This is a genomic window from Vreelandella glaciei, from assembly GCF_013415125.1.
Taxonomy (GTDB): Bacteria; Pseudomonadota; Gammaproteobacteria; order Pseudomonadales; family Halomonadaceae; genus Vreelandella; species Vreelandella glaciei.
The window spans coordinates 1-57,671 of the sequence record NZ_JACCDE010000020.1 but is presented as its reverse complement, the minus strand read 5'-3'; the positions used below and the strand labels follow the sequence as shown (position 1 = coordinate 57,671).

General features: G+C 54.5%; 41 protein-coding genes (1 of these 41 running past the window's edge). 18 read left to right on the top strand and 23 right to left on the bottom strand.

The window, feature by feature from the left end; genetic code table 11:
* The 9 genes from HZS80_RS14050 to HZS80_RS14010 form a co-directional block, all read right to left on the bottom strand.
* A protein-coding gene (locus tag HZS80_RS14050; protein ID WP_179916445.1) for a proton-conducting transporter transmembrane domain-containing protein crosses the window boundary here: on the bottom strand, positions 1-1,589 show its 5' portion. 184 nt of this gene lie to the left of the window's left edge; 1,589 of the gene's 1,773 nt are visible here — the first part of the coding sequence; the start codon lies at positions 1,587-1,589; the stop codon falls past the left edge of the window.
* Positions 1,586-3,091, bottom strand: a complete 1,506-nt coding sequence (locus HZS80_RS14045) for a complex I subunit 5 family protein (protein ID WP_179916444.1) — start codon at positions 3,089-3,091, stop codon at positions 1,586-1,588. The genes HZS80_RS14050 and HZS80_RS14045 overlap by 4 nt, the downstream gene beginning before the upstream one ends.
* Complete coding sequence (locus HZS80_RS14040) at positions 3,088-4,578, bottom strand: complex I subunit 5 family protein (protein ID WP_179916443.1); 1,491 nt, start codon at positions 4,576-4,578, stop codon at positions 3,088-3,090. The genes HZS80_RS14045 and HZS80_RS14040 overlap by 4 nt, the downstream gene beginning before the upstream one ends.
* Entirely contained in the window at positions 4,575-5,255 is a 681-nt protein-coding gene (locus tag HZS80_RS14035) for a hydrogenase subunit MbhD domain-containing protein (protein ID WP_179916442.1), read from the bottom strand. Before HZS80_RS14035 ends, HZS80_RS14040 begins: the two co-directional genes overlap by 4 nt.
* 40 nt (positions 5,256-5,295) lie before the next feature.
* Positions 5,296-5,961, bottom strand: coding sequence for an alpha/beta hydrolase (locus HZS80_RS14030; protein WP_179916441.1), 666 nt, complete (start codon positions 5,959-5,961; stop codon positions 5,296-5,298).
* Between the two features lie 109 nt (positions 5,962-6,070).
* Complete coding sequence (locus tag HZS80_RS14025; RefSeq protein ID WP_179916440.1) at positions 6,071-7,840, bottom strand: SLC13 family permease; 1,770 nt, start codon at positions 7,838-7,840, stop codon at positions 6,071-6,073.
* A 260-nt stretch (positions 7,841-8,100) separates the two neighbouring features.
* Positions 8,101-8,304: a cold-shock protein gene (locus tag HZS80_RS14020; RefSeq protein ID WP_008958127.1), complete on the bottom strand. Its 204-nt coding sequence runs from the start codon at positions 8,302-8,304 to the stop codon at positions 8,101-8,103.
* A gap of 219 nt (positions 8,305-8,523) precedes the next feature.
* Positions 8,524-10,206, bottom strand: coding sequence for a GMC family oxidoreductase (locus tag HZS80_RS14015; protein WP_179916439.1), 1,683 nt, complete (start codon positions 10,204-10,206; stop codon positions 8,524-8,526).
* A 20-nt stretch (positions 10,207-10,226) separates the two neighbouring features.
* Positions 10,227-11,738, bottom strand: a complete 1,512-nt coding sequence (locus HZS80_RS14010; protein ID WP_179916438.1) for a CoA-acylating methylmalonate-semialdehyde dehydrogenase — start codon at positions 11,736-11,738, stop codon at positions 10,227-10,229.
* Positions 11,739-11,919: 181 nt separating this feature from the next.
* On the opposite strand from HZS80_RS14010, the gene HZS80_RS14005 reads away from it, so the two are divergent.
* From HZS80_RS14005 to HZS80_RS13995, 3 genes are all read left to right on the top strand, one after another.
* Positions 11,920-12,834: a LysR family transcriptional regulator gene (locus HZS80_RS14005; RefSeq protein WP_179916437.1), complete on the top strand. Its 915-nt coding sequence runs from the start codon at positions 11,920-11,922 to the stop codon at positions 12,832-12,834.
* A gap of 107 nt (positions 12,835-12,941) precedes the next feature.
* Positions 12,942-13,610 (top strand): peptide-methionine (S)-S-oxide reductase MsrA, encoded by a 669-nt coding sequence (gene msrA, locus HZS80_RS14000; protein WP_179916436.1) that lies wholly within the window; start codon positions 12,942-12,944, stop codon positions 13,608-13,610.
* Between the two features lie 174 nt (positions 13,611-13,784).
* Positions 13,785-15,167, top strand: coding sequence for an NAD-dependent succinate-semialdehyde dehydrogenase (locus tag HZS80_RS13995; protein ID WP_179916435.1), 1,383 nt, complete (start codon positions 13,785-13,787; stop codon positions 15,165-15,167).
* Between the two features lie 82 nt (positions 15,168-15,249).
* On the opposite strand, the gene HZS80_RS13990 is transcribed toward HZS80_RS13995, so the two are convergent.
* From HZS80_RS13990 to HZS80_RS13960, 7 genes are all read right to left on the bottom strand, one after another.
* Positions 15,250-15,735: a phosphatidylglycerophosphatase A family protein gene (locus HZS80_RS13990; RefSeq protein WP_179916434.1), complete on the bottom strand. Its 486-nt coding sequence runs from the start codon at positions 15,733-15,735 to the stop codon at positions 15,250-15,252.
* The gene (locus HZS80_RS13985; protein WP_179916433.1) at positions 15,735-16,457 is read right to left on the bottom strand and encodes a tellurite resistance TerB family protein; all 723 of its coding nucleotides are present in this window, start codon (positions 16,455-16,457) and stop codon (positions 15,735-15,737) included. Before HZS80_RS13985 ends, HZS80_RS13990 begins: the two co-directional genes overlap by 1 nt.
* 153 nt (positions 16,458-16,610) lie before the next feature.
* Complete coding sequence (locus HZS80_RS13980; RefSeq protein ID WP_179916432.1) at positions 16,611-19,676, bottom strand: AAA family ATPase; 3,066 nt, start codon at positions 19,674-19,676, stop codon at positions 16,611-16,613.
* Positions 19,673-20,818, bottom strand: coding sequence for an exonuclease SbcCD subunit D (locus tag HZS80_RS13975; RefSeq protein ID WP_179916431.1), 1,146 nt, complete (start codon positions 20,816-20,818; stop codon positions 19,673-19,675). The genes HZS80_RS13980 and HZS80_RS13975 overlap by 4 nt, the downstream gene beginning before the upstream one ends.
* Before the next feature lie 89 nt (positions 20,819-20,907).
* Entirely contained in the window at positions 20,908-21,729 is an 822-nt protein-coding gene (gene nadE / locus HZS80_RS13970) for an ammonia-dependent NAD(+) synthetase (protein WP_179916430.1), read from the bottom strand.
* 40 nt (positions 21,730-21,769) lie between these two features.
* Positions 21,770-22,285: a CinA family protein gene (locus HZS80_RS13965; protein ID WP_179916429.1), complete on the bottom strand. Its 516-nt coding sequence runs from the start codon at positions 22,283-22,285 to the stop codon at positions 21,770-21,772.
* A gap of 186 nt (positions 22,286-22,471) precedes the next feature.
* Positions 22,472-24,121, bottom strand: coding sequence for a DASS family sodium-coupled anion symporter (locus HZS80_RS13960; RefSeq protein ID WP_246362087.1), 1,650 nt, complete (start codon positions 24,119-24,121; stop codon positions 22,472-22,474).
* Positions 24,122-24,394: 273 nt separating this feature from the next.
* On the opposite strand from HZS80_RS13960, the gene HZS80_RS13955 reads away from it, so the two are divergent.
* The 4 genes from HZS80_RS13955 to sstT all read left to right on the top strand — a co-directional run bounded on the left by HZS80_RS13955 (position 24,395) and on the right by sstT (position 35,923).
* Positions 24,395-25,039, top strand: a complete 645-nt coding sequence (locus HZS80_RS13955) for a CDP-alcohol phosphatidyltransferase family protein (protein ID WP_179916428.1) — start codon at positions 24,395-24,397, stop codon at positions 25,037-25,039.
* A 294-nt stretch (positions 25,040-25,333) separates the two neighbouring features.
* Positions 25,334-33,964, top strand: coding sequence for a glycoside hydrolase family 94 protein (locus tag HZS80_RS13950; RefSeq protein WP_179916427.1), 8,631 nt, complete (start codon positions 25,334-25,336; stop codon positions 33,962-33,964).
* Between the two features lie 160 nt (positions 33,965-34,124).
* Positions 34,125-34,478, top strand: coding sequence for a hypothetical protein (locus tag HZS80_RS13945; protein WP_179916426.1), 354 nt, complete (start codon positions 34,125-34,127; stop codon positions 34,476-34,478).
* A gap of 221 nt (positions 34,479-34,699) precedes the next feature.
* On the top strand, positions 34,700-35,923 hold the full coding sequence (gene sstT, locus HZS80_RS13940) for a serine/threonine transporter SstT (protein WP_179916425.1): 1,224 nt from the start codon (positions 34,700-34,702) through the stop codon (positions 35,921-35,923).
* Between the two features lie 55 nt (positions 35,924-35,978).
* On the opposite strand, the gene HZS80_RS13935 is transcribed toward sstT, so the two are convergent.
* Positions 35,979-37,283 (bottom strand): MFS transporter, encoded by a 1,305-nt coding sequence (locus tag HZS80_RS13935; RefSeq protein WP_179916424.1) that lies wholly within the window; start codon positions 37,281-37,283, stop codon positions 35,979-35,981.
* A 158-nt stretch (positions 37,284-37,441) separates the two neighbouring features.
* On the opposite strand from HZS80_RS13935, the gene HZS80_RS13930 reads away from it, so the two are divergent.
* From HZS80_RS13930 to HZS80_RS13905, 6 genes are all read left to right on the top strand, one after another.
* Positions 37,442-37,972: a helix-turn-helix domain-containing protein gene (locus HZS80_RS13930; protein WP_035559814.1), complete on the top strand. Its 531-nt coding sequence runs from the start codon at positions 37,442-37,444 to the stop codon at positions 37,970-37,972.
* Positions 37,969-38,691: an AzlC family ABC transporter permease gene (locus HZS80_RS13925; RefSeq protein WP_035559812.1), complete on the top strand. Its 723-nt coding sequence runs from the start codon at positions 37,969-37,971 to the stop codon at positions 38,689-38,691. Before HZS80_RS13930 ends, HZS80_RS13925 begins: the two co-directional genes overlap by 4 nt.
* Positions 38,688-39,020, top strand: a complete 333-nt coding sequence (locus tag HZS80_RS13920; protein ID WP_035559810.1) for an AzlD domain-containing protein — start codon at positions 38,688-38,690, stop codon at positions 39,018-39,020. Before HZS80_RS13925 ends, HZS80_RS13920 begins: the two co-directional genes overlap by 4 nt.
* A gap of 111 nt (positions 39,021-39,131) precedes the next feature.
* The gene (locus HZS80_RS13915) at positions 39,132-40,076 is read left to right on the top strand and encodes an ABC transporter substrate-binding protein (protein WP_374730574.1); all 945 of its coding nucleotides are present in this window, start codon (positions 39,132-39,134) and stop codon (positions 40,074-40,076) included.
* Positions 40,070-41,074 (top strand): FecCD family ABC transporter permease, encoded by a 1,005-nt coding sequence (locus HZS80_RS13910; RefSeq protein ID WP_179916423.1) that lies wholly within the window; start codon positions 40,070-40,072, stop codon positions 41,072-41,074. Before HZS80_RS13915 ends, HZS80_RS13910 begins: the two co-directional genes overlap by 7 nt.
* The gene (locus tag HZS80_RS13905) at positions 41,071-42,108 is read left to right on the top strand and encodes a FecCD family ABC transporter permease (protein ID WP_179916422.1); all 1,038 of its coding nucleotides are present in this window, start codon (positions 41,071-41,073) and stop codon (positions 42,106-42,108) included. The genes HZS80_RS13910 and HZS80_RS13905 overlap by 4 nt, the downstream gene beginning before the upstream one ends.
* Positions 42,109-42,178: 70 nt before the next feature.
* Here the strand turns inward: HZS80_RS13905 and HZS80_RS13900 are convergent, their stop codons facing one another.
* Positions 42,179-44,317, bottom strand: a complete 2,139-nt coding sequence (locus HZS80_RS13900) for a TonB-dependent receptor (RefSeq protein WP_179916421.1) — start codon at positions 44,315-44,317, stop codon at positions 42,179-42,181.
* 215 nt (positions 44,318-44,532) lie between these two features.
* Here HZS80_RS13900 and HZS80_RS13895 point away from each other — a divergent pair, with 215 nt between their 5' ends.
* A complete protein-coding gene (locus tag HZS80_RS13895) occupies positions 44,533-45,372 on the top strand; it encodes an ABC transporter ATP-binding protein (protein WP_246362085.1) in 840 nt (279 codons plus the stop codon).
* A gap of 89 nt (positions 45,373-45,461) precedes the next feature.
* On the opposite strand, the gene HZS80_RS13890 is transcribed toward HZS80_RS13895, so the two are convergent.
* Positions 45,462-47,525, bottom strand: a complete 2,064-nt coding sequence (locus HZS80_RS13890; RefSeq protein WP_179916420.1) for a TonB-dependent siderophore receptor — start codon at positions 47,523-47,525, stop codon at positions 45,462-45,464.
* A 566-nt stretch (positions 47,526-48,091) separates the two neighbouring features.
* Between HZS80_RS13890 and HZS80_RS13885 the strand changes: the two genes are divergently transcribed.
* The 4 genes from HZS80_RS13885 to HZS80_RS13870 all read left to right on the top strand — a co-directional run bounded on the left by HZS80_RS13885 (position 48,092) and on the right by HZS80_RS13870 (position 50,874).
* The gene (locus tag HZS80_RS13885; protein ID WP_035559797.1) at positions 48,092-48,811 is read left to right on the top strand and encodes a Crp/Fnr family transcriptional regulator; all 720 of its coding nucleotides are present in this window, start codon (positions 48,092-48,094) and stop codon (positions 48,809-48,811) included.
* 407 nt (positions 48,812-49,218) lie between these two features.
* Positions 49,219-49,713: a Crp/Fnr family transcriptional regulator gene (locus HZS80_RS13880; protein ID WP_246362079.1), complete on the top strand. Its 495-nt coding sequence runs from the start codon at positions 49,219-49,221 to the stop codon at positions 49,711-49,713.
* A gap of 544 nt (positions 49,714-50,257) precedes the next feature.
* On the top strand, positions 50,258-50,596 hold the full coding sequence (locus tag HZS80_RS13875) for a type II toxin-antitoxin system RelE/ParE family toxin (RefSeq protein WP_179916419.1): 339 nt from the start codon (positions 50,258-50,260) through the stop codon (positions 50,594-50,596).
* Positions 50,593-50,874 carry a helix-turn-helix domain-containing protein gene (locus tag HZS80_RS13870; RefSeq protein ID WP_179916418.1) on the top strand — a complete coding sequence of 94 codons (282 nt, stop codon included), beginning with the start codon at positions 50,593-50,595 and terminating at the stop codon, positions 50,872-50,874. Before HZS80_RS13875 ends, HZS80_RS13870 begins: the two co-directional genes overlap by 4 nt.
* Positions 50,875-51,224: 350 nt before the next feature.
* Here the strand turns inward: HZS80_RS13870 and pyk are convergent, their stop codons facing one another.
* The 4 genes from pyk to HZS80_RS13850 all read right to left on the bottom strand — a co-directional run bounded on the left by pyk (position 51,225) and on the right by HZS80_RS13850 (position 57,313).
* Entirely contained in the window at positions 51,225-52,682 is a 1,458-nt protein-coding gene (gene pyk, locus HZS80_RS13865) for a pyruvate kinase (RefSeq protein WP_179916417.1), read from the bottom strand.
* Between the two features lie 58 nt (positions 52,683-52,740).
* Positions 52,741-54,000, bottom strand: coding sequence for a phosphopyruvate hydratase (gene eno / locus HZS80_RS13860; protein ID WP_179916416.1), 1,260 nt, complete (start codon positions 53,998-54,000; stop codon positions 52,741-52,743).
* Positions 54,001-54,089: 89 nt separating this feature from the next.
* A complete protein-coding gene (locus HZS80_RS13855; RefSeq protein ID WP_179916415.1) occupies positions 54,090-56,252 on the bottom strand; it encodes a TRAP transporter permease in 2,163 nt (720 codons plus the stop codon).
* An 86-nt stretch (positions 56,253-56,338) separates the two neighbouring features.
* Entirely contained in the window at positions 56,339-57,313 is a 975-nt protein-coding gene (locus HZS80_RS13850; RefSeq protein ID WP_179916414.1) for a TAXI family TRAP transporter solute-binding subunit, read from the bottom strand.
* Between the last annotated feature and the right edge of the window lie 358 nt (positions 57,314-57,671).

Below are 57,671 nucleotides of genomic sequence, written 5' to 3'. Positions count from 1 at the left end.
CCGAAAGCTCGGATCGGCACCAGCACCGAGCCAACGACAAAAGCATAGAACCACCATAGATCGCCCGCGGGAAGCGTTTTACCCGTCAACGGACGCGTTACTAACCAACCCACCGCGGCGAACAGTACCCCTACCGGAAATGGCCACATAATCCCCAGCCACTCTTTCAGCGGCGGCATCTCGATGCTGCCAGCAGGCAGGGGAAGCCAAAGCGGCGTCAACAGCGCGGCGATGACGGCCACTAACCAGGCGCCCCACTGCTCTCGGTTGCTGCCCCCTTGATGGCGCTGCTGCCACTGGCGCCAAAGCGCAGCGCTCACCAGTGCTGCCGTACCAACAGCAGCCCAACTAAGCAGTTTGATCAACGATTCATGATGCATTTCATAAAGCGGGGCTTTCACTCCCCATTTACTGACCAAGCCCGCGCCGATAGCGCCCGCCAGCGATATACCCGGCAATGCCAGCAAGGCCCATATCAGCGGCTGCGGCCAGCGCGGCAGATGTTCACTGATGCTGGTCCCCATAAACAGCGAGCCTTTGGCAAGCGCATGATGAGCGGCAAACAGTACTAACCCTGGCCACAGCAGCGGCCAAACATCTGGCGCTACCAATCCCATGGCCACCAGTGCGGTCATCATGCCCATCTGGCTGATACTGGAATAGGCCAACACGGCTTTAGGGTGGCGCTGAAACACCCCATATACAGCAGCTGCAAAGGCGGCCGCAAGCCCTGCCACTAACATCCAATGACCAAACTGGGCTAAAGCGCCCGAAACCTGAGCGTGGCCTAGCGGCAGCACACTGATCCACCCCAGTAAGCCCGCCTTAATCATCACCCCACTCAGCACTGCGCTGGCAGGTGCTGGCGCTGCTGGATGCGCCAACGGCAACCATACGTGCAAGCCAATCACACCCGCTTTGACACCAAAGCCAAGGCACAGCAAAGCAGCCATCCACACGCCGTGCTCGGCGCTTACAATGCTTTCGCGCACCCCCTGCAGCATCAGCGTGTCGGCGGCTCCCGCCGACCATAAGAAACCGCCTAAAATTAGCCCTTCGCCCAGCACCGCTAATATCAAGTATGCCTTGGCGCCTAAGCGTGCCTCTTGCGTTCCGGTGTGCACTACCAGGGCGTAGGCGGCAAAAGTCATCACTGCAAAGCCTAAATAGAAACTGGCGATATCCTGGGCAATGATGAGCAGCACATTACCCAGTAATGTTAACGGCCATAGCAGCGCCAGCCGCAGCAGGCGTCGCTGTGCATCTTGATCCCCTCGCTGTGCTTGCGCCTGCTCCGCTGCAAAATATCCCCTCGCGTGTACCGCTGCCAAACTCCAGAGCAGTGCGGTGAACGCTAGCCATGGGCGGCTCAGCGAGTTTAATTCCCACTCCCCACCTAGCATCCAGGCATCCATTGTCCACTGCGCTTCCCCAACGTAAGCCAATAACAGCGATGGCCAAGCGGCGCTTAGCCACAGCACTGAAAAGTAGTCACGCTGTGACTCGGGCGCGCGGTAGGCGAGCCACACGGCATGCCCCATAACGCCGAAGGGCCACAGCAGTGCCAGCGCAAGCAGTAGCGTTATCATGGCAGGTACTCCCCGCTTGCTACCCGGGCTGCCCAATCCAGGGGGCTATACGGAAGCCCTGCAAACAGCCCGGCCCCAAGGCTTATCAGCGCAGTAAACATCATTGGCCACAGCAACCAGCCATGGGTTTCTAAACGCCCTAAGCGCTGCTCATGAGGCCAATTTCCTTTGCCGTGGGAGGGCCCGGGGCGAAACCAGAGACGGTGCAAAATCGGTAAAAAGTACATGGCATTGAGCGTGCTGCTAGCCACCAACACAGCGACCACCCAATACATTTCAGCCTGTATCGCGCCAACGCCGAGATACCATTTGGTAATAAATCCAGCGACAGGAGGAAGTCCAATCATGCCTAACGCGCCGATGGTAAACGCAATACTGGTCAACGGCATTCGTTTACCGGCACCGTCTATTTCATCAATGCGATGAATGCCCAGCTCTTCAGCGTAGTTGCCCGCACAGAAGAATAACGTAACCTTCATCAAACCTTGGTGGAGCAAGTGCGCCAACGCCCCGACCGTACCAAAAGGGCCGAATATGCCTATTCCCAGAATGACGTAGGAGACTTGGCTGACCGTAGAAAATGCCAGGAGTGGCTTCAGCTCCTGTTGGGCAATGGCCCTGAGCGAGCCATAAATAATCGTAATAGACGCCGCCACCGCTAGCCCGGTAATAACGCCCAACTCCACGCTAAGTTCAATCCCATACAGATCGTAAACGACCCGTAGAATCCCGAAGGCACCAGCCTTCACCACCGCGACCGCGTGCAGCAGCGCACTGACCGGGGCGGGTGCCACCATAGCCCTAGGCAGCCAGCCATGCAGCGGCACCATGGCAGCTTTGACCGCCAACCCACTGACTAGCAGGATAAATATTAACGTTAGCAGGCCACGATGATCGTTTAAGTAGTCGCCCAAGCCCTCTTCAGAAGAGAACGATTGATCACCCGTTAAGTTATTCAGCAGTACCGCGCCCAGTAGCAATACCACACCTGCGCTTAGCGTGTAGCGCAAATAGACGCGTCCCGCATTGAGGGCTTTCTCCGTCCCTCGGTGAACCACCAGTGGATAAGTGGAGAGCGTCAACATTTCGTAGAAAATCAAAAAGGTAAATAGATTATCAGCCAGCGCAATGCCGATAGTGCTCGCCACGCAAAGACTAAAAAAGCCAAAGAAGCGCTTTCGATTGGCAGAGCCTTCCAAGTAACCAATGGCGTAAATCGTGGTACAGAGCCAAAGCAGTGACGATAACCCCGCAAACATCACGCCCAAGGCATCGATCCGCAGCACAAAATCAAGGCCGCCTATCACCTGGAAACTAAAAATGTCTTCATGACCGGCGGCCACTCGCCTGACCATCAGGGTGACCAAAATAATCTTCACCACCGCCGCGCCAATGTTAATTGTCGTGCGTAGCCGCCTGGCCTCTTCTGGTAAGGCGAAAATAGTCACGGCCACCAGCAGGGAGGTGGCCAAAGCGGTTAACGGTAACCATGCGGCGTTCATGGGCTGCCTCCGTGCATCAATTCCAGCGGGAAATGCGCCAATAGCCCCAGGGCGAACGCAATCAGAGCCAGCGTTAGTGCGATCAGATCCATGCCCGGCGCCAAGGGTTGATAACGATGGCGCGGCGCCGTCTCATCAAAAGAGTAGCGAAACATGCGAAATACATAAGCCGCCGTCAGCAGCGTACCGGTTAATAGGGCCGCCACCGCCCACCACTGCTGGGTGATGATCATGGCCTGAAGCAGCATCCATTTAGCGGTGAAGCCAGAACTGGGCGGTAGGCCCATCAAGGTAATCGAAGCAATGCCAAACACGAGTAACGAAAGTGGCAAACGGCGGCTGGTTCCTGCCAAACCTTTAAGGGTGTGCTCCCCAGTGGCCAATATCAGATTGCCAGCCGCCATAAACATGGCCGCTTTGGCAAAGGCGTGCCCCACCAGCTGCAGCCAAAAACCTTCCCACGCCAAGGCACGCGGTAACGGCGCAATATCCGGTCCCAGTAACAGCGGAAAAGCCACCATCAGATAGCCCAACTGCGCGACGGTTGAGGAAGCCACCAAGGTTTTAAGCGAGTCGGTACGCCACGCCAGTAGCCCACCCCATACAATCGCCAGCAAGCCTAACCAGGCAATGACGCGAGGGGCATAGAACGTATCAGGAAGAAGGATGCTCCATAGCTGTAGCAGCATGAACAGGGAGGCTTTGATGACCAGCCCGGCATGCAGCGCGCTCACCGGCGTCCAAGCATTTTCGTGAACGGGGGTCAGCCAAGCGTGCAAGGGAAACAGCGCCGCTTTCAAAGCCAACCCAGCACCTATGAGCGCAGCGGCGAACCAAGCCACCGGGCCCGGCTCTATCACCTTAGCCAAGCCCTGCAGATCCAAACGCCCCCAGTGGCCCAGAATCAGTGCGATTCCCAGTAGATACGTTAGCGACCCGACTAACGCCAACAGTAAATAGCGCATACCCGCCAGCAACGCAGGCGCCTTTCCGGACAGCATTAGCATGCCTACCGCGGCTAGGCCCATTAATTCCAACGCTATATACAGAGTGAGTAAGTCGGTGGCTAACCAAATTAATGACAGCGCGCTCAGCACCACGCCCATCAATGGCCACAGCCAACGTGCCAGCGGCCCGGTTTCGCTTAGACGCAAATAGCCAGGCGTGTAGAGCGCTGCGGCAACGCCGATACACTGAGTTGTCAGCAGTAACAGTACGCTCAACCCGTTTAAGCGCAGCGACAGGATAAGACCGGCGATTTCCCACTGCCAACTCAGCAATCCCGACTGGTCAAAGGCAGATAGCAGCATCACCCCAGACGCCAATACGGGCAGGCTAGCCAGCGCTACGGGAAAGGCACGCTTGGGTGGAAATAAAGCCCCCAGCACTCCCAGCAGTAGCGGAAAAACAAGCGCTACCAATAGCGCCCAGTGGGTAGTAGCAAGCGGCGCAAACGTGCTATCGAAAAGACCAAAGCGCCAAATCATGTCGTGCTCTCTTTGGGCTCGCCGTCACGCCCCAGCGCCTCGACTCCCTCTAGGTGCATTAACTGTCGGATGAGTAAGGCCCCGAGCATCGAACCCAACCAAGCAACCAGCAGCCCCACACTTATTAACGCTTGGGCAGCTGCTGAGCTGCCTGCCACACCAGACAACAGTATAAATACACCCGAACCAAGCAGATTAAATGCCAACAGGCGCCTGAATAGATGGCGGTGTAGGGCAAACGCAGCCAAGGCAGTAGCGGCGATGAGCACCCCGGCCAGCAGTAGCGGATGTTCGGCAGGTGAATACACCATGTCGGCGATAACGAAGCGAATGGCCGCACCCACCATGACAAACCAGACCAGCGCCAACACCACGCGCATGGCCACTCGAGACCAAGGCTCGCTAAATTGATCACGCTTAAGAGGTGCTGAAGCGCCTGGAGAAAGATGGCCCAGCGCATAGAAAAAGCATGGACTTGTCAGCATCACCCCCAGCAACAACTCTGCCGCTGCCAGCCAGGGTGCGCCAAGTTGCCACCAAGCCAACACCATCGAGACTGCAAACACGACGAAGAAACAACAGGCGCGAATCAGATGGCGATCAAACAGGCACACAAACGCCGACCCCGTTAAGCACAGCGCCAGCAGCACTTCTATTGCATCAAAGGAAGCTATCATTCGTTTTCGCTACATCCTTGCATCGGTCACGAATAAGCGCTCAGCTTAGGCGAGTATTTAGCCACTTTCCAATATCGTTAACCTGCTGCGGGCAGAGTGCATGCGCCATGGGGTATTGGCGATAATTAACCGCATAGCCCATCGCTTTTAAGCGATCAGCACCGCTGCGGCCCAGGCTCTCGGGCACAATCGGATCAAAATTCCCGTGCTGAACTTCGATCGGGATCTGGCGGTTGGCTTCCGCTAGCTCAATATTGTCGGCCGTCGCAAAGTAGGTCGACATCGCCAACAGCCCGCCCAGCGGCGCGGGAAAAGTAAGCGCTGCGTGATAGGCAACAGCGCCCCCTTGTGAAAAGCCCGCCACAATAATGCGCTGGCTATCGATACCCTGGTCGATCTGCTCTTGGATCAGCGCCTGGATGCGTTCAGCGGATTTCTTAAGCTGGCTCTCATCTACCCGGCGCCCCAAATCCATGGCAAGAATATCGTACCAAGCGGGCATGACCATACCGCCATTGACAGTCACCGGCAGGCGTGGCGCATGGGGCATAATAAAGCGCACATGTGAATCTTTAGGTAGCGCTAATGCGGGTACCAGCGGCTCAAAATCGTGCCCGTCCGCACCTAAGCCGTGAATAATAAACACACACGCATCGGCGGGTTGACCATCTTTTGGTTCAATAATCAGTTCGCCAGGAGCAGTCATAACATCGTATTCCTTATCCAAAAGGCGTCACCCTAGCGCAAACCTGCGTTAACAGCGAGCAGGCCAGCGCTTTAAATGACCATCGTCTGTTAAAAAGGGCGTACTTCGCTTAAAAGGGCCACACCAAAGGGATCAAGAGTAGCGCTATCGCCCCGGTCAGTATATTCAAACCACACCCCAAACGCAGAAAATCGCTCACCCGATAGCCCCCGGGGCCATATACCATCAGGTTGGTTTGATACCCAATGGGGGTTAAAAAGCTGGCTGAGGCAGCAAACATCACCGCCACCACATAAGGCATCGGGCTAACGCCCAGGCTTTCTGCCGCGCTCATCACCACCGGAAAAATAATCACTGCGGCGGCGTTATTGGTCACCAGTTCAGTGAGTAGCGCAACCACACAGTAAGTGCCGATCAGCAGTAGCAAAGGATTCCCCGCCACTAAGGTAAGCAAACTCCCGGCAATGACCTCAGCGGCGCCGGAGCTTTGCAGCGCGGCACCCACGCCAAAGGAAGCAGCAATGGTTAACAGCACTTGGGTATCAAGGCCACGTTTGGCCGCCCCCACCGAGCAACACCCTGTCAACAGCGCTAATGCCGCCCCTAACATCGCGGCGTTCAACATGCTCAACACGCCCAGGGCGGCGAGCAGCACAGCGCCTAACAGTAGCCCCCAGGCGAGTGGCGCCTTTTCGTGTATCGGCCGCGCCGCGCCATTCAGCTCGCTAATCAGCAGGAAGTCACGGGATTGGCGATGCCGCTCGATAAACGGCGGCCGTGCTTCCAGCAGGAGCACATCAGCGGGCTGAAGCCGAACCTGACCTAGATTGCCTTTGACGCGTTCGCCACCGCGGCAGATCGCCAGCACCGCCGCCCCATACAAGGTTCTAAAGTGGCCGTCGCGAATACGCTGGCCAATAAACTGGCACTGGTTAGAAACCACCGCCTCGACCAAGCGGCGCTCCTTAAACTCTTTCTCCAGACTGGACGTATCATCCCGAGAAGGAATCAAACCCCGAATTTGCTGCAGCTCCACTGCGGCATCAGAGGTGCCCGCAAACACCAGGCGATCACCGCCCTTTAACTGCTCGCCGGGACCCACCACGCTCACCACGTTGCCCGCGCGCTCAATTTCAACCAGAAATAGCTCCTGCAAATGGCGCAGCCCGGCTTCTTCAACGCTGCGGTCGACCAGCACGCCCGCCGGGTCGACCTCCATTTCAATGGTGAACTCACGGGGATTGGCAAATGCCTTGGCCACCCCTTCCCGGGAAGGCAGTAAACGCGGCCCCAGTACGATCAGATAAACGAGCCCCACCACTGCCACAGGAATACCTACCCAGGCTAAATCCAACAGTCCCATCCCCAGTTCGGGGTAATGTTCCAGCAGCAGCCCATGCACCACTAAGTTAGTGCTGGTACCAAATAAAGTAATCGTACCGCCTAGAATAGACGCAAAACTGAGCGGCATCAGCAACCGCTGAGGAGATAAACGCAGCCTCCGGCTCCAGCTCATTACGGCCGGAATGTAGGTGGCAACCACAGGCGTGTTATTAACGAAGGCGCTGAGTGCTGCCACAGGCAGCAAGAGGCGTACCAGCGCGCCTCTTTCTTTATGGGGACGGCCAAGCACATAGCGAATGATCAGATCGATACCGCCGGTTTCACGAATGCTTGCCACCAGTACATACATAAAGGCAACGGTGAATAAGCCGCTATTGGAAAAGCCCCCCAGCGCCTGCTGTGGGTCAATCACGCCCAGCGTCATCAACACAATCACCGCGCCCAGCAGAATAATATCCGGGCCTAGGCGGGCAAACGCCATTAGCGGGAAAATAGTCAGCACCACTCCTACGGCAATCCAAGCATCTAGCGACATCACCACCACACCCTAATAAATAAACAGGGTAGTATTGTGAGGCCAGCCTTATATTCTAAAAAGTTATTTTTAGAAACATTTAAAGAACAAAATAGAATATACCGGTGTGAGGTGTGAGGTGTGAGGTGTGAGGTGTGAGGTGTGAGGTAAGTGTCGTTGCACTCAATCTTATAAATACAAAAAACCCCGCACTTGGCGGGGTCCCTTGGTCAATCAACGCTAGGCGGTGATTGCTAACATCTCAATATTTAAGAATTAACTTAAACAACTTTGATGTTAGAAGCCTGAAGGCCTTTTTTACCCTGGGTGACGTCGAAGGAAACCTTCTGGCCGTCTTGCAGAGATTTGAAACCTTCAGACTGAATTTCAGAGAAATGCGCGAACAGGTCGTCGCCATTGTCGTCAGGAGAAATAAAGCCAAAGCCTTTAGTGTCGTTAAACCATTTAACGGTGCCAGTTGCCATGATCGAAATCCTCGATGTAGCTAATTAAATCCGGGAAATACCCGAAGTGCAGTGGGTAGAACAAGAAACCTTCACCAGATTTAACGCTTGAGGCGCTTCTATGCTGCTGACAACGTTCGACTTGCTAACCAACTGGCGTCATTTTGCGCCTAACCCGTGCGCGCGTCAACACACTTATAATCGCGGCCATGCTGGCTTTTGTGGCGGGGTGATGGCCGGTCATTGACCGCGCTCAGCAAGGAGCCAACCGGCCGCTTTCTCTGCAATCATCAGCGTGGGTGAATTGGTATTGCCACTGGTAATCGTTGGCATAATACTCGCATCAGCCACGCGTAGCCCGCTAATGCCATGTACTCGCAGCCGACTATCGACTACCGCCATGGCGTCATCTTCACGGCCCATTTTGGCAGTGCCAACAGGATGAAAAATCGTCGTGCCTATATCCCCCGCCAGCCGGGTTAGCTCGTCATCGGTTTGGTACTCAACGCCGGGCTTCACTTCTTCTGGAGCGTACTTGGCAAACGCGGTCTGCTCGGCGATCCGCCGGGTGACACGCAGAGAATCCGCGGCCACCTTTCGATCCTCTGCCGTGCTCAGGTAATTGGGCGAAATAGCCGGTGCCTGTCGGGGGTCGCTGCTTTTTAGCCGCACCGTGCCACGACTGGTCGGATTCAAGTTACACACGCTAGCGGTAATCGCCGGGTACGGGTGCAGTGGTTGGCCAAAAGCCTCCAGGCTCAGCGGTTGCACATGGTATTGAATATTGGGGTACGTTTGTTCCTTAGAGCTGCGGGTAAACGCCCCTAACTGTGAAGGCGCCATGCTCATGGGCCCAGTGCGCTTAAGCAGGTACTCCAAGCCAATCCCCGCTTTACCTAACAGGGTGCTTGCGATGGCATTCAGGGTTTTGCCATTGGTTATTTTATATATCGAGCGAATCTGCAGATGATCCTGCAGGTTCTCCCCCACCCCGGGCAATTCATGCACTACCTCAACGCCATGTTCGTCTAGCAATTCCCTCGACCCTACGCCGGAAAGCTGAAGTAGATGCGGCGTACCAATAGCCCCCGCGCAAAGCACCACTTCGCCGCTCACCATGGCGCGCTGCACCTGACCACCCCGCTCCACCTCCACACCTGCGCAGCGCAGCGCCTCTCCACGCTTTTCAAATAGCAGTCGATTGACCTGAGTGGAGTGCCAGAGCGTTAAGTTGTCGCGCTTCAACGCGGGTCGCAAAAACGCTTTAGCAGTATTCCAGCGCCAGCCCGAGCGCTGATTAACCTCAAAGTAGGCCACGCCTTCGTTAGTGCCGCGGTTAAAGTCCTCGGTACGCGGAATACCTGCCTGGACGGCAGCCTCGGCAAAATCATCCAGCACCTGCCATTTAAGGCGCTGCTTTTCGATCCGCCATTCACCGCCGTGGCCGTGGAAATCTCGATGTTTCGCATCGGCATCACCGCCGTCGTCCAAGCGGTAGTGATCTTCGTGCTTGATGAAATCGGATAAGCAGTTCTCCCACTTCCAGGCATCGTCGCCCGCCACATCGGCCCAGTGATCGTAGTCCCGGGCCTGCCCGCGCATATAAATCATGCCGTTGATACTGGAACAGCCGCCTAGCGTCTTGCCCCGCGGATAAATCAACGAGCGGCCGTTAAGGCCTTTGTCGGGCTCAGTGCGAAACAGCCAGTCGGTACGTGGGTTATTGATGCAGTAGAGATACCCCACCGGAATATGAATCCAGTGGTAATTATCGCGCCCACCCGCCTCTATCAGCAGGACACGATGATTCGGATTGGCGCTCAGCCGATTCGCCAGCAGGCACCCGGCGGTGCCTGCTCCCACCACGATATAGTCAAACTCTAAACCCGCATTTGGCGCTGCTTGTGATTGTTGTTGAGCCATTATTGTTATCTCCGCTGAGCTTACTTCGCGGTCGGCATGACGAACTCAGCACCGGCATCAATGGAGTCCGACCAGCGCTGCATAATTGATTTCTGCTTGGTATAAAAACGCACGCCCTCTTCACCGTAGGCATGGGTATCGCCAAACAAGGAGCGTTTCCAGCCGCCAAAGCCGTGCCACGCCATCGGCACCGGGATAGGCACATTGATCCCCACCATGCCGACCTGAATACGGCGGCCAAACTCCCGCGCCACCGTTCCGCTTTCAGTGAAGCAGCTGACGCCGTTGCCAAACTCGTGATCGTTAATCAACTGGATCGCGGTGGCAATATCCGGCACTCGCACACAGACCAGCACCGGGCCAAAAATCTCCTCCTTATAGATCGTCATCTCGGGGGTGACGTTGTCGAACAGCGTGCCGCCCATCCAGAAGCCTTCGGCGCAGCTCTCACCCGCCGCTGAGGCCTCAAAGGCACGGCCATCGACGACCAGTTCAGCGCCTTCAGCCACGCCTTTTTCGATATAGCCGGTAATCCGCTGGTGGGCTTGGCGGGTCACAATGGGGCCCATTTCCGCATCAAGCTGCATACCGTCTTTTACTTTTAGCGCTTTAGCCCGCTCAGCCAGTGCCGGCACGACTTTATCCGCCACGTCGCCGACCAACACCGCCACGCTAATCGCCATGCAACGCTCACCGGCAGAGCCGTAGGCGGCGCCGATCAGCGCATCGACTGCTTTATCAAGGTGGGCATCCGGCATCACCACCATGTGATTTTTGGCCCCGCCGAGTGCTTGAATACGCTTGCCGTTCCGCGCGCCGCGCTCGTAGATCAAATTGGCAATCGGCGTAGAACCCACAAACGACAGCGCCTTAACGTGCGGATGGTCGAGCAGCGCTTCCACTGAATCCTTATCGCCCTGCACCACGTTAAATACGCCATCGGGCAGACCCGCCTGTTTTAGCAGATCGGCCATCAACAGTGAGGCGCTTGGGTCAAGCGGGCTTGGCTTCAAAATAAACGTATTACCAGCAGCAATGGCGAGCGGAAACATCCACATCGGCACCATGGCCGGGAAATTAAATGGCGTTATACCAGCGACCACCCCTAATGGCTGGCGCATCGTCCAGTTATCGATGCCGGTACTTACCTGCTCGGTATAGTCACCCTTGAGCAACTGGGGGATTCCGCAGGCGAATTCAACAATATCAATACCACGTGCGACTTCCCCCTGGGCATCGGTAAACACTTTGCCGTGCTCTTTGGTAATCGCTTCGGCTAGCTCATCTTTGTGGACATTTAACAGCTCTAGAAACTTGAACATCACTCGGGCACGGCGAATGGGCGGTGTATCGGCCCAAGCTGGAAAGGCAGCTTGAGCCGCTTCGACAGCGGTGTTCACATCTTGTGATGAAGCGAGCGATACACGGCCAGTCACGCGACCGGTGGCGGGGTTAAAAACGTCCTGAGAGTTTGAAGACTCGCCAGCGGTGACCTGGCCATTAATAAAGTGCTGAATCGCTGTTGTTGTCATGGGAGTACCTGTTTTTAAGAGCGTAGGTTTTAAGAGCGTAGGTTTTAAGAGCGTAGGTTAAGTGCTTACGAAAGAGCCTGCGTTTAGCCTAGCCTACTGGGCGCTGGGAACAGATCAATTGAGTTATTTAAAAGCCAGTTATAAGCTTTGCTAATATCACCAGCATGCGTTGAGGCCCATCATGCAAGACTACGCTACACTGCGCGCCTTCGTGGCTGTTGCAAGAACGGGCAGCGTGTCACGCGCCGCTGAACAGTTACACTTGACGCAACCTGCCATCAGCCTAAAGTTGAAGCAATTACAGGCCAATTTAGGTCTCACGCTGTTTAGTCGCCGCCCCCAGGGGCTAGCGCTGACATCCGACGGCCATGCCCTGCTCCCAGCGGCTGAAAAAGCTCTGGCCAGCGCCCAGGCATTTGAGCAAACCGCTGGAACGCTGCACAGCACGCTACGCGGCAAGCTCTCCATCGGCACCATCGTTGACCCGGAATTTCTTCGCTTAGGCGCCTTTTTAAGCCGCCTGATGGCACGGGCGCCCCAATTAGAAACCGAACTGCAGCATGGAATGAGCGGCAGCGTGCTAAACCGCATCGCACAGGGTGATCTGGATGTCGGCTTTTACCTGGCACCGCCTGGCGAAGGCCCTGGATTGAACCAGGGGCATGAGGCACTGGCTTGGCGCGAGCTGACGCACTTTGACTATCATGTGATTGCCCCTGCAGGCTGGGAAAACCGACTCATTGATACCCGTTGGGAGCACTTAGCCACGCTGCCGTGGATCGTTACGCCACAGGATTCCGCCCACCACCGGCTGCTGAAGCAAGCGCTCGCCAAGAGCGGCGCAGTGCCTAACCGGGTAGCCCAGGTTGACCAAGAAGCCTGTATGTTGGATCTGGTCCGCGCAGGCGTTGGCTTAAGCCTGGCCCGCGACGCCCTGGCAATGACTGAGCGCCAAGAGAGTGGCCTGGCCGTCGCAGACAACCTCCGCCTGCCCTGCGCATTAAGCTTTGTATGGCGACACGACAGCACCGCTGAACCGACCGTGAACGCGGCACTCAACACGCTGGACGAAGTATGGCCACATCGCTTGGGCTAGGTTGTCAGAAAAGGCGTTTAAGGAAAGGGTTGTAAGGAAAGGGAACGCTAAGCCACTAATCGACTCAACATAAACGATAACGCGCCACCGCCACTGGAGTGCTTGCAATGATCCGATTGCCCCTTTCTCGTCCACTTACGCTTTGCGTGTTGGCTGCCGCTAGCCTCGCCAGCACTTCGCTTCACGCCCAGTCCACTCAAGCGCAATCTTCTCAAGAGCCGTCCTCTCAAGCCCAGGGCAATGCAGAAGCCACGTTTGCAGGCGGCTGCTTCTGGTGTATGGAACCCCCTTACGACAGTCAGCCCGGTGTTAGCGCTACCATCTCCGGCTACATCGGCGGCGAACTTGAGAATCCCACTTACGACGATATCTCCCGGGGTGGTACGGGGCATGCGGAGGTTGTGCAAATCGAATATGACTCAGAGCAGATCAGCTACGAGCAATTGTTGGAAATTTTCTGGCGCAATATCGACCCCTTCGCGGTAGATCGTCAGTTTTGCGATGTGGGCGATCAATACCGCTCGGCAATCTTCTATCACGACGAAAGCCAGCGTGAACTCGCCGAAGCCTCCAAAGCGGAAATGGAAGAACGCTTTGACCGAGAAATCGCCACCCAAATAGTACCTGCCACCACCTTCTGGGCGGCCGAGGAGTACCACCAGGATTATTATCAAAAGAACCCCGTTCGCTACAAATTCTATCGCTTCAGCTGTGGGCGCGATGATCGCCTGGAAGAGGTGTGGGGCGAAGAAGCCGGCGGGCCTACATTTGAATAAAACGCATTAATAGTGAACTGATTGATTAAATCAATGCCCGAAACTGAGCACCTCTATTATGCAGAGGCACTCAGTTTGTACTAGAGTGACTCTGTACTAGAAATAGACCGGTCGATTAAACGCTCAGGAGCTGGGCGTCATGACCCACACGTTGATCTATAGATAGGAGATCTTATGAGCAACAGCATCACAACGATTAATCCGACCAACGGTGAAACACTCGATACTTATGCGCTGATGAGTAGCGCTGAAGCCAAGCAGGTAGTCGATGCCTGCTACGATGCTTTTCTCGATTGGCGCCTTGAATCGTTGGAGAGCCGCGCTAAAACGGTGAAAGCAATTGGCCAAGCACTTCAGGAACATAAAGAAGAGCTTACCGACTTGATGGTCAAGGAAATGGGCAAACTCCCTGCCGAAGCCCGTCAAGAAGTGGATCTGTGCACCGGTATCTGTGACTACACCGCTGAACACGGCCCCAAAAAGCTAGCCGACGAAGGGCGTCAGCCTGGCAACGGTGAGCGCGGCTTTATTAGCTATTCTCCCATGGGCGTGATATACGGCATTCAGCCCTGGAACTTCCCCGCTTACCAAGTAGTTCGCTACTCCATCGCCAATATCATGGCGGGTAACGGTGTGCTGCTTAAACACGCTGAAAACGTCACCGGTAGCGGTTTATTATTGGAAAAAATTTACCGTAAGGCCGGTCTACCGGAAAACGTCTTCCGTACGCTGGTGATTTCTCACGATGTTTCAGATGAGGTAATCGGGCATCCTGCCGTGCGTGGCGTAACGCTAACAGGCAGCGACGGTGCAGGTCGCAAAGTGGCCACCAAAGCCGCCGAATACCTGAAGAAGACCGTGCTTGAGCTAGGTTCCAATGATGCCTACCTAGTGCTTGACGATGCCGACCTTGATGTTGCCGTGGATACCTGTGTGCAGGGGCGTGTCTATAACGGTGGTCAAACCTGTGTGGCGGCCAAACGCTTTGTGGTGACTGAGAAAAACTATGAAGCCTTTAAAGAACGCTATGTAGCTCGCATGCAGTCGCTCAAAGCCGGTGACCCAACTCAGGAAGGCAGCGATCTCGGCCCTATGGCGCGTGTTGATCTGCGCGATGATCTCCATGAGCAAGTGGAAGAGAGCGTGCGTAAAGGCGCGAAGATCCTCTGCGGTGGTGAGAAACCATCCGGTAAAGGGGCGTTTTATCCGGTGACCGTGCTGGATAATGTGACCCCCGGTCAGCCAGCATACGACGACGAGCTATTTGGTCCGGTTGCCGCGCTGATTCGTGCCAAAGATGATGAAGACGCCATGCGTATCGCCAATGACAGCCGTTACGGCTTAGGCGGCGGCATCATCTCTAAAGACGTTAAGCGCGCCACCGAGCTTGCCAGCAAGTACTTCGATACCGGCATGGTGTTTATTAACGGCTTTGGCGTTGCCACACCGGAAATGCCCTTCGGCGGGGTAAAAAACTCCGGCTATGGGCGTGAACACGGCGGCTTCGGCATGCACGAGTTCGTCAACGCTAAGTCGGTGATTGTCGTTCAAGAGTAATACGCTAATTTGTTAGCCTATAAGCAGTAAAAAATAGCGCCGCAAGCCTTGTTTCCCGCCAGGCTTGCGGCGCTTTTATTGGTTACTCGACGCTTCGTTGAGGTAAGCGGCGCTGCCAAAGCTTTAACCCTATCGCCATGATCCCCCACGTTATCAATGCTGCGACAACATCGTCTAAAACGATACCGAAACCGCCATGCATATGCTCAGTGAGGTGAATTGGCGGCGGCTTTAGCGCATCAAAAAAGCGATAAACACCAAACCCGAGCGCGATTACCAAGGGATGGCGCGCTGCCGCTAAACCAATAACCGCAAGCGGAAAGGCTACATACTCGTCGGCGACAATACTGCCATGATCCAACCCGTCATAATGCCAGGCGGCAACGTGGCAAACAGGCATCGCTAACACCACCAGAACCGCCATTACGATCCCTTGCTGACCCACCGGGCGGCTCAATAACCACCACGCCAAGGGAATCCCTAACAGTGAGCCAAACGTACCGGGTGCAACCGTTGCTAGGCCTAGTCCAAAGCCCGTCGCTAACCAAAAATTAAACGTATCCAGCATTAACCCGCCTGCTCGGCTTGACGCTCAAGTTCGGCCGTCATCTCTTTGGGTAAGTTAAGGGCACTGGCCAACTGGTCCAGCCAAGCGCGTTCCATAGGGTTTTGATCGTCGGTCACTGCCACACTAATCAGGTACATCTCGCGTGCCGCCTGAGGGGAATCTGCCTCACGAGCCAGCGCCTGTGCATCCAGCGGTGCTTTTAACTGCTGCTCTACCCAGTTATGCATCTCTTGATCGGCACCTAAGGCATCGATCTGCTCGGTGATCAACGCCTGTTCCTGCTCATCAATGTGACCGTCGGCACGTGCCGCCATCATCATTGCCTGCAGTAATTCCAGGCTACGACGCTCTTGGATCTCACCGCTAAGAACTTCAACCCGCTCGCCCTCTGACGCAGGTTGGGCAGTATTTTGACCACTGTCAGTTTTTGCCGCCTGAGAGCTTTGCCAAGCCTTCCACGCCAGCATGCCGACCCCGGCAATCGCGCCATATTTCAGTGCTTTGCCACCCATGCTGCGGCCACGCTTAGAACCAACCAGCATGCCCATGGCACCGCCACCAAGCAGGCTTTTAACATCAAAACCACCGGATGAGCTGCTTCCTTGGCCACTGCTACCGCCGCCTAATTGCTTAGAAAGCCCACTCAGGATGCCTTTAACATCGACACCGCTGCTGCTACCGGCTTGCTGCATCAGCTGCTGTAAAATCTTGCTTGCGTTCATCCTTGCACTCCTAAGTCGATATTATCTTTAGAGCTCGTTTAACGATTAACACACTTTATAAATCATTCTATATGAACGCAGCATGAACTAACGCTGGCTTGGGCTTTAAATGTCATAGCCTTTAAATGCCCGAGCCTTTAAATACCTTAGACATTAATGAAGTGCGCCCTTCACTTCCACCGAGCTCCCGTGCCGGCTAGCGTGCACTTCTATACGGATGGGCATTTGCTCTTTGAGCTCGCTGACATGGGAAATCACCCCAATCATGCGCCCGCCCATTTGCAGTTCGCTAAGCATGGCAATGGCTTGATCCAGAGCATCCTGATCGAGACTACCAAACCCTTCATCGATAAATAGCGTATCCAGTTGAATACCACCAGCGTAAGCCTGCACCACATCCGAAAGACCCAACGCTAACGACAGCGCTGCCATGAAAGATTCGCCGCCGGAAAGCGTCGCTACCGAACGGTTCTTGCCGGTGTAAGTGTCAGCCACATCCAGCTCGAGACCTGACGCTTTATTGCCCTTAGTGGGGTCCTCGCGGCGCACCAACTGATAACGCCCGCGGCTCATGCGTACCAGCCGTTCTGAAGCCTGAATCAAAACATCATCCAGCAGCACGCCGAGCACGAAACGTTGCAGGCTGATTCTATGCCCGGTGCGGCCATTAGCGACTTCGCTTAGCGTGCCCCAAAGCTGATATTGGGACTCAAGCTTGGCCTGGGCCGTATGCGCAGTCGCCAGCTTTTGGCGAATACCTTTTAGCGTCGTTAAACGTCCATCAAGCTTTCGCCAAGCTTCCAGCTGGGTATGCTCTTCCGCTTGAGCGATCTCTGTCACCGTAGTGAGCGCGGTAATATCCGGCGCTGTTTTGTCGGCAAGCTGGGTATGGTAATTCTGCAACGCCCCTTCGAGTTCGGCTAAGCGGCGCTGGTACGCCTCGATTTGATGCGTCAACGCTTGCCGCTGGGCATCATCCAGCTGCGCCGTCTGAAACGCCGTCTCATCGCTAAAGGGGCTAGCCTGCAGCGCGGCTTGCCACTCTGTTCGCGCCTGCTGTAACGACTGCTCGCTGCGTTCGATTCGTTCGTTCGCGCCGCGTAGCTGCTCATCTGCTCGCGCCAGTTGGGTTTGGCTGTTCGTCAGCGCCTGCTGAGCGCTTTCCCAGGCTTGTTCAATTTGGGTAACTTCGCGCTCGAGTTCCGTAAGTGTTTGGCGCATAGCGTCAGGATCACGAGCATCGTCAGGCAGCGACTGACTCAACTGATCACGCTGGCTTTCTAGCCTTAACGCGTCCTCTTTGGCTTTTTCAACCGCGGGCCGCTGGGCTTTAAGCTGTTTATCCAGCGCGCCCCTCTCACGCCTTAACGCATCACAGGCGGTGATTTGTTGGCTAATCTCGCGCTCAACGCTTGTCTGCCGAGCGACCTGGCGATGCAACTCATCGCAGGTTTTTTGTAGCTCATTCAGCGGTTGGCTAGCCCACTCGCCTAATTGCTGATTGAGTCGCTGTACTTGCTCGCTGTGGTAGCTTATCTGCTGCGCTAGCTGTTGGTGATAGCGTTCAGCGCCCTGGAAAGATTGACGGGCCTGCGCCTGGGCGGCGCGAGCGTTTTCCACCTGCTCTTTGGTGACGATATCTGCGTTATTAACGGCCGGGGTCGGATGCGCCAGGCTGCCGCAGACAGGGCAAGGGGCATCGTCCTCAAGAGTGAGCGCTAGCAGCGCAGCCTGCCCTTGATGCCACCGCATCTCCTGCTCGGTAGCGAAGCGTTCCGCCTGCTCTGACTCACTGCGCCGCTGGTCTAGTGCTGCCGTTGCCTGCTGTTGTTGCGTGGTAAGCTCACGCCCCTGGCCGGTTAGCACATCCAGCTCTTTACGTTGGGTTAGCAGCGTTTCAAAGCGGTTTAGCTCGACAGGGGCGCTGGCCAGCTGCTGGCGTTCCGTCTGTAACCGTTCTAGATTAACGCCTGCCGCTTCTCCCTGTTGGCGTATGGTGTCCAGTTGCGCCTCATCGCGTTTGAGGGCACCGTCAGCTTGTTGCCAAGCGGCCTGCGCCGTTTGGAATCGCGCCTGTAGTTCGCTTAATTGCTGGCCTTTGTGAATAAACTCGCTCAACTGGCGATGACGCTCGCGCAGTTCAGGAAGCCCTGCCTGACGCTCGCGGGCCGCCTCAAATGCACGCTGCGCCTGCTCCGCGCTAGTGCGCTGGCTGCTCAGTGCGGCGTCTGCCTGCTGCTGTTCCGCGTGGGCGGTGCTTAGCGCCTGCTGCGCTTGGGTTAACGCCGTACGCTGGGGGCGCAACGCCTGTGCGTGCTCACTTTGGGTCAAATGGTCCTGAATGCTGGCGACCTGGCCCTGCTGTTCAAGATGACGCGTTTTTTCAGCCGCCAAGCTATCCCGCGCTTCAAACTGGCGCTGAAGTGCCTGGGCATCATCGCGCTGTTTTTCGGCTTTACGTCGCTGCAGTTGGGCGGTTTCGAAGTCCTTTCGCGCTTGCTCGACCTGGGGCGTCAACGCTTCAAACTCTTGCTCTAAAGCAGCTTCACTCTCCAGCTCACCACCGTCGAGAATCCCGCTGATATGTTGGCGATGCTCTTTCACTTCCCGTTCAATTTGATTGGCCTGAAGGCGCAAACGCTCTTCAATACGCTGAAAGATTTGCGTTTGAAACAGCTGGGAAAAAATCTCCTCGCGCTTTTTGGAGTCAGCGATCAATAGTTCACGAAACTTACCTTGGGGCAGCACCATCACTTGGCGAAACTGGTTGGCATCCAGGCCTATCAAGGTTTGCAGCTCAGCGGTGGCATCGTTGACTTTGCGCGCCACCAAGCAGTTCTCTACCTCGCCATCCGCGCTCAAGCGCCATAGCTGCGCTTCCGCGTTATGGGTAGTGGTGCCTTCGCCACGCGCCTTGGGGCGCTCTTGCTGCGGCACGCGGCGTACCCGGTAATCCGCTCCGCGCAAGCGAAAATCAAGCGTCACTTCCGTTAGGAGCGTGGCGTTCGCTTGGTCGCAGCGCATCTGAGAAGGTTCACGCTCATTACCCGTCGTTTGGCCATAGAGCGCAAAACATAACGCATCGAGAATCGAGCTCTTGCCCGCCCCGGTGGGCCCGTTAATCAAAAACAACGGGCTTCTACCAAGCGCGGTGAAATCAATCGTTTCCGTGCCCGCGAAAGGGCCAAAGGCCTGCATGGTAAGGGTTAACGGCGTCATTCTTGGGCCTCATCGCGCTGCAGCTGGCTAATCAACTCGGCCATGGCACTAGCCTGCTTATCGCTCATGGCATCACCGCTGGTCTGAGTAAAGAAGTCACTAAACATATCCAGGGCATCAAAGCGTAACCGCTCGCGGTCAAGTTGCTGAGTGCCTCGTGCTTCCAGCATGCCGGGCTTTTCCAGATGCAGCACATTGGGATATACCTCACGCAGCTTGCCCATAGGGTCGAGAATGGCGTGGCGATCGGTCAACCGCACTAGCAAGTAGTCATCTGCTTGTGCGTCCGTTCTTCCCTGGGCGATTAGCGCATCCATCTCGCCTTCTAATACGCGTACTTCACGGCTGGGTATTAGCGGAATCTGTTCGATGTGCTTTATCCCGCTCGCGTCTACGTCCAACAGCGTGACGCCTTTGCGCTGGCTGGCTTCGGAAAAGCTGTACTTGAGCAAGGAGCCGCTATAGCGAATATGCTCCCCGCCGCGATACTGCGGGCCGTGCAGGTGACCAAGCGCCACATAATCGAAGCCCTGCATAGGCTCCCAGGCCACGCTTTCAGCACCGCCGAGCGTTAGCGGGCGCTCCGAATCAGACGCGCTGCCGCCATCCACAAAGCAGTGGCTCATTAATATGCAGGGACGTGTTGCATGACGGCGCTCGCTAATCTGCTCAACCAAGTAGCGATGGGCAGCGTCAAAGTCGCGCACTTCCACGTTAAACTGGCTGCGTACATGCTCAGGGTCGGCGTAAGGAATGCCGAATATATCCACTTCGATGCCGTCAATGGTCAGCGTGACGGGCGTGGCGAACTCAGCTAAATCGGAGAGAATATGCAGCCCGGCTTGGCGCAGGTGGCGCGCGCCAAAGCGCAACCGCTCGGCGCCATCATGGTTGCCTGAAATCATGATGACCGGCAGCTTACGCACCTCGCATAGCGCATGTAGCACCTCGTCGAGCAGCGTTACCGCCGCCGAAGGCGGAACCGAGCGGTCATAGATATCGCCCGCAATCAGCACCGCATCGACGTTTTCCCGGTCGATTATCTCGATGAGCTGGTTAAGCACATGGCGCTGGTCTTCCAGCAACGAAAGGTTGTGAAATAGCCGACCCAGGTGCCAATCAGCGGTGTGGAGTAAACGCATAACAAGCTCAACAGCCAATAGTGTCGCGGCATCATAGCAACCTATTGGCGCTGCGTTTAGCGCTGGCGTTGAGCTTGTAAAAAATGCCGCTACGGCGTTCTGGGGAGCTGGCGTTTATGATCGGTGCGTTGATAGGTGTTGGTAATGGTGGTGTAGGCCTGTTCGCTAACCTGCTGACCGGTAAGAAAGGCATCGATTTCGGTGTAAGTGACGCCTAATGCCTCTTCGTCAGCCAATTGAGGTTTAAGCGACTCTAAATCTGCAGTGGGCTGTTTCTCTACCAGTATAGCGGGCGCACCTAACGCAGCACCGACCTCTCTCACCTGTCCTTTGGTAAGCCCTGTCAGCGGCACCAGATCGCAGGCGCCATCACCATATTTGGTGAAAAAGCCCATCAATGCTTCTGCTGCTTGGTCGGTCCCCACCACTAAACCCGACTTGGCGCCAGCAACAGCGTACTGCGCCACCATTCGTTGACGCGCCTTAATATTGCCTAATACAAAGTCGCGTTGGACGGCATCTTGAAACGTTAATCCGCCCTCTTCCAAGGACGCTAGCAAGGCGTCACTGGCTGGCTTCACATTGATATCAAGCACTTCATCGGGGGTAATAAACGTTAGTGCCTGTTGAGCGTGATCTTCATCTTTCTGCTCTCCATAAGGCAGCCGGAGGGCATAAAAGCGTGCATCAACCCCTTTATCGCGGGCCTTTTCGACGGCCAGTTGGGCTAAACGACCAGCAACGGTGGAGTCCACCCCGCCGCTAATCCCCAACACAAGCGCGTGCTGTCCTGTCTCTATCATCTGGCTGCACAGAAAATCGACGCGCGCCTCAATTTCATACTGTGGCTCAATCGATGCCTTTACCTGTAAATCTGCCTGGATACGCTGCTGAGTTACGTGGTTAGTCATGTGGCTTCCTGCCTCCCGGTTACGGATTGAGATTTCAGCTTTAAGATTCATCAACGCGGGGCGCTTTACCTGCCAATACATCACCATGATGCTTTGGCACCCTTTCTAGCGCATAGTGCGCGGCGGCGAGCCGTACCTCATTACGATCACCTGAAAAGCGTTTCGTCTCCACTATTATGTATACCTCTTGGGCATGTCGAAACGCCCAGGCAAAGCAAACGGTTCCCACCGGTATATCATCATGGGGCTTCGGGCCTGCAATACCGGTGTTCGCTATGGCAACATTGGCATCGTTATTGTTTAAAACGCCTAACGCCATTTCGCGTGAGGTGGCTTCGCTAGTCAGGCCATACGTATCAATGGTGTCAAAACTGACGGCTAAATAGCGATTTTTGGCCTTGGGCGAGTAAACAGCCAATCCACAATCGATCGATTGCCCGCTACCCGGTATGCCCGCTAGCTCTGAAACAATTAACCCCGCCGTGCACGATTCCGCCGTGGCCATTTTGAGTTCGTGCTTTTTCAGATACTCACTAATCTTTTCAAGCAGTTCCATTGCTTATCTCCTTATAACGCCATACCTCTGACTCCATTTACACCTTTGAGGCACTATAGTTAAGCACCGTTATTTGTCTAAAGCCTGACGCCATTATTAACATTCTTTATGTGTGTGAATTAACGGCAAAACAGTTATAAAAAAGCCCCGCCCGAAGGCGAGGCTATACTTTGCTAATGGGTTATATTAGCGCCGAAATGCATCGGGATAGTTGGTTAGATCCACGTTCCATAGTACCGGCAGCAAGAAATAAACCGCCGCGACGATGAGTAGCATGGCAATAATGTTGATCCAAAAACCGGTGCGCACCATCTCAATGATTTTGAGTTTGCCGGTGGCGAAGATTATCGCGTTTGGCGGCGTGCCCACCGGGAGCATAAAGGCACAATTGGCGGCCATGGCGGCGGGCACCATCAGTACAAAGGGATGGATATCCAGCGCAAGGGCCAACGACGCTAGCACCGGCAGAATCATGGTGGCCGTGGCAGTATTCGAGGTGATTTCGGTCAAGAACAGTACCATGCCGGTCGCCAGCAGGATCACCAGCAAGAAGTTAGCGCCTTCCAGCACGCTCATTTGCCCGCCAATCCACTCGGCCAGACCGGAAGAGCCAAACCCTGCGGCAATCGCCAACCCACCGCCGAACAGCAGCAAAATGCCCCAGGGTACGTCTTTGGCAACGTCCCACCCCAACAGGCAGCCGCCCTTATTTTTGGAAGGGATCAAAAACAGCAGCAGGGCCGCGACCACCGCGATCATGGTGTCATTGATGCCAGGGATATTGATGATCTGCCCCTGCCACAAGAACGAGCGGGTGATCCACATAAAGGCAGCGAACAAAAACACCGCCAGCACCGCCTTCTCTTCGAAACTGGTGTTACCCAGCGCCGCTTTTTCTTTGTTAATCAGCTCTCGTCCGCCCGGCAGGTGACTAAACTCGATGCGGAAAAACACCCGCGTTAGTAGTAGCCAGGCGCTGAACAGCAGCACCATTACGACGGGAAAAGCAAACATGAGCCAACCGGCAAAGGAGATCTCGATGCCAAACAGCTCATTCACAATGGCGGCGAGGATGATATTCGGTGGGGTACCGATTAGCGTGCCCAGCCCCCCAATGGTACCGCCATAACCGATACCAAAAATCAGCGCTTTGCTGAACTTATCGATTTCGGCACTGTGGTCGCCGTCACTTTTCGCCAGTTCTTGGCTCACCTGGTAGACGATAGCGGTACCAATCGGCAGCATCATCATGACCGACGCTGTGTTGGAGACCCACATGGACAAAAAGCCCGTCGCGGCCATAAAACCAAAGACGATGCTATTAATACTGGTGCCCAGCACGGCAATAATTGACAGCGCGATACGCTTGTGGAGATCCCATCTTTCCATTGCCAGCGCGATCAAAAAGCCGCCCAGGAACAGGAAAATAATTGGATTGCCGTAAGCGGCGGTCACCGTATTGCCATCTAGCGCGCCGGTAACCGGCAATAGCACAATGGGCAGCAACGAGGTCGCGGGAATAGGAATGGCTTCAGTGATCCACCATACGGCCACCCATAGAGTGGTGGCGAGCACCATGCGCCCTTCAAAGCTTAAATCTTCAGGGTGAAAAAACATCACCACAAAAGCGAACAGCAGCGGGCCAAGCAACAGACCAATCTTCTGCGGAGTGGTGTAAGCGGGTGGCTTAGGTTGAGGGGAAGGATCACGCTTGGAACTCGAAGTCGCGGCGTTGGCGGCTCCGCCCGTTGGGAGCGCGCACATCAATAAGTTTTTAGCTTGGTAGTGGGAATGCCATAGCTGATCCCACACCGTCATCAGGGCAGTTTTATGCATACAATTGGCGCCACTTACGGTCAGAGTGAAAAGAACAAATCGAGGATCAACATTCCGATATATATGCCGCACGAAGGGCGATACGGAACCTCCTTTGGCGCCCTTTATTAACTGCAATAGGCAATTAGTCCAGTTATTTACCCATAATTACAACCAAAGTCTAACAACTTTAGTTTAACTATTAGCAGAGACTAATAGTGACATAAGCATATGCACTACGTACGTTGTCGCTATTATTAACCTAATTTCCCCCTATCTATTGAGGAGAACCACGTGCTTGATCGCTGGACAATGCCGCTTATCCAACGCCCCTTAAGACGCATCGCACAGACGTTACTGAATAAGCACATCACCCCCGACCAAGTGACACTTAGCGCTTTTGCGTTGGGTATAACGGCCCTGCCTCTGCTGGCATGGGAGCAGTACGGGCTCGCGCTGTTGGTGATTGTGCTTAACCGCCTGGGCGACGGTATTGATGGCGCCCTGGCACGCTTAGCGGGTCGCGCAAGCGACGCAGGCGGGTTTCTGGATATTGGGCTCGATTTTGTTTTCTATGCCGCAGTGGTGCTGGGTTTTGCATTGGCAAATCCCGGCCAGAACGCCCTCGCTGCGGCATTGCTACTGTTTGCGTTTATCGGCACCGGCACCTCGTTTCTCGCCTTTGCGATTGCTGCCAAACATCAGTCAATAGAGCGCCCCCACTTCCCCAATAAAGCGTTCTACTATTTAGAAGGGCTGACCGAAGGCACCGAAACCGTCATGGCCCTGGTAATTTTTTGCCTGTTCCCGGAGCACTTTTCAATACTGGCGATACTCTTCTCGATTGCCTGCCTCACCACCACGGCAACAAGATTATGGGGAGGGTACTGGACACTGCGTCGGCATGAGTCCGCTAACATTGCGGCTGCTGACGGATAGAGTGACACGCTCTCTCAAGAACGATGGCATATTAGTGTTCTAAATAGAGCACTGCTAGAACAGCGTAGCGGTGAGTGTTACGCCTTAGTCAAACGGGGAAGTCTCCGTTTAATGCCTTACCAAGCCCAGCAGTTAAATCATGGTGTTTAACGCTAACTAAAAGCGCTTAAATTCGCCCCGTAGGCAAATAAAACACGCAATGTGCGCTAGCGCACAGACGCCAACCCCCGGCACGACCATTGTTCTGGTAAGGAAGCATCGTTTGTGCGGCCATAAAAGCGCACTTTCACCAGGATGGAATCTGTGAACCAATTTCTCCGTTTTGTGCGTTCGCACCATGCGTTTGTTGCGCCGTGGGATTCTACTACTCCCGTTAGAGAAGAACTCTTTAGCGCAGAGCGACTTGAACAACATGCTGGCAGTTTGGCGCTTGCTCAAGAGGTGACCACCTCGCCGCCCAAGGTGGTGTCATTAACTCGTCGTCTAAACGATAATGCTAAAACGCTGCTAAGCGTTTACCGCGCCAGCGCCAGCGCACTGACCGCAGGTCGCGATATCGTCCCAGCTGCCGCTTGGCTGCTCGATAACTACCACTTGATTGAAGCCCAAATTCGTGAGATTCGCAGCGACCTCCCCCCTGGCTATTACCGCCAGTTACCCAAATTAGCCAAGGGTCCTTTTGCTGGCTACCCAAGGGTATTGGGGATTACCTGGGCATTTGTGGCGCATACCGACAGCCATGTCGACCTGGATAATCTGCAAACCTTTATCAGGGCTTATCAACGCGTTCAGCCACTCACTATTGGTGAGCTTTGGGCCGTTGCTATTACCCTGCGCATTGTATTGATTGAGAACCTGCGGCGCCTTGCTGACCAAATTATCAGTGAGCAGACGGCAAGGGACGAAGCGGATACTTTGGCCGCTAAATGGCTAAAACCCGCCGATCAGCAATCAGCGCTAGAGCGCCATACCTTTAGTGTCGAGACCAACACGCTAAACTTTCACCAAGGGCCACTGGCTGAGCCCTTCACCGCCCAATTGGCAAAGCGTTTACGTGGCTTAGACCCACGTAGCAGCCCACTGGTCGGCTGGCTTGATGAACAGCTCAGCCATCAGGGTGAAACCATTGAAGAGATGGTTCAACACGCCCAGCAGCGCCAAGGCGCCGCCAATGTGACGGTTCGCAATATCATTACCAGCATGCGTTTTGTCTCCAGCATCGACTGGGCTGAGCTGTTTGAAGGCGTCAGTTTGGTGGACGAGCGCTTGAATCAGCATAGCCATTTTGAGCAGTTGGATTTCCCCACCCGCAATCAATACCGCAGTGCGGTAGAACAGCTCGCCCGGGGGGCCAAGCGCGCCGAGCTTGAGGTGGTGGACACTGCGCTTTCGCTATCGCGTCAAGCAGCCGCCACCACTAGCGATACTCTTGAAGCGGCCCGTATGGGCGACCCCGGCTACTTTCTAATCGGCTCAGGCCGCACCAACCTTGAACAAACGCTGGGATTTACGCCTACTCTTCGTCAGCGACTGCGCCGAACCCTTATTCACCACGGCATTCGCAGCTATATCGTAATGATGGCGGTAGTGACGCTTAGCTTGATGACGTTGGCGGCCGTGCTACTGCTTTCATTGCCGCTTGAAATAGGTGAAACGCCGTTACCTTGGCTAATGTTGCTGGGCATATTGGGCTTTCTACCGATTATTGATGTGGCCACGCTGATCGTTAACCGTCTGATCATCTATTGCATCGATGCCCAGCCGCTGCCCAGTATTGATCTCGCTAAAGGGATTCCAAACCATCTACGCACCCTGATTGCCGTCCCTACGCTGCTGACCAGTGAAGATGACTTACAGGAGCAGATCGAACGACTTGAAGTGCACCACTTATCGAGTGGCGAGGGGGCCCTTTCCTATGTCCTTCTCCTTGACGGCGTTGATGCTCCCCAAGCGGAATTACCCCATGAGGCAGCGCTTCTCTCGGCCGCCCACGCCGCCATTGAGCAGTTAAACGAGCGTTACTCAATATCCGCCCCAGGCGGTCAAAACGCTCAGGACAACGATCAACGCTTTTTTCTGCTGCATCGTCGACGGCTATTTAACCCCAATGAAAACACCTGGATGGGCTGGGAGCGTAAGCGTGGCAAGCTGCATGAGCTAAATCGACTGCTACGCGGGGCGCTGGATACCACCTTTATCGACCCACCACCGCTGCCTGCGGATGTTTGCTATGTCATTACCCTGGATGCTGACACACGCCTTCCCAGAGGCGCAGCTAGCCAGCTGGTCGGCAAGATGGCGCACCCGCTGAACCAGCCGCTGATGGATGAACAGCAATGTCGCGTGGTCCAGGGTTACGCCATTTTGCAGCCTCGCGTCACGCCGTCGTTGCCCGCCGGTGGGGAAGGCTCAATATATCAGCGGGTATTCTCTGCACCTGGGGGGCTGGACCCATACGCCGCCGCTATTTCAGACCTCTATCAGGATTTGATTGGCGAAGGCTCCTTCGCGGGTAAAGGTATCTACGCCGTGGATGCATTTGAAGCATCGTTGGCAAACCGAGTCCCTGAAAACAGCTTGCTCAGTCACGACTTATTTGAAGGGGTGTTTGCCCGTGCGGGGCTCGCCTCCGATATCGAAGTGATTGAGGATTTTCCCGCCCGCTATGACGTGGCCGCTAAGCGTCAGCACCGCTGGACCCGCGGCGACTGGCAGTTGCTGCCCTGGCTACTGGCGCCCGCGCTGCCACTAACGGGGCGCATGAAAATGCTCGGCAACTTACGCCGTTCAGTATTGCCGCCCTTAGTACTCGCAAGCCTTGCGGTCAGTTGGCAGTTCCCGCTCAGTATGGCCATCGCCAGTACGCTGTTGCTCTTAGCCGTGGTGGGAGCGCCGGTTCTGCTATCGCTGGCCACCTCGCTTATCCCCTTCCGGGCCACAACAAAACTGCGCCACCACTATCACCTCTGGTTTGATGAGCTGAAGCTAGGTAGCGTGCAAATTCTGCTGATGGTCATCTTTTTACCCGACCAAGCGTGGCGCATGCTGGACGCCATTGCGCGAACCTTGGTTCGAGTGTTGATTACCCACCGTCGACTGCTTGAGTGGACGTCTGCCGCTCAGTCGATGAAAAGCCCTGCCCTGACCGTATTAGGGTTCTACCAGCGGATGGCTCCCGGCACTGCGTTGGGTCTAGCGGTGACGCTCGGTACGCTTTGGACAACCAGTAGCGCTTGGCCCATTGCGCTACCGATGGCGCTACTTTGGTTGGCCGCACCAGCCGTGGCGTCATGGTTAAGCAGCAGCAAAAGCGCTGTTGTCCAGCCGACTATTTCGGTGGACGAGGCACGCGAGCTACGGCTGATTGCCCGGAGAACCTGGCGCTATTTCGAAACATTCGTGACCGCCACCGACAACCGCTTGCCGCCCGATAATTTTCAGGAAGACCCTCAACCTGTGCTTGCCCAGCGCACCTCGCCGACCAACATGGGGCTTTACCTGCTTTCGACCTTGGCTGCGCGTGATTTTGGCTGGATAGGCACTCAAGCCGCCCTGGAACGCCTTGAAACTACCCTTGAGGTCATGCAAGGGCTGCCACGCTACCGAGGGCACTTCTATAATTGGTACGCCACCCAAGATTTACGTCCGCTCGACCCCCGCTATGTCTCCACGGTGGATAGCGGCAATCTGGCAGGGCACCTTATCGTTATCGCCAATGCCTGCGACAGCTGGCAGGCGGAACGCTGTTTAACGGATCTCCGTGTCGGTATTGCCGACACGCTGAACCTTGCGCGTCAGGCACTCCAACACGCTTCAACACTGTCAGAGAAGTTAACGGTTCAGCTGGCCTTGCAGTTTAAAGCCATCGACGCGCAGTTAAATGGGGCATCGATGTCCTCGGAATGCCTGACCGATATCGCTGAGCTCACCCATAAAGCCCTGAGCCTGGTCCGCGCAGCGCTGAATGAAAAGGCCGACACGTGCAGCGAAGATGTCCTGTTTTGGGTCGAAGCATTGCACTCTTCAGTGGCCCAGCACCGCGATGACCGTGATAGCCAGGCAAACGTAAGCGAGATTGAGTTATCACTGCGTTTACAACAAATCGCAGCGGCAGCGCGACGCATGGCGATGAACATGGATTTCGCTTTTCTCCTCAACAGCGAACGCCAACTGCTGTCGATTGGTTACTCGCTGGATGACAACTGTCTGGATACCAGTTGCTACGACCTGCTGGCATCGGAGGCACGGCTTGCCAGCCTGTTCGCCATTGCCAAAGGAGACATTCCCACCCGTCACTGGTTTAGGTTGGGCCGGGCGGCCACACCGCTTTCGTTTGGATCGGCCCTGATTTCCTGGTCGGGATCAATGTTTGAGTACCTCATGCCGTCCCTAGTGATGCGCGCTCCGGGCGGAAGCCTGCTTGAACAAACCAACCGGCTCGTCGTGAAGCGTCAAGAAAGCTATGCCACCCAGCTCTCTGCGCCGTGGGGCATCTCCGAATCTGCCTATAACGCCCGTGATATGGAGTTCACCTATCAGTACTCCAATTTTGGCGTGCCTGGCTTAGGACTCAAGCGGGGACTCTCTGCGGATCTGGTGATTGCTCCTTACGCCACCGGTCTAGCCACGATGGTCGACCCCAACGGCGCCTGCCGAAACTTTAAACGCTTAGCGGAAATGGGCGCGCTAGGCCGCTACGGCTTTTATGAAGCGCTCGACTTTACCCGCGCGCGCCTGCCTGCGGGGGAAAGCGTGGTAATAGTACGCAGCTTTATGGCCCACCATCAGGGCATGACGATCGTCGCTATCGCGAATACCCTGCACCATGGTCAAATGCGCGCGCGCTTTCACCGTGAGCCGATGATTCAAGCCAGTGAGCTACTGCTGCAAGAGCGCGTGCCTCGCAATGTGGCGATTGTTCATCCCCGCGCGGAAGAGGTGAAGTCAAACGCCAGCCAGATTATTAACGAGGCACAAACCATTCGCCGTGCATCGACGGTAGCCAGTGGCCCGCCCGTGACTCACTTGCTCTCTAACGGCTGTTATTCCGTGATGTTAACGGCCACCGGCGGTGGCTACAGTCGGTGGCGTAATATTGCGATTAGCCGCTGGCAGCCCGACGCCACCCGTGACCATCTGGGTAGCTTTATTTTTCTACGCGACACCCAGCTTCCCGGCGTATGGACGGCAACCGGCCAGACCGTCGGACATTCGCCCGACGCTCCCGATGACCACAATCATGTGATATTTGCTGAAGATTACGCTCGCTATACGCATCGCCACGACGATATCACCAGTCACATGGAGGTATTGGTGTCAGGCGAAGATGACTGTGAAGTGCGCCACCTCTCGCTCACCAATAGCAGCCGCCATCCCCGTGATATCGATATTACCTCCTACTCTGAATTAGTGTTGACCACACCCAGTGCCGACAATGCGCACCCTGCCTTCGCCAAAATGTTCGTGGTAACCGAGTATTTAGAAGCGTTCAATGCGCTGATTGCGACAAGGCGACGGCGCTCGCCTGACGAAGACCAGGCTTGGGTGGCCCACTTTGCCGTAGTAGAAGGCGAAACCGTGGGTGAGCTGCAATACGAGACTGACCGAGCTCGGTTCTTGGGCCGCGGAAAACTTACGCTAAACGCTGTAGCGCTGAACAAAGATCAACGCTTGTCGGGCAGCGTTGGTAGCGTGCTTGATCCCGTGTTTGCATTGCGCTACCGACTGCGGGTCGCCCCCGGCAAGACCACCCGCATCGCTTTCTGGACGGTAGTGGCCTCAACCCGCGAAGCATTGATGGATCTAATTGATAAGCACCATGACCGTAGCGCCTTTGAACGTGCCAAAACACTTGCCTGGACACAGGCGCAGGTTCAGCTTCGCCACTTGGGTATTCAGCCTGAAGAGGCGGCCGATTTTCAGCGCCTAGCCGCGCCCATCCTCTATCCAGACCCACGCTTCAGAGCGCCAGCCGATGCCATCGAGCGCGGCGCAGGGCCGCAGTCAAGGCTATGGCAACACGGCATCTCCGGTGATCTACCGATTATTTTGATGCGTATCGACACCCTCGATGACATTGCCCAGGTACGTCAACTATTGCGCGCCCATGAGTACTGGCGGATGAAACGGCTAGCCGTCGATGTGGTGATTATTAATGAGCGAGGCGCCTCTTATGTTCAAGATCTGCAGCAAGCGATTGAAACGGCCATTCTCAGCAGCCAAACCCAACCGCGGTTCAAAAAGGATTACGCTCAGGGTGCGGTGATTTCGCTGCGCGCCGATTTATTGAGCATGGAGATGCGAACACAGCTGCAGTCGATTGCCTGCGTTGCGTTTATGGCGCATCGCGGCAACCTCGCCAATCAATTAGCCTTAACACTACCCGAACAGCGCGCTTTGCCATCACACTCTTCCACCAAACGCCATCTGCCCAAGCACACTCCCACTAAACCCAGTGAGACTGCCCTGCCCCCCCTTTCAGCGCTTGAGTTTTTCAATGGGCTGGGGGGCTTTGCTGAGCAAGGCCGCGAGTATGTGACCGTACTTGAAGCAGGCAACGCTACGCCTGCACCGTGGATCAACGTGATTGCCAACCCGGGCTTCGGCTTTCAAGTGTCGGCGGAGGGCGCAGGCTATGTATGGGCAGATAACAGCCGTGAAAACCAGCTAACACCATGGTCTAACGACCCCGTGGCAGACCCCAGCGGCGATGTGATTTATGTTCGTGATGAGGAGTCGCTGGCGCTCTTCACCGCTACCGCACACCCCCTGCGTGATCATGGTCGCTATATCGCCCGGCACGGCTTCGGCTACAGCCAGTTTGAGCATCAGTCAGATGGTATCGGCCTTGAGCTACTGCACTTTGTGCCGTTAGATGCCCCGCTTAGAGTATCGCGGCTACGCCTTAGCAATCACTCAGGGCGTCCCCGCAAGCTTTCCGTGACGGCCTATGCCGAATGGGTATTGGGCACTTCGCGCAGTGGATCAGCGCCATTCCTTATCTCACGCCCCGACGCTGAAAGTGGCGCGCTAATGGTAGAAAACCCTTGGAATATCGCCTTCCCTGGCCGGGTGGCGTTTCTGGATATCGGTGCTCAACCCACCCATTGGACAGCCGATCGGTGCGAATTCATCGGCCACGGGGGTAGCTTGGCTGCGCCCTTGGGGCTACGCAGCAATACGCCCCTTTCCGCTGCTCACGGTGCGGGATTGGATCCCTGTGCCGCACTACAGCGCAGCGTAACACTCGCAGCAGGTGAAAGCGTTGAGATAATCGTCCTACTGGGTCAGGCAAGCTCAATGGCCGAAGCCCAGACGCTTATTGACCGCTATAGAGAAGCCGATATTGACGCTGAACTGGCCACAATAAACGCGCACTGGCAAACGCAGCTCAATGCCGTGCAGGTGACTACGCCCGACCGCGCCATGGATATCATGCTTAACGGCTGGCTGCTTTACCAAACCATTGCCTGCCGGATCACGGCGCGCTCAGGGTTCTACCAGGCCAGCGGCGCCTATGGTTTCCGCGACCAGTTGCAAGACGGCATGGCATTGACGTTCACCAGCCCAGAAACCACCCGCCAACATTTGCTACGTGCAGCTTCTCGCCAGTTTGTCGAAGGGGACGTCCAGCACTGGTGGCTGCCCCACTCCGGTCAAGGGGTGCGTACGCGCATATCCGATGATCGGGTGTGGCTTGCCTATGCCTGCGCTCGTTATATAGCCACCTCCCAAGATGTGGCGGTGCTGGACGAGCCCGTCAGCTTCCTTGAAGGTGCGTTATTAGCGCCTGATGAGCACGACTGCTTTTTTCAGCCCATGATAGCCGGGGAAACGGCATCACTCTTTGAGCACTGCGCCCGAGGCTTGGATCAAAGCTTGACGCTGACCGGCGAGCACGGCTTGCCATTGATCGGTGGCGGCGATTGGAACGACGGTATGAACCGCGTTGGCGAGGCGGGCAAAGGTGAGAGTGTCTGGCTCGGTTGGCTGCTGGTGCATACGCTGGAGCAATTTTTACCCTTTGCCGAGCAGCGTGAACAACCGTTATCGAGCGCCTCCCCTTTGCCTTCAACTGAGCAGGCAACAACACGCACCGAGCGGTGGCGTGCCCATGCGATCGCGCTTCGTAGTGCGCTGGAAAGCAGTGGATGGGATGGCCAGTGGTATCGGCGAGCCACCTACGATGACGGTCATTGGCTGGGCAGTAAAGAGAGCGAGGCGTGCCGAATAGACTCGATTGCTCAGTCATGGGCGGTGCTTTCAGGCGCAGCAGAACCCCACCGGGCAGCGCTTGCCATGCGTTCGCTAGAGCGCGAACTCATCCTGCACGATGAGCAACTTGCGCTACTGTTCTGGCCTCCCTTTGACCAACCCCAGCGCGACCCCGGTTATATCGGCGGCTATCCACCGGGTATGCGCGAAAACGGCGGGCAATATAGCCATGCTGCCATGTGGGCGATACTGGCATTTGCCAAGTTAGGCGAAGGCGGTAAGGCGCACGCGCTTTTCTCGCTGCTGAACCCCATCAATCATGCCCGCACGGCGGAAGAAGTGGCTCGCTATCATGTCGAGCCTTATGTGGTCGCCGCTGATGTTTACTCCGTTGCACCGCATACCGGGCGTGGCGGTTGGACTTGGTATACGGGCTCGGCAGGTTGGATGTACCGCGCGGGGATTGAAGGCATCTTGGGAATCCGCCGGGAAGGGAACTGGCTGGTGATCACACCCTGCCTGCCTAGCGAGTGGCCAGACTTCAGTGCGACGCTTACCGTTGCCGCTACGCATTACGCGGTTAACGTTGTTGCAACAGAGAAAGCCCCCAGCGCGCAGCTTGATGGCAGCCTACTCGCACTCCAGCAAGGGGAAGTCCGCATCGCATTGGACGGTAAAAACCATCAGTTGAAGATTAATATTCAACGTTAATTTGATAAGGGTAAACAATTATTAGTCACTAATTTTTGGGGGTTTACTTCTCACTGAAAGCTATATTATGCTCACCTTCGTACAAGGCACGTACAATACATAGTGAAGTGGTTAATAGATTAATCACTATTTTAGAATTGCTTTCACACGGAGCCGTGATATGCACAGCGAATCGCTAACTGACCTTTCCAAGGCAGGCCTTCAAATCGCCATTCAAGACATCAAGGATGAACTCTTCGACACTCCCGAGTGCGACTACGCCATTGCCCAACTGCTTAGCCAGTGGGGCCAGGCTGAAAAAGCCGAACAACTGCTGGATGAGATGCTGCTCAAGTGGGGCACTTCCCCTGAAGTGCTGGCGTTAACGCAGCCTGGTCATACAGAAATGAAAGCTGAAATGAAGGCAGATATGACGTCAGAGATAACCGGGAGTGAACTGCTCGCGGAGAATGACGAACCAATGCGCAAAGCACCAAAAGCAGCACCGGCACAACGTCAGGTTGTTGCTGCCTGACCCGCTAATTTAGCTTGTATCAATGCCTCTGGCCGCGTTCTCGGCAGGGGCATTTTTGATGGACGCCCCCTGGCGTTGATCAACAGTCCCTACCTATAACCTTCGCGCCTTCTACACAGCCGCCCGCAGCATGGAAGCAACTGATAGAATACCGCCCCTTTCAGGTGCGTTAGTGGCCAATCGCCGTAATGCCCTTCTTTTCACTACCTGAGAGTTGCGCAATGTTTGCCACCGCCCACACAGTTTTCCAGCCGTTCTTAAGGCTGGGCCTTATCCCACAGATTTTAATCGGTATCGTTGTCGGGGTATTGCTCGCCCTGTTTGCACCAGGCGTTGCCAGCGATGTGTCCTTACTGGGCCAGCTATTTATTGCCGCCTTACAGGCAGTGGCCCCTATTTTGGTGTTTGTGTTGGTGGCGGCAGCCATCTCTGCTCATCAAAAAGGTCAACCTACCCACATGCGCCCTGTGCTGGTGCTGTATGTGGTGGGCACGCTGATCGCCGCATTCATTGCGGTGGCAGCCAGTTTTCTTTTTCCTACCGAGCTTGCCTTGAATGCAGGTCAAGTGGATGGCACCCCACCTGGGGATATTTTTAGCGTCCTGCGCGATCTGCTGTTGAACGCCGTGGCCAACCCCGTTAGTGCACTGATGGAGGCTAACTTTATCGCTATTTTGGCCTGGGCCATCGGCCTAGGTTTAACGCTGCGCCAAGCCAGTGACACCACCCGCCAGGCACTAAGCGATTTATCCGCAGCAATTACCCGCATCGTTACCCTGGTCATTCGTTTAGCACCGCTGGGCATCCTGGGTTTGGTGGCAGGCACGCTGGCAGAATCTGGCGTTGAAGCGCTGCTCAACTACGCACAGCTGTTAGCTGTGATCGTCGGCTGCATGCTGTTTGTCGCGCTGGTGAGCAATCCGCTACTGGTGTACGTCACCACCCGTAAAAACCCTTATCCACTGGTCTTTACGTGCCTGCGGGGCAGCGCGATTACCGCCTTTTTCACCCGCAGTTCAGCAGCGAATATTCCGGTCAATCTAGAACTTTGCCGCCGCCTGAAACTCGACCCTGACACCTACTCTATTTCGATTCCGTTAGGCGCGACGATCAACATGTGCGGTGCGGCTATCACGATTACGGTTATCACTCTGGCCACGACGCACACGCTGGGCATTAATGTTGATTTCGCCACGGCGCTGCTGCTGTGCGTGGTGTCAGCGCTGGCGGCCTGCGGCGTTTCAGGCGTAGCAGGCGGATCACTGATGCTGATTCCCATGGCCGCCAGCCTGTTTGGCATTCCCACCGAAGTGGCCATGCAGGCAGTGGCGATTGGCTTTGTGATTAGCGTGGTGCAGGACTCAACCGAAACCGCACTCAACTCCTCTACGGATGTACTCTTCACCGCCGCCGCCTGCCAGTCACAAGAGGCGAAGCGTTCATAAACGCTCACTAGCGGGAGTGGCTTTTTATAATAGCCACTCCCTGGTGCTGCCCACATTAACTATTGGATGGCTTAAAAATCCCGGCCAAACGCTCGCGCTCGTCCTCTTCATAAAAACTCGGATCATCAAATAGATCGCGCTGAGTATCATCGAAGATCATTTCTAACGCCCCTGCACTGCTTTGTACCATCGGCTCAAAATGCGCGGTGTGGGTAATCAATGCCGTCACATGGCGGCGACGATAAATGGCGTACAACCCCAGCAGTGTAAACACACAGGCAATATAGATCGGTAGGCCTTGGCTACCCACTGCCGTCATTAGTGAGCCCGCCGCAATCGGCGCCACTGCACAGCCAGCGCCATGCATTACCAGCATATCCGCCGAGCCGGAAACAATTTCATCCGGGTGCAGTTGGTCGATCAGTTGGGCCACCGCCAGCGGATAGAGCGAAAACGCCAAACCACCCCAGATAAAATAGAGCCCCAGCAGCACTTCATGGCTGGGCGCAAAGGGCATACCCGCGGCGATTAACGCCGCTAAGAGCACCACCCAGGTCATTACTCTGGGGCGGTCATGTTTGTCAGAAAAACGCCCAATCGGGATTTGTAGTAGTGCACCGCCAATAATCGCTACGCTCATCACCAGCCCAACGCCGCCAATATCAAATCCCAGCTGCGTCGCATACACCGGGGTCATCGACCAAAAAGCCCCCATCGCGAGCCCCGATAATGCCGCGGATGCCACGGCCAGCGGTGCAAAGCCCAACAGCGCCTTTAAGCTGCTTTTAGGGCGCTCAGGGATTGTAGGCTGCACGCGACGCGTCAGAGTAATCGGTAGCAGCGCCCAACTGATCAAAATAGCAATGACCACAAAGAGCAAAAAGCCTTGCGTTGAGGAGAGCCGCAGTAACTGCTGAGCAGTGGCTAAAGCGCCCAAGTTAACCACCATATAAACCGCGAAAATTCGCCCCCGCTCATGGCTAGCGGCTTGGCTATTTAGCCAGCTCTCAATCACGGTAATTAAGGTAATAAACGAAAGTCCGTAGACCACCCGCAACGGCAACCATACCCAAGGGTTAACAAAGATAAGGTGCAAAAGCGCTACCGATGCACAAATAGAGGCACAGAAGCCAAAGGTACGGATGTGACCTATACGACGAATCAAGCGCCCGCTCACCCAGGTGCCGCAGATAAAGCCAACAAAGTAGCCGGACATGATTATCCCAAGCACCGCACTGGAAAAGCCCTCATCAGTCCCCCGCAGCGTTAGCAGCGTATTCAGCAAGCCGTTGCCCAGCAGCAACAACGCCACGCTCTGCAGTATCGATTTAACCGGTTTGAGCATTGCCAATGAACGCATTGCGTTTCCTCGCAGCAGACAACTTAAAGTTCATCAAAAAAGTTCATGCAGAAAGTAGATGCATAAAGAGTGCCACTGAAAGCGTTCACAATAACCGTTGACAAGCTAACGTTCTTTATATAGAACGTTCTATATAAAGAACAGCCGGACACCAGACGATGGATCAGCTCTCCCTAAGCACCTTAGGTCAACATTTACAGTCATTGCGATTAGCGCGGGGTTGGTCACTTTCTCAGTTAGCCCATGACGCGGGCATTGCCAAATCTAATTTGTGCCGTCTGGAGCAAGGGAACGGCAATCCAACGCTGGATACTATCTGGCGCTTGGCGGTGCAGCTCAACGTGCCTTTCGGCACAGTGGTGGCGCCCATTACCGTACCGCTAGGCGAAGATGGCGTACAAGTGCGCTTAATTGATCAAGGCAAAGATACCCCCCATGTGGATGCCTATTGGATGCGCTGCGCGCCCCACACCCTTCGCCGAGCCGAAGCCCATACCGCCGGCACTCGCGAATCGCTGACGTTGATTAGCGGTTGGCTTGAAGCCGGGCCAGAAGGGGCCACTACCCCGCTTCAGCCAGGAGATACGATTACCTTCGCCGCCGACCAGCCGCATCTTTATCGTACCCAAGAAGCAGAAGCCACCTTGATGATGACCATTACTTACGGCATAAAAGGCGAAACGCCATGAACCACTTTGCCAACCACTCCCCCATCCGCCACGCGTTCAAAGGCGTGCGGGAAGCCATTCCCCTGCTGGGTGGCTATATTCCTGTTTCGCTCTCGTTTGGGTTAGTCGCCACTCAGGCGGGGTTTAGCATGTGGGAAGCCGCCGCTATTTCAGCGCTGATTTACGCCGGCGCCTCGCAGTTTCTATTTGTTGGCATGGTGGCGGCGGGCTCTCCGCTTTGGCTGGTGATTGCGATGACGTTACTGATTAACGTACGCCATGTAGTTTACGGACCGAACCTGGCGGCTTTATTACCGCGCAGTCGCCACTGGCCCTGGCTGATGCATGGCTTAACCGACCAGGTATTTGCCCTCGCGCTTACGCGGCTTCCACAGTTGCCTGCCCCTGAACGATTTGGCTGGTTTGTCGGCGCATCGCTGCTGGCCTGGGGGGTGTGGATTATCGGCACCATGGTCGGCGCCACGGCGGGTGAAACGTTAACCGCCCGCTGGCCACTACTCGGTGAAGTGATGCCCTTCGCCCTACCCGCGCTGTTTCTGACCATGGTCGCGCCGCGCTTTACCGACAAACGCTGGGCATTGGCGCTGAGCTGCACCATTATCGCTGCGCTGTTGTTTACCTTTTTCGGTTGGAGCAACGTGGCCATTCCGCTGGCCGCCGCCTGCGGCGCGATCTGTTTCTATATGGTGAAGTTTCAAACGAGGAGATGTAACCCATGAGCAGTGCACTCTGGCTAGCCGTCGTGGTTTCAGCACTGGGAACTCTGCTCATGCGCGTAGTGCCTTTTCTATGGATGCAGCGCCGTTTAAACAGTGCGACCGGGATTAATAACATGCCCCAGTGGCTCGGCATTCTGGGCCCGTTGATGATTGCTGCGGTACTGGGTGTTTCTATCATGCCGGTTAACCCAAGCGCTGTTTCCTGGATCGCAACCGCAATTGGGTTATCGGTCACGTTGTTGGTTTGGTGGAAATTACGCTCACTAGGCTGGCCGGTGGCTGCTGGGGTAGCGGTATTTGGGCTAGTGCAGGTGATCGCCTACATTTGATAATGCTTTGCATTAGCTTTTACCTCATGCCATCATTCTGGCTCTTGTATTCGAGCCTATCGTAAAGTGACATTAATGTTAAAAGCGCGCACCCATCGCAGGAAGTTTTTAATGAGTGTGTTGCTGTTAACGGTGACAGCGCTCACTTCTTTTATAGCGGCTGCGGACACGCCGAACAGCCCACCTGAGCCGCCAAGCATTGTAACGCTCTACCAGGGCGCAACCGATAGCGCCGTCGCCCTTGGACTGACGCCTATTGGCGTGGTCGATTCATGGCTGGAAAAGCCCATGTACCGCTATCTGCGTGATGCGCTTGATAGCGTCGAGCATGTGGGACTGGAAACTCAACCGAACCTGGAAAAGATTGCATGGCTTAATCCTGACCTGGTCATTGCCAGCGACTTTCGTCACGCGCAAATAGCACCGCTACTTAACGCTATTGCCCCCACGGTATCAGCGCCTACGGTGTTTAACTTCAAAACTACGCTCACGATGGTGGCTAATGCTACGGATCGCGAGGCTGAAGCCCGTGAGTTACTACAGCACTGGGACGCACGCGTTGTCGATTTTCGCCAGCAAATTGCCGTCAAGCTCGGCAGTGATTGGCCGCAAAAAGTGGCCGTGGTGCGTTTTAAAAGCGACCACGTACGTATCTATACCAGCGGCTTTGCAGGCTCGATTCTCAAGGAGCTGGGCTTTGAGCAACCGGAGACACTGCAAAGCCAGCGTTGGGGAATGAAGCTTTCCAGTACTGAAAACATTCCAGTGCTGGATGCCGATGCCCTGTTTATTCTGCTTGAGCCAGATGACCCTGCGATAGCGGATAATTACCAGCACTGGGCCTCCCACCCTCTCTGGCAACAACTCTCAGCGGTACAAAGCGGGCGCGTATTTGAAGTTGATCCGGTCAGTTGGATGATGGGCGGCGGCATATTGGCGGCCAACGCTATGCTGGATGATTTATATAGCCGATATGGGTTGTTGCAGCCCGGCGCGGCGCAGCATCAAGCTTGCCTGACTCGCTCCTCAGATCATGGGAAGCCTGCTTCATGTTAAACAGCGCCGCTGCAAAAACTCTTGGCCTGCTTCTCGGCGCGCTGGTGGCGCTAGGCGCTTTCTTTGCCAGCGTTATGTTAGGCACAACGGAGATCGCTCTCTCTTCTCTGTTCCGTTCGCTCACCCATTATGATCCTACCAACATCGCCCACATCATTCTTTTAACTGAACGCTTACCCCGTGCGGTGGTTGCCGCGCTGGTGGGTGCTAGCTTGGCGATTGCCGGCGCACTGATGCAGACCATGACGCGCAACCCGTTGGCGTCACCGGGCATTTTGGGCATTAACGCTGGTGCAATGTTTTTTGTGGTGGTCGCGGTCTCCTTGCTACCGCTGCACACCCCCGCTCACTACATTTGGGCAGCCCTTCTGGGCGCACTCGTTGCGGCCATACTGGTAGTTTTGCTCAGCCGAGGGTCTCATGGCGAACTTTCCCCACTACGGGTTGTGCTGGCAGGCGTGGCGGTAACGGCGATGTTTGTGTCATTCAGCCAGGGGCTGTTGGTGATTGATCAGCAAAGTTTTGAAAGCGTGCTCTACTGGCTGGCAGGCTCGGTGTCGGGGCGCGATCTTTCATTGGTAGCGCCCTTACTGCCGCTCTTCGGCGGAGCACTGCTGCTCAGTGCACTGCTGGTACGTCACGCCAATGCGCTGTTACTGGGCGATGATATGGTCACCGGGCTCGGCATGCAGGCCACCACCATCAAGCTGCTGCTCGGGCTGATTGTGATTGTGCTGGCGGGCAGTTCAGTGGCATTGGCGGGCATGATCGGTTTTGTCGGCCTGATTGTGCCCCACATGGCGCGGGGAATATTCGGCATTGATCATCGCTGGCTACTGCCTGCCTGCGCCTTACTTGGCGCCTGTTTGCTGCTGCTGGCCGATCTGGGTTCGCGCTTTTTAATGCCACCCCAGGAGATACCGGTCGGCGTGATGACTGCGCTGATCGGCACGCCCTTCTTTATCTATCTGGCGCGACGCAAAATGGCTGGCCAATGAGAGCAGACGCTACGTTAACCCTCAACAGCGTAATAAACAGCGACAGTCATCGCTTACTGCGTCGCCTGCTGATACTAAGCTTTTTATTGCTAGCAAGCGCCGGGCTGTCGCTCTGTTTAGGCAGTTTTCCTACGCCACCTCTGCAGGTGCTAAACACGCTGGCGGCCCCACAGAGTAGCGATATTGCCTTTATTATTTGGGAGCTGCGGCTGCCACGCATTGCGCTGGCGATACTGGTCGGTGCCGCCCTGGCGATAGCAGGCGCGATTCTGCAAAGCATCGTGCGTAACCCGCTGGCGTCACCGGATGTGATCGGCATTACCAGCGGAGCGGCGCTGGCGGCAGTGGTGTTCCTGTCGCTGCTCAGCTCGACACTGAGCATCCACTGGCTGCCCGTTGCGGCCATGCTGGGAGCACTGGTTTCTGCATTGCTGGTAGTTAGCCTTGCTTGGAAAAGCGGCATTAGCCCATCGCGCATGGTGCTAGTCGGCATTGGCCTGGCCGCGGCCATGGGCGCTGGCACCACCCTGTTAATCGTCATCAGCGATGACTCTGCCGCCATGACCGCCTATGTATGGCTCACCGGTAGCCTTTATGCGGCACAATGGAACGATGTGTGGGGGCTATTGCCGTGGCTAGTCGTCGCGGTGCCTATTAGCCTACTATTCGCCCGCCATGCGGATGCCATGGCCCTAGGTGATAGCGTTGCCGAAGGGCTTGGGGTGGCGATTCTGCGCAGCAGATTGGTATTGCTGGCCTGCAGCGTGGCACTGGCCGGGGCCGCCGTGGCGTTTGCCGGCGGCTTAAGCTTTGTAGGCTTAATTGCGCCCCACTTGGCGGCCAAGCTGGTGGGGCGCAACCTAGCCCGCTTGGTGCCTGCATCAGCGCTGGTTGGCGCCTTGATTGTGCTGTACGCAGACCTGCTGGGTCGGGTAGCGTTTTTGCCCAAAGATTTACCTGCGGGCATCTTTGTTGCCGGGATAGGCGCGCCCTTCTTCGTTTATTTACTGCATAAATCGCGAGCTCGCTTTTAAAGCGAATTGACGAAAAAAAGCGGCGCCCCAAAGGCACCGCCAAACAGTAACGAGCATAGAAAGCAGTTAATTAGAAATCTAGCTGATACCCCAGCGTGAAGGTGCGGCCTCGCCCAGTGAAGTAGTACTCGTCGCTGATGCGTGCGGCTTGGGAGTAGTAGGTAATGTAGTCTTCATCGGTTAGGTTTTCGATACCTACTGACACCCTACCGGTGGGCAGGCGATAAGCTAGAGAAGCATCTACTAGGCCGTATCCGTCAAAATCAAGTTCAGGATTATCGACGCTGCGATCAAAGTAGTAACTACCCTGTAAGCGCGTAGAGACGCGGTCATTCCAGGTAGCACTCCAGCCCAGCTTGAGCGTATCCGGGGCAATATTGATGCCGGTGAGCTTGGTGTCTACGCTGCCGTCGCCATCCTGATCCGACTCGCCCTCGGTGTGGGCATAAGAAAGCGATAGATCGTGCTTATCCGCCACCTGCATGTCGCCGGTAACCTCAACACCTTGGATCTCAGTCTTCTCCCGGCTACCTACCCAGGTGCCATTCTGCTCGGTAAGCCGCTGGCCGTAATCCGAGTTGGACTCGTAGTAGCTGATCTCTAGCCCGTAGCCATCCCAGTCAAAACGCGCGCCGATTTCTCGGTTATCGGTCACGATAGGCTGAAGTTGCAGCAGGGTATCCACATCCTGGCCCGCCGTGCTAATACCCCGCAGCACCCGTCCCACGTCGGGCATGCCAAACCCTTCCGAGTAGTTGGCATACAGCTGTGCCCAATCGGTGGCTTGATAGGTTAAGCCGACGTTGTATAGCGTCTCATCGTAGCTTGGATTGCCACCATCAACGGTAACGTTGTCTTGAGTAACGTTGCTGCGGTCAATGGTCTGAAAGGTGTCCACCTCAAGCTCAGCATGCTCGTGACGCACCCCTGCGTGCAGTGTGAGCGGCTCCGCGAGCTTAAACTGGCCCTGCAGGAAAGGCGCCACATTACGATAGCGGCTTTCCGGCACATAGGTGCGCCCGGTATGCACCAGCATCTGTCTTGTCTCATCTTCCAGCACATCCAAACCCACCGTCACACCTAAACGGTCGTCCAGCATGCCATCTCGGTTCAAGGTGAATTTGGCCCCCTGTTTATCGGACTCATTGCGCGTTTGGTCGTATTGGGTATCCCCCGCGCTATCCAGATAGGGGAAATACGGGGTGGTGGCGAAGCGGGCACGAAAGCGCTGGTGATAGACCTGGGCATCCAGCTCGTTACCAAACCAATCCGCGTGGGAGTATGCAAGCCGCGCCGAGGTCACTTCATTAAATCCAGGCTCGCCGTCACGGCTGCCTTTGCGCGCCGTGGTCGGAATACCGGCGGAACGGTCTCCTGCTACCGGCACGTAGTCGTTACCCTCTTCCAAATCGAAGTGGTTAATCGAGGCCTCAATATTCTGGTTGTCGTCGATCCAATAACCCAGTTTGCCGAAAAGATCGTAGCTTTCCGAGTTTTGCAGCTCGCCTGGGTAGGCGATACCGACAACCTCATCGTTACCATCGTAAAAGAGCCCACGCTCCTGACGTGTCGCTGCGGCAACGAAATCCCAGTCGCCTTGCTGGCCGCTAATGCGGTAGTCCAGCTTGTGGCCCAACCCATCCGACTGGAGATCATCATCCATGGTCAGGCTAATGCCTGCGTGCTGGCTAATGCCTCCGCCCTCGGCACGCCGGGTCACCAGGTTGATCAAGCCACCCGTAGCGCCCAAACCATGCTCGGCGCTGGCGCCGTGGATTACTTCAATACGCTCAACCATGGAAAGGTCAATGGTATAGCTATCCCGCGCGCTGTCGCGCAAAGGGTTGGACTGCGGTACTCCGTCAATCAGGAACAGGGCATCGCGGCCGCGGAATGTTTCGCCCCCGTTCGAGAGCTTTTGTCGGCTGGGAGAGTAAGAGGGAATAAGGTTACTGAGCACCTGGCCTGGGTCATCAGTAATCGCCAGCTGCTGCTCGATCTGTTCACGGGTAATGATCGTAACCCGCTGCGGCGTTTGGCCCGCTTCGCTATGGCTACGGCTGGCCGTGACCACCATGGTCGAGTCGGTATCACTGGCGCCACTTTGCGGTTCTGTGGAAGCAGACTCCTGTCCATAAGCGTGACTGGCAGCTACCAAACCTGCGAGTGTCACCGTAGGCCAAAATACCTGACGTTTCTTAGTGTACATCTAGTTTTTATCCCCTTGCTTTTGAGTGAACCTTTTCTTAAAAACGTAATCTACATCTAAATGATAATGATTATTTTATACGTATGAGAACACAAAGGTCTACTCAACTGGAGCGAACCGTTCGTTAAATTGCTGACTTGACAGTCGCAAATATTGAAAATGAGAATATTTTAGCTTACGGTTCTGCCTGTTTTAATAACCCTATGAGCACATCCATGGCCCACTCTTCCCATCCCCATCAGCCACCTCGCTTAAAGGGCGAAGCGCTACACGCAGGCTACGACAATCGACGTGTACTGGATGGTGTCGACATCGCGATTGAGGAAGGCAAGCTCACCGTGCTGCTGGGGCCCAATGGGAGTGGCAAGTCGACGCTGCTAAAAACCCTTGCGCGCACACTCACACCCACTGGCGGGAATGTGTATTTGGACGGCAAGGATATCCATCGCAGCAAGACGCGGGAGGTCGCCAAGCGCTTGGGGATTCTGCCCCAGGGCCCGGTAGCGCCCGAAGGGCTGAGCGTAAAGCAGTTAGTGGGGATGGGAAGATTTCCGCATCAGGGGTTATGGCAGAAAAATGCTCAGCAGGACGCCGATGCCATTCGCGAAGCGATGGCCTTTACCCATGTGACTGAATTTGCTGATCGCTACGTAGACGCCCTTTCCGGCGGCCAGCGCCAGCGCTGCTGGATTGCCATGGTGCTGGCCCAGCAAACCGACCTGATTCTGCTTGATGAGCCCACGACGTTTCTGGATCTGAAGGTACAGGTAGATTTGCTAGAGCTACTCTCGCGCCTAGCCCATGAGAAAGGCCGCACCCTGCTACTGGTACTCCACGACCTCAACTTGGCTGCTGCCTACGCTGATCAGTTAGTGATGATGTGCGATGGCCGTATCGTCACCAGCGGCGGGCCTAGCGAAGTCTTTACCACAACCAATCTCAATCGCGTATTCGACCTGGATGCCCATGTGATCCAAGACCCCGAAAGCGGCAGCCCGATTTGTGTGCCGCGTAAACGGCGCCAAGCCGCCAGCGAGCCAGGGGTGGTTGTTTAGCAACGCTGTGCAGGTGAGCCAAGGTGAGAGGAATTCACTCAAGCACAAAAAAGCCCGGCAATAGGCCGGGCCTTTAGAGCATTAACGCCTTACCAGCTGTATTTCACGCTGCCAATCACGCTGCGGGATTCGCCGTAGTAGCACCAGTATTCACAGCTTGCTACGTACTCTTTATCGGTGAGGTTATTAACGTTGACCTGAGCTTCCCAACCCTCGGCAAACTCATAGCCCACCATCGCATCAACCAGCGTATAACTATCCACTTCTGTGTTGTCCGCGACGCTGGTATCAACGGTGCTGCCTACATAACGCACACCACCGCCAAGAGTAATGCCATTCAATGCACCGCCGGTAAAGGCATAATCCAGCCAGGTAGAGGCTTGATGACGCGGGATTAACGGCGCGCGATCATCGTCTTCTAAGCGAGAATCTGTATAGGTGTAAGCTGCCGTAACTTTTAACGCATCGGTTAGATAGCCAACGCCTTCCAACTCAAAGCCCTGCGAGGTGCGTTCACCTTCTTGCACCTGGAAGCCTGCTGGAGAGTTAACCAGCGTATTGCTCTCTTCCAAATCAAATAACGCCGCCGTTACGTAACCATCCCAACCAAAGGGAGCTACCTTAACGCCGGCTTCCCACTGACGACCTTCACGGGGGTCGTAAAGATCACCAGCGCTGTCAACGCGACCGACTGGGTCAAACGACTCGGTATAGCTGATATAAGGGTTTACACCGTTTTCACCCAGATACATTGCACCGCCTGACCAAGAAACTTGGTCATCATCTGAACGCTGAGTCGATCCCGCCGTTACGTTACGGTTATCAGTTTCGGCTTGGTCATAGCGTACGCCGCCCAACAGCACCCAACGGTCATCGATACGAAGCTGATTTTGAGCATATAAACCAGTCTGCTCTTTATCGATTTCTCGTGTTAACAGATCTTCCTGGGCGATTGGCGTAAAGTTGCCGTAGGTTGGGTTAAAAATGTCAATCGGCTCACCGAACGCGTAGTCGTCCCCTTCCTGACCACGCAGGCTTAGGTTCTGATAATCAACGCCCAGCAGTAATGTGTTCTCAGTGCGATCACCGTACCAGGTACCTACCATGCGATTATCGACGGTCCAGCTATCGATAGAACCGTCACGATATACCAACCCTCTTGAAGCACGGCGATCATCGACCATAAAAAGCGCATAGGTGCTGCGCAGCTCAAGATCTAACTCGCTATAGCGTAGGTCCTGCTCAAATGCCCAGGTGTCATTAAGGTCATGACGAAGCTCATAGCCTAACCCCCACTGAGTCCGCGTATCCTTATCGTAGCCTGGCTCGCTCAAATTGGTCTGAGGGTCGACCCGGCCGAAAGGTGTATCTTGTACGGTGCCGTAGGGTAGTTTAAATCCGTTAACCGGAACGCCGTCATCTTTTTGCACGCTAGCTAAAAAGGTAACAGTCGTATCTTCACTAAAATCAACCGCTAGGCTTGGCGCAAAGTAGTAGCGTTCGTTATCCGTAGCGTCTAAATCGCCATCCCGCTCTTTGTAGAGACCCACTAGGCGATAGCGTACATCATCTGACTCACCCAACGGCCCGCTGGTATCAATCCCTACTTGGCGATGGTTGCGGTTACCAAGCTGCAAATTAACTTCCCCTTGGGGAGTTTCGGTAGGGCGTTTGCTAACCGCATTGATCAAGCCACCAGGAGGCGCCTCGCCGTAGAGAATCGATGAGGGCCCTTTAAAGACATCCACCCGTTCAAGACCATAAGGCTCGGGTAGCCACTGATAGAACCCTTCACGGTAGATGCGTAGACCATCTTGATAAGTAGACTGATCAAAACCACGAACCTTGAACCAATCGGTATTGTTATCGCTACCATAGTGGCCCGACAAAACGCCCGCCCGATAACGGAACGATTCATCTAACTGCTGAACGTTACGGGTTTCCAACTCTTCACGGTCAACGCTCGAAACCGGGCGCGGCGTTTCTACCAGCGGCGTGTCCACCTTCAGCGCGGTAGCAGTTACTACCACGGTATCATTGGAAGTAGTCTCTTCCTGAGCATAGGCAGATGTACAAAGGAGCACCGCGGTAACGGGGATCAGCGCGGATATTGAGCGCGCCAAGGGGCGACGAGCAAACGGCAGACGAGGCATGGGCAGGACTCAGTTAGAATTAGCGACAAGAAGCAGAATAAATATCATGATAATAGTTGTTATTAGCATTTATGATAGCGCTATTGAGTTGTTTTGATCAATGCTTCGCGGCGGGAATTTTGAGTGGTTTCTAATAATGGATCAATCAAGTGCAAGGGAAAATCAATCATGTATCTCGACTGCCACGAGTCTGATGGCAATCGAAATTTGAGAAGAGAGACGCCGCGTTCCCTGCGGCGCGAAGTGCAACATCCTGCTTAGGCATATCCGCTGCCACACTCATAGGTACCCTAAAGCGTATATTCAAAAGTGACTGTACACTGGCGAACACGGGATGAGAAAAATCCTTTACCGTCTAAGCTTTATTGATACGGCTCGCATTTTCGATACTTACCAAGCTTCCTTATGTGCGTCAGTGTACAGAGTTTGCCTATCGTCACTTTATATTTAGCGGCATGATGTTTAACGACTTGAGATATCAGGAAAAAGTACTTGAAAACAAGCATTCTACACAGGCGATGTGTATTAGAAGCTGAGCGATAGCCAGCAAAGGGGGAAGAGATTCAATGCTTGAACTTAGCAATTTCCAGCAGAATGCCCTGCTAGGTCTGCTGCCGGAAGAGGAGCTTTCACGTTTATTACCCCATTTAGAAAGGGTAACGCTAACATTAGGCCAATCGCTGTCTGAGTCTGGGCAGCAAATGAAGTATGTCTATTTTCCGCTGGATTCCATCGTCTCGTTGCTATGTGTGATGGAAAACGGCGCCTCCACAGAAATCGCTGTTGTCGGCCATGAAGGGGTTGTTGGCGTATCACTGTTCATGGGCGGTGAGACCACACCCAGTCGAGCGATTGTTCAAAGTGCTGGGCTGGCGTACCGCCTTAAAGGCCAACTACTCAAGAACGAATTCTACCGCGCTGGCCCCATGCAACGGCTGCTGCTCCGCTACACCCAAGCTCTGCTAACACAGATGGCTCAAACGGCGGTATGCAATCGCCACCACAGCGTTGACCAGCAGCTATGTCGCTGGCTACTCCTCAGCCTTGACCGCTTACCGGGCGATGAATTGGTCATGACGCAAGAGCTGATTGCCAACATGTTGGGCGTTCGTCGTGAGGGAGTCACTGAATCGGCGGGCAAACTTCAGCGAGCCGGTCTTATCTCTTACAACCGTGGGCGTATCAAGGTTATTGACCGACCAGGACTAGAGGCACGGGTTTGCGAGTGCTATGCCGTTGTCAAAGATGAATACTACCGTCTGTTAAATCACCATAATGTGATGTGAATAAAAGGCAGCATCCCTTTTAAAACAGGCATTATCCCGCTATGTACGCTAGCGTGCCGACCTTAATTGACTCACTGTTAATATGCAGACAGTTCGTCAGCGAGCAATGACGGCCTATCTGAAGCCGACATCAAAATGATAGATAACGTCATTATGCCGTTTGCCAGGTTCCTATAACCGGAGAGGCACATGACGTCTATTTTAAACGTTCCAAATGCCAACCAACTGCTTGCAGGGCTTCCGGCTATCGAACGGAATGCGTTTATGACGGCGTGTGAAAGCGTTGAGCTGCAGTTTGGCGAAGTGCTCCTCCAGCCCAGGAACCTATTACCCACATTTACTTCCCAATCGACAGTTTTATTTCCCTGATTATCGTCATTGTTAATAACCACCGATTAGAGGTAGCGATGGCGGGCCGTGAAGGTATGCTCGGTAGCTCCCTGGTGCTCGGCGTCGAAGAGACCCCACTGCTCGCTCTGGTACAAGGTTCAGGTTCAGCCCTACGCCTCACCGCGGACAGCTTTCAGCGGCTTCTCTTGGATAGCCCGGTATTACATCAGCGCCTGAAGCGATATCTCTATGTGGTAATGAATCAACTGGCCACCTCTTCGACCTGTAATCATTTCCACCGCATTGAGGCGCGCCTAGCCCGATGGTTACTGATGACCCAAGACCGCGCCGAAACGGACCAACTGCAGTTAACCCATGAATTTCTGGCCATGATGCTCGGCGTAAGACGGGCGGGTATGACACTGGCAGTAATTGCCCTGCATGCGCGCGGCTTGATTCGTTATCAACGCGGCGCGATCAAATTGATTGATCGACCGGGCCTGATTGAAGCGTCCTGCGAATGCTATAGCGTCGATTGCGCGCTCTATACCAAAATGCTGCCGGTTTTATAACCGTGATGGAGTTGGCTAAATGACATCAGCTCTCATACTCGACTTGTCCGTGCAATTCCCCTTGGAACTTGTAAAACACTAAAGATAAAAACCCGCTATGGCGGGTTTTCAAAAAAGATCATCGTCAAATGAACAGGCATTATGCACAAGTCACCCCTGATCATTTGACGGAAGCCGTCACGTACGGCCCGAAGATATTCGGTTGACACTTTGTTGCCACTTTGATGAAAAGTACAGCGAGGAGGGGATAAAGCGAGGATAAGTCATTGAAAAGTGGTGGGCCCAGTAGGACTTGAACCTACGACCAAGGGATTATGAGTTGGCTACTATAACAATAAGTTACTGACAAACAAAGGAAAGTAGCCGTAATTTAGAAAAAGGTACAGTTGTTTAGAATCAGTAGTTTAGCGAAGTTAAAGGATAGCATGCGAAGCTAGTGTGTGTACCGTTGGTGTACTGATTTTGAGTTCTCACCTCTCTCGAACAGCATGCCTATGGGTAGCACCTACATTGCGAACTATACAGAACTTTGTATACTTACATCATGTCAGAATACAAACCCCTAAATTTCCGAGGCAGCGCCCTCGCCGATCTCCGCGCTTTCCCGGCGACTGTGCGGCAGGAAGCAGGTTACCAGCTTGATAAGGTGCAAAGAGGGCTTGATCCGAACGACTGGAAGCCAATGGCCACCGTTGGTCAGGGCATGCGAGAAATTCGCATCAGAGACGCTAGTGGTGCATTTCGAGTGATCTACGTAGCCAAGCTCGCCGAAGCTGTCTATGTTCTGCACTGCTTCCAGAAGAAAACCCAGAAGACGAGTAAGGCGGATCTCGACCTGGCCGAAGCCAGATATCGCGCCTTGCTAAGCGAGGTGAAACGATGAGTAATGAGACTTTTGAAAGCGTGTGGGACGCCATCGAGGATACTGCCGCCGATGCGGAAAATATGAAGCTCCGCTCCGGCCTGATGATGGCCCTTGAGCAGCACATTAACCGGCAGGGCTGGACTCAGGGCGAAGCTGCTAAGCGGCTGGGCGTCACTCAACCCAGGGTATCCGATCTGATGTGTGGCAAAATCCACCTATTTGGTCTCGATACGCTGGTGAACATGGTGGTAGCGGCGGGGCTGCATGTCGAAATGCGCGTACTTGAGGTCGCTTAAAAACATTCCTGTTCTGTACGTAGAAATATTTACGCAATTTCTTTACGCAAGACCATCCCTTAGCAGGACTTTGATGGGCGGTCACTATGTGTAAAGAAAACTACCAAATTTGGTACGACCTTTATCGGCCAAAAGCAGTCATTCAGAGTGGGAGAATATGATGCTCTCAATAAAAAATTACGCTTTTAATATTATGAAAGAATTTTAAAAAACAAACCATTAGCTTTTTTTCTTTCACTCCAATGTTAACCAGCCATGCGTTTATTGTTTGATAAAACCATAAATTGCAAATAGCTTTCGATTAAAAAAACTCGATATTGCAAGCCTAATCTAGACGCCGTGGTAACCAGCTATACAATACCTAAAACCTTAAGGGTATTGGTGCCTCCATGTGCATTAATCTCATCACCACGAGTGAGGATTATGTAATCGCCCGTTACAGCAATGTTCTGTTCGACTATCAATGCTAGTGCTCGATCGTTGAGCTCCACGGCACTCATTTCACTGGTGTCGAAAGGAAGAGAGACTACTCCGCGATAAAGTACCATACGACGTTGGGCAACCGGGTTGTGAGCGAGGCCTATGATGGGTAGGCCTGAGCTAATGCGCGATGCGATGAGCGGCGTATAGCCCGAGGCCGTCATGCAGGCGATAGCCCTAACCCCCTCCAGATGGTTAGCAGCGTACATAGCAGACAGTGCAATCGTCTCATCGATTTGACTAAAGCCCTCATGGATACGATGACCCGACTCCTGGATAAGCCGCTCGCGCTCGGCGCCAAGACAGATACGGTTCATAGCTTCGATGGTTTCCACTGGAAAATCGCCAGCGGCGGTTTCAGCAGAGAGCATGACGGCATCAGTGCCGTCGAGTACGGCGTTGGCCACATCGAACACCTCAGCCCGAGTGGGCAGAGGTGACTCGATCATCGATTCCATCATTTGCGTAGCAGTAATCACCGCGCGGTTTAATGTACGAGCCTGTTTGATAATACGCTTCTGGATGCCTACTAGTTGAGCATCGCCGATCTCAACACCCAGATCTCCACGCGCCACCATAACCGCTTCACTGGCCTCAATAATGCCAGCAAGGGTGGCGTTATCGGCAACGGCTTCAGCGCGTTCAAGTTTGGCGACCAGACCAATCTCTGTTCCCGCTTCCCCAAGCAACAGACGGGCCTCTTGCATATCGGCGGCACTCCGAGGAAAGGACACCGCCAGATAGTCGACGCCGATCTCTACTGCTGTCTTAAGGTCAGCTTTGTCCTTTTCAGTCAGTGCTGGTGCCGAAAGGCCACCGCCCTGCTTATTGATACCCTTATTGTCGGAAAGTTTTCCTCCCACGACGACAGTGGTGTGGATTTGATTGCCAGCCACTTGGCTAACATCAAGCACTAAACGCCCGTCATCAAGCAGCAGACGATCGCCTGAAACTACATCCTTGACCAACATCTTATAATCGCAACCGACGCGCTCGTTATTGCCAGCGGCGCCCTCCATTGCCATATCCAGGACGAAAGTTTGGCCTTCCGTCAGTTCCACTGCCCCTGTTTTAAAACGGGCAATGCGAATTTTAGGGCCTTGTAGATCGCCCAGGGCGGCGACGCTACGGCCAAGACGATTGGCAATTTCTCTTACCCGCGATAATCGTTGGCGATGATCTTCTGCCGAGCCATGGGAGAAGTTAAGGCGCACAACATCGACGCCAGCTTCTAACATCGCTTCAAGTACACCCTCTCGGTCACTGGCCGGGCCCAGAGTGGCAACGATTTTAGTACGTCGAAGAGGGTGTCGCGGTTGTGGTTTCATAATATGCCTTGAGAATAATCGAGGATCTGGTTCGGTATCATTATTCACTTGAAGCTGATTAATGATACCGCTCTAGTTCACTTTCGATAACTAACAGCCGATTGTACTTAGCCACGCGGTCGCTTCGGGAAAGCGAGCCAGTCTTAATCTGTCCAGCACAGGTGCCTACGGCTAAATCGGCTATGGTAGTATCTTCGGTCTCTCCCGAGCGGTGGGAAATCACCGTCGTAAACCCTGCATCTTGGGCCATCCGGATTGCATCGAGGGTCTCGGTGAGTGAACCGATTTGGTTGAACTTGATGAGAATGGAGTTGCCGATATTCCCATCAATGCCACGCTTAAGGATCTTTGTATTCGTAACAAAAAGATCGTCTCCGACCAATTGTATGGTTTCACCGAGCTTATCGGTTAAGCGCTTCCATCCTGCCCAGTCAGACTCGTCCAAACCATCTTCAATGGAGGTGATGGGGTACTGGTCACAAAGCTCAGCTAAGTAATCGATGAAGCCAGCAGCATCAAAGTGCTTATCCTCACCCATAAGGTGGTATTGACCATCGCTATAGAATTCGGATGAGGCGCAGTCCAGCGCCAACTTGACATCCTTGCCGAGCACATACCCGGCTCCTTTTACTGCCTGCTGGATTACATCAAGCGCCTCAGCGTTCGAGCTCAAAGTGGGGGCAAAACCACCCTCATCGCCCACCGAGGTGGACATACCACGTTCTAGGAGCACCTTCTTCAAGGCGTGGAATATTTCGGCACCCATCCGAAGACCTTCACGGAAATTCGGCGCACCGACTGGCTGCACCATAAATTCTTGAATATCGATATTGTTATCAGCATGCTCACCACCATTGAGAATATTCATCATCGGTACCGGCATCAGATAATGGCCCGGCTGCCCATAGAGCACGGCAATATGTGCATACAGTGGCATTCCTTTGGCAATGGCTGCCGCTTTGGCAGCTGCCAACGAGACGGCTAGGATGGCGTTGGCGCCAAGGGTGGCTTTATTGTCAGTGCCGTCGAGCTCAAGCATAGCCTCGTCGAGACTGCGCTGATCACAGGCGTCCATTCCGATCAGCTTGTCACGGATAACTCCATTAATGGCTTTGACAGCTTTTAGAACGCCTTTACCCAGGTAACGGGCCTTATCGCCATCACGCAGTTCTAAAGCTTCACGGGATCCAGTGGAAGCGCCGCTAGGGGAAAAAGCACTTCCTGTGGCTCCGCTTTCAAGGCGCACTTCAGCATATACGGTGGGGTTACCGCGTGAGTCGAGTACTTCAAGGGCACGGATATCGGCAATTTTTGTCATGGTTCTCTTCTTCAGTTGCATGAGCGGAGAGTAGACTGCGGGTATTCCACCAGTCCTCAACGTCTCCGCTTTAACGAGGCAATAAGCAATCAGATTGGGGCCTTATGCTTGTTTCTTTGCAGGGCCGCTTGCCATAAGAAGACCAACGCCCCGAGCCCTAGCCCGATGAGATCCGTCATCAATCCACCGGCGATCATGGCCAGCGCAGCAACGAGTAATAATACGCGCTGTATCCAATTGACTCGGCCATTGAGGAACCAGGCTTGAACGGCAGCTGCTAGCAAATAGATACCCACACCGGCAGTAATGGCTACGCGCAATATCTCGAACCAGCTACCCTCCATGAGCAATGCTGGGTTATAGAAGAACATGAAGGGTACGATGAAGGCTGCCAAGCCGAACTTGAAGGACGTAACGGCTGTTTTCAGCGGATCAGTACCTGCAATTGCCGCGGCAGCGTACCCAGCTAGGGCCACCGGTGGCGTAATTGCTGAGAGTACTGCGTAATAGAACACGAAAAAGTGCGCGACCAACGGCGGAATACCAATTTGCTGTAGTCCCGGCGCGACCACTGACGCTGCAACCGCATAGGCAGCTGTGGTAGGCATACCCATACCCAGAAGTATCGAAATACACATGGCGAAAAATAGCGCCAACAGATGGCTGGCATCCGCAATCCCTAGCAGCATGGAAGCAAAGCGAGCGCCAACGCCAGTAAGCGAAATGACGCCAACAATGATGCCCGCACAGGCGCATACCGCTATCAACGGAATCGCCATGCGTGCACCTAGAGATAGCGCATTTAGCAGCGCCTTAGGGCCCATCCAGTGTGGAGTAAACCAAGAAACTACCGCGGCACTGATCATCGCAAGGGTACCGGCACGAATTACCGAATAGCCCATGTATAGGGTGCTCACCAGAATAACGATGGGTAGGAAAAGATAGACTTGTTTAACCAACTGTTTAAAAACGGGAAGTTGATCCCGAGACAGGCCCTGCATGCCGTCGCGGCGAGCTTCTAGGTCTACCATGAAGTAAATCGAAAGGAAGTAGAGTGCAGCCGGCAGCAACGCAGCCACGGCGATCTCGGTATAGGGTATACCGGTGACCTCCGCCATAATAAAGGCACCTGCCCCCATAATCGGAGGGACTATCTGCCCACCGGTTGAAGCAGCAGCCTCAATGCCACCAGCACTGCGCGGGTGATAGCCTACTTTCTTCATCAAAGGGATCGTCAACGACCCAGTAGCCACCACGTTACCAGCAGAAGTTCCATTGATCATACCCATCAAGCCAGAGGCAAACACCGCAACCTTAGCGGGCCCACCTCGGGTGCGCCCGGCTGCCGCAAAGGCGAAGTTCACGAAGTAATCGCCCACACGGGATGCTTGCAGGAACGCCGCAAAGGTAATGAACAAAATAATGTATGTGGAGGATACTGCGGTAGTGGGTCCGAGAACGCCATTGTCAGTGTAGAGGTAGGTGAAAAAACGCGATGCCGTATAACCACGATGCTCAAGCAGACCCGGCAAGTAAGGCCCCGCAAATGCATAGATTAGAAACACCGCGGTTATAACAATAAGAGCCAGTCCAGCCACACGTCTGGTCAGCTCCATAATTAGCGCAACCCCCACCGCGGCCACGAGAAAATCATTTTGGTTGGCCATAGGCATGCCCGCCGTCATACGCCAACGGTTGAGCACTAGTACAAGGTACCCGGCGACCAGAACCGAGGCAATAATGAGTACGATATCAGCCCAATGTATCGAGTGACTTGAACTTCGCCCAACCCAACTGCCGATCATCGCAATGGCACTTGCCACAACCAATGCCCAGCTCAAATGAGCCAGAACCCAATTAGAAGGGGTCGTTCCCTGAATATCGCGCTGAAACCAAGCAAGGACCAAACAGAAGCTAGCGTAGCCAACAGCGGCTATCGCAGGTATTAGGGCCAACCATTCTCGCTGGGCAACGCGCACTTCTCCGCCGCTGCGATCCAGGCTCATCGCTGCGGTTATGGCAAACCCAACGGCTAAGCCTCCGGCTACGTGGAGAATGCGAAACGTCCAGGTTTCGATGGGTGAAACATTGAGCGCATAAAGATGCATCGCAGTAAACAGTACACATGCAATGAACACTGTCTTACCGAGCAATCCGGATAACTCGCGCTCATTATGAGCGAGGGGAACATCGGAGACGCTATCAGTACCGATCTTCTCCTCTGCTCCTTGAAGTAGAGTATCTTGAGTCATTCCTGGTCACCTTGGAGGTTACAGTTACCCGCTAGTTTGAAGAGACAATGCGCCAACCGTTAGCCGACGCATTGAATAATTAATAATCAGCCACGTAGGTCTTCAGGAATCTCGTAGCCATTCTCTTCGAACCAACGAACCGCACCTGGGTGCCACGGAATGAAGGAATTATGCTCTGCGTTTTCAGGTATCGTTTCGCGTGCCGAGCCATGTACTTGTAACATCCTCTCCTGGCTTTCCATTACCGTCTTAGTAACCTCATAAACGAAGGACTCAGACATATCCTTATGCGTAATGGCAAAATTCCACAGTGAGATAGCTGGCACATCTTCCTCAAGGCTGGTGTATGCGGATGCAGGAATCGTTCCCTGGCTCAACTCTGGGTAGTCATCAAGGAATTTACTCATTTCCTCTTCGGAAAATGAGAAAATATTAACGTCAGCCTGAGCCTCAAGCTGGCTGAAAGCCGAAACAGGAATGCCTGAAGCGAAAGCAAAGGCGTCAATTAATCCATCTTGAACCTGGCTCGCCTGATCGGCAGCCCCACCATTACGAGTGTCGACCTCTATATCCAACTTTTCGAAGAGTTGGGGAAAATACATATCGCCCGTGCCACCAGCAGGCCCAATACCAACCGTCTTACCATCCAGGTCGGAAATTGAGTCAATGTCAGACCCCTCAAGCGAGATAACTTGGAGAGCTGTTTGGTACATTGGGAAAACAGCGCGAATGTCCTTATGCTCTACACCAGGTGCAAGGTCACTTTCACCATTCCAAGCTTGAAAGGCAGGGCCAGTCGTCACCATGCCGAATTCACTTTCGCCCATTTGGACAAGGGTAACGTTCTGCACCGGGCCCCCTGTTACTTCAGCACCAAAGGTCGACCCGGTTGCTTCCCCGACTAGATTTCCCCAACCAGAGCCATAAATATAATAAGTGGCACCTTGACTCCCGGTCGCAATAGAAAGACTCTCGGGCCAGTTCTCTTTTCCTTCGTCAGCGATAGCACCTCCAACGGTGCCTCCGAGCAATACGGCTGCTACAACTTTTGTAATTTTCATAGTAAGTACTCCGTTAATTTGTAATTATTTATTAAAACTAGAATCCAAAGATTTATGAATAGATGATAAATCCCTCCTTTATTGAGTTAGTTAATTTACAATGGCTTAGAGAACTAGCATGAAATAGCCTAATGATTGATTCACATCTATCACTGAGCAACTGATCTGCTTTCTCAATAGCCTCCGCTAAACTCATTGGCCCATCTACTAACGAAAATGCAGCAGATACACCTTGTGACCTGGATTCATAGAATAAGCGCAGCACTTTGGATCACAAGGTAGAGGCAGGAGGGCCAGCGCCGGTACCCTCTCTGCCTTACCTACCAAAGTGAAGCAGAGCATGGGATACCGACAACTG

Excerpts from the sequence above, each read along its gene's own strand:
- HZS80_RS14045 (WP_179916444.1), bottom strand. The coding sequence starts at position 3,091 with ATGAACGCCGCATGGTTACCGTTAACCGCTTTGGCCACCTCCCTGCTG.
- HZS80_RS14040 (WP_179916443.1), bottom strand. The coding sequence starts at position 4,578 with ATGATTTGGCGCTTTGGTCTTTTCGATAGCACGTTTGCGCCGCTTGCT.
- HZS80_RS14035 (WP_179916442.1), bottom strand. The coding sequence starts at position 5,255 with ATGATAGCTTCCTTTGATGCAATAGAAGTGCTGCTGGCGCTGTGCTTA.
- HZS80_RS14030 (WP_179916441.1), bottom strand. The coding sequence starts at position 5,961 with ATGACTGCTCCTGGCGAACTGATTATTGAACCAAAAGATGGTCAACCC.
- HZS80_RS14025 (WP_179916440.1), bottom strand. The coding sequence starts at position 7,840 with ATGTCGCTAGATGCTTGGATTGCCGTAGGAGTGGTGCTGACTATTTTC.
- HZS80_RS14020 (WP_008958127.1), bottom strand. The coding sequence starts at position 8,304 with ATGGCAACTGGCACCGTTAAATGGTTTAACGACACTAAAGGCTTTGGC.
- HZS80_RS14015 (WP_179916439.1), bottom strand. The coding sequence starts at position 10,206 with ATGGCTCAACAACAATCACAAGCAGCGCCAAATGCGGGTTTAGAGTTT.
- HZS80_RS14010 (WP_179916438.1), bottom strand. The coding sequence starts at position 11,738 with ATGACAACAACAGCGATTCAGCACTTTATTAATGGCCAGGTCACCGCT.
- HZS80_RS14005 (WP_179916437.1), top strand. The coding sequence starts at position 11,920 with ATGCAAGACTACGCTACACTGCGCGCCTTCGTGGCTGTTGCAAGAACG.
- msrA (WP_179916436.1), top strand. The coding sequence starts at position 12,942 with ATGATCCGATTGCCCCTTTCTCGTCCACTTACGCTTTGCGTGTTGGCT.
- HZS80_RS13995 (WP_179916435.1), top strand. The coding sequence starts at position 13,785 with ATGAGCAACAGCATCACAACGATTAATCCGACCAACGGTGAAACACTC.
- HZS80_RS13990 (WP_179916434.1), bottom strand. The coding sequence starts at position 15,735 with ATGCTGGATACGTTTAATTTTTGGTTAGCGACGGGCTTTGGACTAGGC.
- HZS80_RS13985 (WP_179916433.1), bottom strand. The coding sequence starts at position 16,457 with ATGAACGCAAGCAAGATTTTACAGCAGCTGATGCAGCAAGCCGGTAGC.
- HZS80_RS13980 (WP_179916432.1), bottom strand. The coding sequence starts at position 19,676 with ATGACGCCGTTAACCCTTACCATGCAGGCCTTTGGCCCTTTCGCGGGC.
- HZS80_RS13975 (WP_179916431.1), bottom strand. The coding sequence starts at position 20,818 with ATGCGTTTACTCCACACCGCTGATTGGCACCTGGGTCGGCTATTTCAC.
- nadE (WP_179916430.1), bottom strand. The coding sequence starts at position 21,729 with ATGACTAACCACGTAACTCAGCAGCGTATCCAGGCAGATTTACAGGTA.
- HZS80_RS13965 (WP_179916429.1), bottom strand. The coding sequence starts at position 22,285 with ATGGAACTGCTTGAAAAGATTAGTGAGTATCTGAAAAAGCACGAACTC.
- HZS80_RS13960 (WP_246362087.1), bottom strand. The coding sequence starts at position 24,121 with ATGCATAAAACTGCCCTGATGACGGTGTGGGATCAGCTATGGCATTCC.
- HZS80_RS13950 (WP_179916427.1), top strand. The coding sequence starts at position 25,334 with ATGGAATCTGTGAACCAATTTCTCCGTTTTGTGCGTTCGCACCATGCG.
- HZS80_RS13945 (WP_179916426.1), top strand. The coding sequence starts at position 34,125 with ATGCACAGCGAATCGCTAACTGACCTTTCCAAGGCAGGCCTTCAAATC.
- sstT (WP_179916425.1), top strand. The coding sequence starts at position 34,700 with ATGTTTGCCACCGCCCACACAGTTTTCCAGCCGTTCTTAAGGCTGGGC.
- HZS80_RS13935 (WP_179916424.1), bottom strand. The coding sequence starts at position 37,283 with ATGCGTTCATTGGCAATGCTCAAACCGGTTAAATCGATACTGCAGAGC.
- HZS80_RS13930 (WP_035559814.1), top strand. The coding sequence starts at position 37,442 with ATGGATCAGCTCTCCCTAAGCACCTTAGGTCAACATTTACAGTCATTG.
- HZS80_RS13925 (WP_035559812.1), top strand. The coding sequence starts at position 37,969 with ATGAACCACTTTGCCAACCACTCCCCCATCCGCCACGCGTTCAAAGGC.
- HZS80_RS13920 (WP_035559810.1), top strand. The coding sequence starts at position 38,688 with ATGAGCAGTGCACTCTGGCTAGCCGTCGTGGTTTCAGCACTGGGAACT.
- HZS80_RS13915 (WP_374730574.1), top strand. The coding sequence starts at position 39,132 with ATGAGTGTGTTGCTGTTAACGGTGACAGCGCTCACTTCTTTTATAGCG.
- HZS80_RS13910 (WP_179916423.1), top strand. The coding sequence starts at position 40,070 with ATGTTAAACAGCGCCGCTGCAAAAACTCTTGGCCTGCTTCTCGGCGCG.
- HZS80_RS13905 (WP_179916422.1), top strand. The coding sequence starts at position 41,071 with ATGAGAGCAGACGCTACGTTAACCCTCAACAGCGTAATAAACAGCGAC.
- HZS80_RS13900 (WP_179916421.1), bottom strand. The coding sequence starts at position 44,317 with ATGTACACTAAGAAACGTCAGGTATTTTGGCCTACGGTGACACTCGCA.
- HZS80_RS13895 (WP_246362085.1), top strand. The coding sequence starts at position 44,533 with ATGGCCCACTCTTCCCATCCCCATCAGCCACCTCGCTTAAAGGGCGAA.
- HZS80_RS13890 (WP_179916420.1), bottom strand. The coding sequence starts at position 47,525 with ATGCCTCGTCTGCCGTTTGCTCGTCGCCCCTTGGCGCGCTCAATATCC.
- HZS80_RS13885 (WP_035559797.1), top strand. The coding sequence starts at position 48,092 with ATGCTTGAACTTAGCAATTTCCAGCAGAATGCCCTGCTAGGTCTGCTG.
- HZS80_RS13880 (WP_246362079.1), top strand. The coding sequence starts at position 49,219 with ATGGCGGGCCGTGAAGGTATGCTCGGTAGCTCCCTGGTGCTCGGCGTC.
- HZS80_RS13875 (WP_179916419.1), top strand. The coding sequence starts at position 50,258 with ATGTCAGAATACAAACCCCTAAATTTCCGAGGCAGCGCCCTCGCCGAT.
- HZS80_RS13870 (WP_179916418.1), top strand. The coding sequence starts at position 50,593 with ATGAGTAATGAGACTTTTGAAAGCGTGTGGGACGCCATCGAGGATACT.
- pyk (WP_179916417.1), bottom strand. The coding sequence starts at position 52,682 with ATGAAACCACAACCGCGACACCCTCTTCGACGTACTAAAATCGTTGCC.
- eno (WP_179916416.1), bottom strand. The coding sequence starts at position 54,000 with ATGACAAAAATTGCCGATATCCGTGCCCTTGAAGTACTCGACTCACGC.
- HZS80_RS13855 (WP_179916415.1), bottom strand. The coding sequence starts at position 56,252 with ATGACTCAAGATACTCTACTTCAAGGAGCAGAGGAGAAGATCGGTACT.
- HZS80_RS13850 (WP_179916414.1), bottom strand. The coding sequence starts at position 57,313 with ATGAAAATTACAAAAGTTGTAGCAGCCGTATTGCTCGGAGGCACCGTT.